The sequence below is a fragment of the Pseudomonas sp. fls2-241-TYG-175 genome (assembly GCF_030209155.1).
GTDB lineage: Bacteria > Pseudomonadota > Gammaproteobacteria > Pseudomonadales > Pseudomonadaceae > Aquipseudomonas > Aquipseudomonas viridiflava.
In genome coordinates this window covers 1-49,770 of record NZ_JARVSO010000049.1, presented here as the reverse complement: position 1 = coordinate 49,770, position 49,770 = coordinate 1, and the positions used below count along the sequence as shown (strand labels likewise).

The window sequence follows — 49,770 nt, the reverse complement described above, 5'->3', positions numbered from 1 at the left end:
CTGAACTGACGCCATCGCCGGCAAGCCGCCTCCCACGGGGTATGCATTCAGTCAGCCACTTTCGTTTTGCCCCCCGTTTTGGGCGTCTTGCGGACTTGTGTATAACGATGAGCGCGGAGCATGGGAACGATCAACGTAAAGGCTGGCATCTTGATCGTGCCCACGCTCTGAGGAACGATCAGTGTGAAGCTACTACTGCGCTGGCTGGGTCTCGACCGGCGCGGGGGTGGTCATTTCGACCGGCTGAGCCTCGGGTGGCGTGACGGTCTCGGCCTTGAACGAGGCAGGCTCGTCCGGTGCCGGTACGGGCTCGCTGGCAGCTGGCGTTGCGGACTCGGCCTTGGGCTCGGTAACCGGTTCAGCCTTGGGCGCAGCCTCAACCGCTTTAGGTGCCAGTTGCGAAGGCTCTGCGGCCTTGGGCGCGGCTGCGGCAGGCACCGGGTCAGGCACACCCAGATCAGCCTTTGGTTTCTCGACGATATGCGCAGCCTTCTTCACCTCCGGCGGCAGGAAGTTCTCCACCAGACCGAAGAAACGCTCGTAGAACTTGGCAGACGCAACCGTCTCGCTAGCCACCTTGACCATCGAATCATCGGTAGAGCCGATCGGCATCGACACCGAACCCAGCACCCCTACCCCGAGGCTCGCCGAGTTATTGGTTTTCTTGAGTGCGTAGCGGTCCTGCAGGGCGTTGGCGAACATCGTCGAACTGCCCGCTGTCACGTCGGCGGCGCAAACCAGGTTGAAGCTGATCTCGATGTGCGTGTCACCCGTCTGCTGAAAGCTCTTGCGCCCGGCAATCATTTTCGGATCGCTGCTGGTGATGATGTATCCCTGACTCAGCAAGGCCCGGCGTCCGGCTTCACAGTACGACAGATCCGTTGCCGGGTAGCTGCGGGAAAACGTCCCGGCATCGTCGAAATGCTCATGGTCGTAGACCGCCTGCTTAGGCGAAGAACAGCCGGCAGCCAGGAACAGCATGGACACAACGCACGCGGTACGAACGTTCAGTAAATTAAGCATCGATAATCCTGAGGAAGGAAATGACTGCCAGCAAGACTGCAAACTGGAAATGGCGACAAGTCTGCAACAAGGCCGACGCAGGATCAACGCAGAGTTCGCAACGATTCGATACAAGGCGCGTCACGCTGATAGAAACGGTCACAAATCTCAGACAACAAAAAAGCGACCCTTGGGTCGCTTTTCTGTTGCTTCAAGGAGTTCAAGGGCCTTGAAGCTTTGTATGGCGCAGCGGACGGGACTCGAACCCGCGACCCCCGGCGTGACAGGCCGGTATTCTAACCGACTGAACTACCGCTGCGTATCGCTTGTAAACCTGTTTGAAACAAACTTTCGGTAGCTTGTTTCCTGTACATCGGATTGAGCGGCTTGAGCCTTTCAACCTCAGACCCGGAAAACCGAATCTGTACAAATATGGCGCAGCGGACGGGACTCGAACCCGCGACCCCCGGCGTGACAGGCCGGTATTCTAACCGACTGAACTACCGCTGCGCAGTGTGGACTTGCGTCCGGTTTCAACTTTGAAAGCCCTCATGCTTCAGCTTTCAAACTCAACGATGGTGGGTGATGACGGGATCGAACCGCCGACCCGCTGCTTGTAAGGCAGCTGCTCTCCCAGCTGAGCTAATCACCCTTTGCTTCGTTGAGGCCGCGAAATTTACGCACCTAACGAACCTAAGTCAATAGCCTGATTGAAGTTTTTTTAAAAACTGCTTCAATCGCACCACACGCCACAACCTGCCAAACACACCCGCCTGCAAACGCGGATGCGCAACTACTCGGCGTACACCATCTTGCGGGTCATGCCGCCATCGACCACGAATTCCTGCCCGGTGACAAAACCGGCATTACGCGAGAGCAGCCACGCGACCATTGCCGCCACGTCCTCCACTGTCCCTACCCGGCCAGCGGGATGCTGCGCATGATCAGCCTCTGACAAGGGTTCGGCGCGGCGCAATGAAGGGTCACGCGCGTCGATCCAGCCGGGGCTGACAGCGTTGACACGTATCTCGGGCCCCAGACTGATGGCGAGCGCATGGGTCAGCGCCATCAGACCGCCCTTGCTCGCCGCATAGGCCTCGGTATCAGGCTCTGACTGACTGGCACGGGTCGAGGTCAGGTTGACGATGCTGCCGCAGTGCGCGCGCAGATAAGGCGCACAGTGTTTGGCCAGCAGCATCGGCCCGCCAAGGTTGACGCCCAGCACGCGATTCCAGTGCGAAAGCTCAAGACTTTCCAGTGTGGTGTTATGCGGATCGGCAATCGCCGCATTGCACACCAGCGCGTCCAGCCGCCCGAAGCGCCGGAGCACCTCGGCAACGCCCGCTGCGACCTGTTCCTCGCTCGCGACATCCATGGTGATGAACAGGGCGTTTTCGCCCAGCGCACCGGCCACTTTCGAACCACGCTTGCGGTCCAGATCGGTCAGTACCACTTGCCAGCCTTCGGCAATCAGCCAGGCTGCAATGCCCAGACCAATGCCGCGCGCGGCACCGGTAACCAGTGCAACGCGGCCATTGTGGGTACTGGAGAATTTCATCGCCCAGTCGTCGCTCATGCTCTCGCTCGCGTCGCTGCTCACTTCAGTCGTCACAAGGCCGCCAGACCCAGCGCCAGATCGGCCTGCAGGTCTGCGACATCTTCAAGCCCTACCGCCACCCTTATCAGGCTGTCACGGATGCCGGCGGCTTCACGTTCCTGAGGCGCCAGGCGCCCGTGGGACGTGGTGCTCGGGTGAGTGATGGTGGTCTTGGTGTCGCCCAGGTTGGCGGTGATCGAGATCAGTCGAGTTGCATCGATGAAGCGCCACGCGCCCTCTTTGCCACCCTTGACCTCGAAACTCACGACCGCACCGAAGCCTTTCTGCTGACGCTGGGCCAGCTCGTGCTGCGGGTGACTCTTGAGGCCGGCGTAATGGACCTTCTCGATACCATCCTGCTGCTCGAGCCACTCGGCCAGCGCCTGAGCGTTGGCGCAATGAGCGCGCATGCGCAGGTTCAGGGTTTCAAGACCCTTGAGAAAGATCCAGGCATTGAACGGGCTCAGAGTCGGCCCGGCCGTGCGCAGGAATCCGACCACTTCCTTCATCTGCTCGCTGCGCCCGGCAACCACACCGCCCATGCAACGGCCCTGGCCGTCGATGAACTTGGTTGCCGAATGGACGACGATGTCAGCGCCCAGCTTCAGCGGCTGCTGCAGGGCTGGCGTGCAGAAGCAGTTGTCGACGATCAGCATCGCGCCCTTGGCGTGGGCGACTTCCGCCAACGCGGCGATATCCACCAACTCGGCCAACGGGTTGGACGGCGACTCGACGAACAGCATTTTGGTGTTGGCCTTGATCGCCGCATCCCAGCCGCTCAGGTCCGCCAGCGGCACGTAGTCCACCTCAATGCCGAAACGTTTGAAGTACTTGTCGAACAGGCTGATGGTCGAACCGAACACGCTGCGCGACACCAGAACGTGATCACCGGCGCTGCACAGACTCATGACGACCGCCAGCGTGGCAGCCATGCCAGTCGCCGTGGCGACGGCCTGCTCGGCGCCTTCCAGCGCTGCCATGCGTTCCTCGAAGGAACGCACTGTCGGGTTGGTGTAGCGCGAGTAGACGTTGCCTGGCACTTCACCGGCGAAACGCGCGGCCGCGTCGGCGGCCGTGCGGAACACGTAGCTGGAGGTGAAGAACATCGGATCGCCATGCTCGCCTTCCGGCGTGCGGTGTTGCCCGGCACGTACGGCGAGGGTATCGAACCCTACGCCTTCAAGGTCGCTGTCGAGACGACCTGCATCCCATTCCTGAGTCATGCCGCTACTCCTGAAACCAATTAGTTGTTGTACAGATCGATGATCGCGCTCACTGCCTGGGTCTTGACCTTGGAGGCGTCGTTACGCGCCTGTTCGATCTTGTTCAGATAATGCTCGTCGATGTCACCGGTCACGTACTTGCCGTCGAAGACCGAGCAATCGAAGTTATCGATCTTGATCTTCTTGCTGCCGCTGACCGCCTCGATCAGGTCATTCAAGTCCTGATAGACCAGCCAGTCGGCACCGATGAGGTCGGCAACGTCCTGAGTGGAACGGTTATGGGCAATGAGCTCGTGAGCACTCGGCATGTCGATGCCGTAGACGTTGGGGTAACGCACCGCCGGGGCGGCCGAACAGAAATAGACGTTCTTGGCACCGGCTTCGCGGGCCATCTGGATGATCTGCTTGCAGGTCGTGCCGCGAACGATGGAGTCGTCCACCAGCATAACGTTCTTGCCGCGGAACTCCAGCTCGATGGCGTTGAGCTTCTGGCGCACGGACTTCTTGCGTGCAGCCTGACCCGGCATGATGAACGTGCGGCCGATGTAACGGTTCTTGACGAAGCCTTCGCGGAACTTGACGCCCAGGTGGTTGGCCAGCTCCAGCGCAGCCGTGCGGCTGGTGTCCGGAATCGGGATGACCACGTCGATGTCGTGATCCGGGCGCTCGCGCAGGATCTTGTCGGCCAGTTTCTCGCCCATGCGCAGACGCGCCTTGTAGACCGAGATACCGTCGATGATCGAATCAGGACGCGCCAGGTAGACGTGTTCGAAGATGCAGGGCGCGTACTTTGGATTGGCGGCGCACTGACGGGTGTGCAGCTTGCCGTCTTCGGTGATGTAGACCGCTTCGCCGGGTGCCAGGTCGCGGATCAGCGTGAAACCCAGTACATCGAGGGAAACGCTTTCGGAGGCGATCATGTACTCGACGCCTTCGTCGGTATGACGCTGGCCGAACACGATGGGACGAATGGCGTCTGGGTCGCGGAAGCCGACGATACCGTAGCCGGTGATCATCGCCACGACGGCATAGCCGCCACGGCAACGATTGTGCACGTCGGTCACGGCCGCGAAGATGTCTTCTTCGGTCGGCTGCAGCTTGCCGCGAACGGCCAGCTCATGGGCGAACACGTTGAGCAGCACTTCCGAGTCGGAATTGGTGTTGACGTGGCGCAGGTCGGATTCGTAGATCTCCTTGGCCAACTGCTCGACGTTGGTCAGGTTACCGTTGTGCGCCAACGTGATGCCGTAAGGCGAGTTGACGTAGAACGGCTGAGCTTCGGCCGAGGTCGAGCTGCCCGCGGTCGGGTAGCGCACATGACCGATGCCCATGTGTCCGACCAGACGCTGCATATGGCGTTGATGGAACACATCACGCACCAGTCCATTGTCCTTGCGCAGGAATAACCGGCCGTCGTGGCTGGTCACAATACCGGCAGCATCCTGGCCGCGGTGCTGGAGGACGGTGAGCGCGTCATACAGCGCCTGATTAACGTTCGACTTACCGACGATACCGACGATGCCACACATGCGACACAACCCCTACTTAGTGGAACTGGATTTACCAAGCACATCCTGCGGTATTGTAGACGGCAGGATCTGCTCCTTGAACGGCAGATCAGCAGGTACGCTGATGCCGCTGGCGAGCCACTTGCTGGACATCCCGAGAATCAGGTTCTTCGACCAGTCAGCGACCATGAGAAATTGCGGCACCAGTCTCGACTGCTGCCACCATTGATCCTGTTGCACCGGCCCGAGACTCAAGAGTCCGACCGCTACAACGACAAGCAGGCCTCCGCGCGCCGCGCCAAAGACCATACCCAGAAAACGATCGGTCCCGGAAAGCCCGGTGACGCGAATCAGTTCGCCTATCAGAAAGTTGACCATGGCGCCGACCAGCAAGGTGGCGACAAATAGAATGGTGCAGCTCGCGATCACGCGGGCCGAGGGTGTTTCTATGTAGTTGACCAGATACTGCGACAGCCCCGCGCCGAACATCCAGGCCACGACACCTGCAATGATCCACGTCGTCAACGAGAGTGCTTCTTTTACGAAGCCGCGTTTCAGACTGATCAGGGCGGAGATGGCGACAATTCCCAGAATTGCCCAGTCAACCGGAGTAAATGGCACGTTGCAGCCTGCAGACAGATAAGGCGGCGCATTTTAGCAGAGCGCCCGCCCGCCGGTAAGCAGCGATTATCGGCGGGCGTCATTTTCCGTTCAAACGGCTTGGCAGAGCCTGTACAGAGGGCGGGAAGATCAGCCCTTTTCAGGCTGGAACCGCACCACAATACCTTTGAGTTTCTGCTGCTTGTCGAGTTGGTCACGCAGGCGATCAGCCTCGGCGCGCTCGATCAGCGGACCCACGAACACCCGGTTGACGCCATCGGCGGTGCGAATGTAGGCGTTGTAACCCTGGGTACGCAGGGTTTTCTGCAGATTGTCGGCGTTGGCACGGTTGGACATGCTGGCCAACTGCACAGACCAACTGACTGACAGACCGTTGGCATCGACGCCGCTCGGCGCGGCCTTGGCGACCGCCGGTGCAGAAGGTGCGGCAGGCGTTGTTACAGGCGCTGCCGGAGCCGGTGTCGGCTTCGGTGCTGGCGCAGGCTTGGCTGCCTGTGGCGCAGCGGCCGCTGGAGCCTGTGCGGCAGGAGCAGGCGCAATCGGCATCGACGGCGGCTGATTGCTTGCCGCGGCATTGTCCTCATCCGGAACAGGCTCCTGTGGCAATGCCTGAGGCTCGGGAACGGTCACAGGCTCGACCTGTACCTGCTGACCCGCAGGCGCCTGTGGAGCGGCAGGCGCATCGACCTGAACCGGATGGCTCTCGTCCTGACGGGTGAACAGCATCGGGAGAAAGATCACCGCCAGGGCGATCAGTACCAGAGCACCCACCATCCGCTGCTTGAATACGTTATCCAGCAAAGCCATTTGCAGCGTCCTCGTCGGTATGCCGGGCCAGCCAATCCAGGGCCTCGGCTACACAGTAAAAAGATCCGAACAGCAGAATTTCGTCATCGGGCGTGGCATGCGTGCACTGAGCTTCCAGCGCAGACGCAATACTCTGGTAGGACTTCACGCGCGCCCCAAGGTTCTCCAGAGCAACCTGCAACTCTGCCGCAGGCCGACTACGGGAGGTGGGCAGCGGCGCAACGGCCCAGTCCTGAATGCTGGAAGCCAGCTCATGGACCACACCGTCAAGATCCTTGTCAGAGAGCAGGCCGAACACCGCCAAACGTTTGCCGATCACCGGCCGCTGCGCCATGCGGTGCGCGAGAAACTGCGCAGCATGCGGGTTGTGGCCCACATCGAGCAGCAGCGTGAGCGCCCTGCCCTGCCAATGAACGGTACGGCGGTCGAGACGGCCGACGAGTCGGGTATGCGCCAACGCCTCGCTGACGACCTGCTGATTCAGGGGGTAGCCCAGCAACGCAAACGCCTGGAGTGCCAGCGCGGCATTCTGCATGGGCAGATCGAGCAACGGCAGATCACGCAGCTCGACCACCTCGCCGTGAGCAATACCGCGCCAGTCCCAGCCTTGCGGACCGACAGACAGATCAAAGTCATGACCTCGTAGCAGCAAGGGACAGCCCAACTCTCGAGCCTTGGCCAGCAAAGGCTCAGGCGGATCGAGGTCGCCGCAGAGTGCCGGGCGACCGGCACGGAAGATACCGGCCTTTTCGAAAGCCACGGATTCGCGCGTGTCGCCCAGCCAGTCGGCATGGTCAACACCAATGCTGGTGACCAGGGCGAGATCGGCATCAATGAGATTGACGGCGTCCAGGCGACCGCCCAGACCGACTTCCAGCACGACTGCATCAAGCTGCGCCTGCTCGAACAGCCAGAACGCGGCGAGCGTGCCCATTTCGAAATAGGTCAGCGTGACATCGCCACGCGCCGATTCGACCGCTGCAAAGGCATCACACAACTCAAGATCGGTTGCTTCGACACCCTGCACCTTCACCCGCTCGTTATAACGCAGCAGATGCGGGGAGCTGTAGACACCCACCTTGAGCCTCTGAGCCTGCAACAGGGACGCGACAAAGGCGCAGGTCGAGCCCTTGCCGTTGGTACCGGTTACCGTGATGACCCGAGGCGCCGGGCGTGTGAGCCCCAGTTGCTGCGCCACCTTTCGCGACCGATCCAGCCCCATGTCGATGGCAGAAGGATGCAGTTGCTCGAGGTAGGCAAGCCAGTCGCCCAGGGTCGACGGGGTCATACCGTGGCCGGAGCCGGCGGAACGACGATCGGCTCGATCACTGGCGCCACGAATTTCGGCGTCGGCAGGTTCATCATTTGCGCAAGTAGGTTGCCCAGACGAGGGCGCAGCTCGCTGCGAGCGATGATCATGTCGATTGCGCCGTGATCCAGCAGGAACTCGCTGCGCTGGAAACCTTCAGGCAGTTTTTCGCGAACGGTCTGCTCGATGACGCGAGGACCGGCAAAACCGATCAGCGCCTTGGGCTCAGCGACAATCACGTCGCCCAGCATTGCCAGACTTGCAGAAACACCACCGTAGACCGGATCGGTCAATACCGAGATGAACGGCAGGCCTTCTTCACGAAGACGCGCCAGCACGGCCGACGTCTTGGCCATCTGCATCAGGGAAATCAGCGCTTCCTGCATGCGCGCACCACCGGAAGCGGCAAAGCAGATCATCGGGCAGCGGTTTTCCAGTGCGTAGTCGGCAGCGCGCACGAAGCGCTCGCCAACGATGGCGCCCATCGAGCCACCCATGAAGGAAAACTCGAACGCCGAGGCGACAACCGGCATGCCCAACAGCGTGCCGCTCATGGAGATCAGGGCGTCCTTCTCACCTGTCTGCTTCTGCGCAGCGGTCAGACGGTCCTTGTACTTCTTGCCGTCGCGGAATTTCAGACGGTCAACCGGCTCCAGATCGGCACCCAGCTCCTCACGGCCCTCGGCATCCAGGAAGATGTCCAGACGGGCGCGGGCACCGATACGCATGTGATGGTTGCACTTGGGGCAGACATCCAGCGTCTTTTCCAGCTCAGGCCGATAGAGCACTGCTTCGCAGGACGGGCACTTGTGCCACAGCCCTTCAGGAACCGAACTCTTCTTGACCTCGGAACGCATGATCGATGGGATCAGTTTGTCTACCAACCAGTTGCTCATGCTTTATCTCTCCAGTACCCGTGTGGCTCGAACGCATGACGTTTTCACGCCAGACGCATGCCCTCAGCTAAATTCGTTAGTTGGCGATGAGACGGGGAACGGTCGACCGTCGGCCTGACCTGCACACCCTCTACCACGATTTTTTTTACAACCCGGACGATGCGCACCGGCACCGCCCTTGACTCAATTCGACCCGCAGGACTTGTGGCGGGGACAGGCTTATGGACGGCGGCCGAACCGCAGCCGTCACATCACGCACCCTGGACCGCACTCATGAACGCGAGAATCTTTTCCCGATCCTTGATGCCCTTGCCTTTTTCGACGCCACCGCTGACATCCACCGCGTAGGGTTTGACCTGGGCAATCGCCTGCGCCACGTTGGCCGACGTCAACCCGCCCGCCAGAATGACCGGTTTGCTCAGTTCACTCGGAATCAATGCCCAGTCGAACGTTTCACCCGTACCGCCGGGCACACCCTCGACGTAAGTGTCGAGAAGGACGCCGCGCGCATTACGGTAGGCACGGCAGGCCTGTTCGATATCGTCACCCGCTTTCACGCGCAACGCCTTGATGTAGGGACGATGATAGCCGTCGCATTCTTCCGGCGTTTCGTCGCCGTGAAACTGCAACATATCCAGCGCAACGGCATCCAGCGTTTCATTGAGCTCGCAACGGCTGGCATTGACGAACAGACCGACCGTGGTGATGAACGGCGGCAACGCGGCGATAATTGCACGCGCCTGCTGCACGCTCACGGCGCGTGGACTTTTGGCGTAAAACACCAGCCCGATGGCATCGGCGCCTGCTTCGACAGCCGCCAGGGCATCTTCTATGCGGGTAATCCCGCAGATCTTGCTGCGAACGGCTGACATATAGTGAAAACCTCAGACCTTTCGGAAAGTCCCGGATGTTAGCAAATGCTTGCCGGGGCGTCAGCCGTCAAGTTCGGCGAAGCCCGTCAGAAAATGCGGACCGATATAACGCTCGGGCAACGGAAACTGCTCACGGTACTCGACCTGCACCAGATAGAGCCCATAGGGATGCGCGGTGACGCCCCCGGTACGACGCACTTTGCTTTCCAGCACGTCACGCGCCCATTCGACCGGACGCTCGCCTGCGCCGATGGTCATCAACACACCCGCGATGTTACGCACCATGTGATGCAGGAACGCGTTGGCGCGCACATCGATGACGATCATCTTGCCGTGCCGGGTCACGCGCAAGTGGTGCAATTGCTTGATCGGCGACTTGGCCTGACATTGCCCGGCACGAAACGCACTGAAATCGTGGGTTCCGACCAGATGCTGCGCGGCCTCGGCCATACGCGTCACGTCGAGCGGACGATGGTTCCAGGTGATTTCCTGCCCCAGATGCGCCGGACGGATCTGATCGTTATAGATCACATAGCGATAACGGCGGGCGATGGCCTTGAAACGCGCATGAAATTCGGCGGGCATCACCCGAGCCCAGGTCACGCTGATATCGTGGGGCAGATTGATGTTGGCACCCATGACCCAGGCTTTCATGGAGCGCTCGGCCTGCGTATCGAAGTGCACCACCTGCCCACAGGCGTGCACACCGGCGTCCGTGCGCCCGGCGCACATGAGCGAGACCGGCGAGTCGGCCACTTTGGACAGGGCATTTTCCAGGGTTTCCTGCACCGTCAGCACGCCGGACGCCTGACGCTGCCAGCCGCAATAGCGCGACCCTTTGTATTCCACGCCCAGCGCGATTCGGGAAAAGCCCTCGGCAGCCATCTCGGCGGCCGGGTTATCTATGTTCGCCAAGGTGTGACAGCCTGTCGGTTTGCGAAAAGTCGGCCATTATACGGCCGCAAAAAAAAGACGCCACAGCGGGCGTCAAATGCAGACGGCCGCAAAAGCGGCCGTCCGGGATCAGCATGAGCGGACTCAGGCAAGCCGCGAGAGCATGTCACGCGCTTCGCTTTTCTGACCGTCATCACCTTCATTGACGACCTCGTCGAGAATATCCCGCGCCCCGTCGGCATCGCCCATGTCGATGTAGGCACGCGCCAGATCCAGCTTGGTCGCAGCCTCATCGGTACCGGCCATGAAATCGAAGTCCGGCTCATCGTCCAGCGCCATGGCGTCTTCTGCGGTGAACCTTGGCTCGTCGAGAGGCGGATGCTCGAGGTTCTGCGAAAGACGGTCCAGCTCGGCATTCACATCGTCGATTTCAGATGCGAAAGCCTGACTGGCCTGGTCCGATTCGATTTCATCAGCCAGCGACAGGTCAAAATCTTCCGGCAGTTCCAGATCGTCACTGACCGGCGGCGTCGCCAGCGGTGCAGCGTCGACAACCGGCTCGACAGGATCGTCGCCGAGGCCGAGCAGGAAATCATCCTCGTTCTTGAGCACCGGGTCCTCTTCAGTGAGGTCCAGATCGAAATCAGCCAGGTCGTCAGGTGTCGCTGACGCCCGAGCGGCCTCCTGCTCGCGCATGATCGACTCGAAGCTCAGCTCTTCATCATCAGGCGCAGCGGAAACGACCGGCTCGTCCAGCAACAGATCGTCAGGATCGGTCACAGTCGGCAGCTCTTGCGCAGCAGGCTCGTCGAACTCGTCCAGGCTCAGATCGAAATCATGATCGAACTCTTCGGAGGCGACTGGCGGTTCTTCTACCACCGGAGACTCGACCTCGGACGCCACAAGAGGCGCAGGCTCCGGCTCAAGAATTGGTTCCGGCTCTGGCTCTGGCTCTGGCTCTGGCTCTGGCTCTGGCTCTGCAGAATCGTCGGCCAGCAGTTCCTCGACATACTTGGCATCCAGCTCAGCAGCCAGGGCTGCCGCTGTGGCGGCACCTGCTGCCACTGCCACAGGAGCTACCACCGATGCCGGCTCAGCGACGACCGGCGCCACAGGAGTTTGGGTCGAGTGTGAATCTTTTAGCTGCTCGCCCTCAGCTTCAAGCTTTCCCGAGGCCACCAGTTTGCGCTCGTGCGCCGCGTAGGCCTTGTTGTTGCCCTGTTCAGCGTAGATTTCCATCAGCTTGAGGCGGATGTCATCACGCTCGGGCTCGTTCTTCACCGACTCCTCGAGCAACTCGACTGCCTGATTCATACGTCCGTAAGCAATGTGAATCTCAGCCTGCACCAGAGGGTCGGCCGGTCGTTCGCGCGCAGCTGTTGCCGCTGCGGCAGCGGGACCTGCGCCCATGCGTACGTTAGGCGACACGACATCAAGGCCGTCAAAACTGGCAGGCGGTGCGTTCATGTCCATGTCGGATACGAATTGCGACTCTTCAGCCAGTGCGCGAGCCATGCGGCGGTGCTTCTCGGCTTCGGCCTTGGCAGCACGGCGGCGCGCCATGAACAGCAGGATCAGCGCCAGAATCAGCAGCACCGCACCACCGATCAACCCCAGCAATACCGGGTTGTCGAGAATCTTCTGCAGGGTGTCCTCTTCTTCCGGAGCCGCGACCGGCTCGACGGCGAGTGGCTGTTCAGCGGCTGGAGTCGCCACCTGCGCAGCGCCCGCTGGCAAAGCATCTTCAGGCGCAATCTCGCCCGCTGGTTTGACCGGTGCGCCATTGGCATCGACCAGCGAAGCCGGCACGGCTGCGTTGGCTGGACTGGCAGGATCGGCTGGCGTAGCGGCAGGCGGCGGCACGGCTGCACCGGCGGCCTGCATCTTGGCCAACTGACCGTTCTTGAGTTCAACCAGACGCTGCAGCTTGTCCAGTTGGCTCTGCAGATCGTTCATGCGGCTTTTCAGCTCGGCATTGTCGCGACGCGTGGTGTCCAGCGCTTCCTGAGCCACTGCAAGCTTGTTGCTCAGGTCACTGTCGCCCGCGGCGCCTTTGGCGGCCGGCTTTCCGCTGGCCGAAACCAGGCTGAGGTTGTCGGCGGTATCCACCTTGGAAGGTGCTGCACCGGCACGATCACGGCGAGTGGCATCCACCTGGCGCGGCCCGGCCGGGAGACGGCGACCTTCACGCCACGCGCTGTACTGGCGGGAGACCTCGGCAACGGCCTGAGGCTGCGGCAAGGCCGTGGTCTGCTGAGGTGTCGGCAGACGCAGGACCTGACCTTTCTTCAATCGATTGATGTTGCCGCCCATGAATGCATCAGGGTTGAGCGCCTGAATCGCGAGCATGGTCTGTTGCACGGTTCCGCCGGTACGAACCTTCGCAGCGATTTCCCACAAGGTGTCGTTGTTGGCAGTGACGTACTGGGACTGCTTGTCGGCAGCCGGCGGAGGCAGGGTCGAGCCCTGCGTAGCAGCGGGTTGTGCAGGCTGCTCGGCAGGTGTCGCCTCAGCCGATGGGGCAACGCTTGGCAGTTGAGCTGGCGCCCCGGTTTCTGCGGCGGGGGCAGCGGGAGCAGCAGGCGCGGGCGCTGCTGCAGCGGCGGCCGCCTCTGGCGAAAACTTCGGCGGATCCAGCAGCAGGCTGTATTCGCGCAGCAAACGTCCGTTCGGCCACAGCACCTGAACCAGGAATTTTACATAGGGCTCCCGGACCGGCTTGCTGGACGTGATACGCAGGACACTCCTGCCATTGGCATTGATGACCGGCGTAAAACTCAGATCATTGAGAAACGCCTGGCGCGTGATACCCGCCTGGGCGAAGTCAGCCGTCGTTGCAAGACTCGGTACAACCTGCGCGGCATTGACGCCCTGCGCATCGGTCAACTCGATCTCGGCTACCAATGGCTGGTTCAGGGTCGACTTGACAGACAATTCCCCGAGCCCCAACGCCTGCGCCATCCCTGATGACAGCGCCGAAGCCGCAGCGATCGCTAATACCAGTTTACGAACCTGAACCATAGCCCATCCCTTGTTTAAAGATTCTCCGGCATCCGGAGAGGTAGTCCTGCGTTGGGTGTAAGGCGTATCGCCGCTAGAACAATTATTCAAAGTGTTGCCAAGTATCTTTTACACATAGTCTTTTATCAACAATTCGCCAACCTGCACAGCGTTGAGCGCTGCACCTTTGCGAACATTGTCCGAGGTTATCCACAGCTCAAGTTGCTCCGGGTCGTCTATTCCTGTCCGAACGCGTCCTACGTAAACCACGTCCTGACCGACCGCATCGCCAACGGGTGTCGGGTAATCACCGGCATCGACCAACTCAATGCCTTCGGCAGATTCGAGCGCCGCATTCACAGCAGCGAGATCGATCGGCGCGGCGGCCTGAATCGACACAGTAAAGCTGTCGCCAAAGAAAACCGGGACCTGAATGCAACTGGCAGCCACTTTCAACGAAGGCAGCGCCAACAATTCACGCACTTCCGCGACCAGACGTCGTTCCAGCGCGAGGTGCCCTGCTTCATCCGGCTTGCCGACCTGGGCCAGCACGTTGAACGCCATCTGCCGATCAAAGAATCGCGTTTCCAGAGGACGGACGTTCAACAGCTCAGTGGTCTGGCGCGCCAGCTCGGTCACCCCTTCACGGCCTTGAGTGGAGACAGCCAGACAGGCTGTTACCGCAACATGACGCAGATCGAACAATTGGCGCAGAGGCGCCAGTGCCAGCGCAACCGCAGTGGCCGAAGCGCTCGGGCTTGATATCAGGCGCGGCGCAGCGTGGGCAGGCGCCAGCAGTTGGCCATTGATTTCAGGGACAACACTGGGTGCCTGCGCGGCGGAAAACACGCCTGACAGATCGATGACGGCGCATCCGGCGGCCACCGCCTTCTCGGCGTGGCTGCGACTGACCGCAGGGCCGGCGGCGAAGAACGCCATCCTGACCTTGCCGAAGTCGAACTCATCGACTTCGCGCACGCGCACGTTTTTGCCGCGGAAAGGCACTGAGTGCCCTGCCGATTCGATGCTGGCCAGCAGGTGCAGATCACCGACCGGAAAATCGCGTTCTTCCAGAATCTGGACGATGGTTTCGCCGACAGTACCGGTCGCGCCTACAACGGCGATATCAATGGACTGACTCATGCAAAAACCTCAGGAAAATCAGGGAGCGGCACTTTAACCGCCGAACTGCCGACAGGCAATTGAGCCTGTCGAATACCGGGCCGTCTCAGGGCTCAAGGCCGATCCTGAAGAACACGCCATGGCTCCACACGCCCAACCAGCGCTGACCGTCGATCTCTTCAACGACTGCCAGCTCTACCAACTGGTAAAACACATTGCGATGAATCAGCGCTTCGAGGTTGGTCCGCACGTGAACATAAGGTGCGGGCTCTTGAGTCAGGGGATCGATGACAACGCGCAAGGGATGTTCGGCACTCGCCTCAACCTCGTCCTCGACGTTGGTCACGAAGCGCAATATCTGGCTGACACCCTCGTCAATCACGGTGAGCGTGACCGCAACGAACGGTGCATCATCGACCTTGATGCCGACCCTTTCGACCGGCGTGACCAGAACATAATCGTCGCCATCACGGCGCAGGATGGTGGAGAACAACCGCACCATCGGTTTACGACCGATTGGGGTGCCCTGGTAATACCAGGTGCCATCCCGGGCAATACGCATATCGATGTCGCCACAGAACGGCGGATTCCATAGATGCACAGGCGGCAACCCTTTGGTTTTCGGGATCTGCGCAAACAGATCGCCCGCCTTGCCTGAATCGGTCATGCCTTACTCCTAACGCGCGATACCCAACAAGGTACGAGCGTAGTCCTCAAGTGGCGGACCTAGCAAATCTTCGGGACTTGTATCGTAAAGCGTCAGCAATCCGCCGCGACTGCGAATCCGCGCGCTGTCTATCAGGTAACGGGTGCTGGTTTCGATCAACATGAGCTGAATGACACCCGAGTCGACGCCCAGGCGATCCACCGCTTCCTGGTCGGACCACTGGTCACCGTTGCCGATGCGGTCGTCAGCCTTGGCGAAACGGGTGTAGAGCAGATAATGCGCACCGGCACTGCGTGCCTCGATCATGGCTTCGTCCAGACCCAGCGGCGCAGGGGCGCGACGAACCATCGGGAAGTACTCGACGAAGCCTTTGAACGCTTCTTCGGCGACTACGTTGGGGCGTGGATAGGCTCGGCCGGGCGGCACGAAGGCACCTTGGGCGATATAGATGAACGAGTCGGGCTGCACGCGCCAGTTGGCGATACGGCGGGTCTCGCTGTGATCGAGCAGCCCCGCATCGCTGAACTGTTCTCGAACACCCTCACCCATATCACTGACTTTCATGCAGCCGCCCAACGCCAAAAACGTCAGCAGCAAAACCAGGCTACGCATCATCCCCTCCAAATACCGGTGACGGAAAACCGGCGAATGGTCGTCGGATGCAGCTTCCGCGCCATGTCCGCAAGAAGGTGTGAAGAGTCTTGAAAGGCGGCACATGAAGTGCCGCCAGAGCGATCAGGAGACAGCCGGATCCGGCTTCGTTTCAGGAGGGGTATCGCCATCACGCTTGCGCTTGTTGCCCATGCGCACACCGATGTCCATCAGGAAGTGAAAGAAGCCTTCCTGATCTTCCAGCACGTTGCTCCAGAACGGCGAGTGATACAGCGCGACGGCGCCATGCACCAGCGCCCAGGCGGCACAGTAGTGGTAATACGGCGGGACGTCTTCCAGCTTGCCTTCGGTGATGCGGCCCTTGATCAGCAGCGTCAGGTGTTCGAAGTTGGAGGCGCGGATCTTGTGCAGTTCCTCGACCAGCTCAGGGACCTGATTGCCCTTGACCACCTTTTCCTCAAGACGGTCGAACAGGCGATAGCGCTGCGGGTCGCGCATGCGGAACTCAAAGTAGGCACGTGAAAGCGCCTCTTTGTCCTTGTCGACATCGGCCGAGTGCAGCAGCTCGTTCAAATCGCGCTCGTAATCGAGCATCAGGCGCAGATAGATTTCCGCCTTGGATTTGAAATGCTTGTAGATCGTGCCTTTGCCGATGCCGACGGCGTCCGCGATCATCTCGACCGTGACGCTGTCTTCGCCCTGCTCAAGGAACAGTTTTAGCGCGGTGTCGAGAATTTCCTGCTCACGGCGGCGAAACTCACGGACCTTACGAGGTTCTTTCTGCATAGGAAGGTCTGATTGGGATCGAAATCGAAGCCGCGTATTATGCCCAATTGCCGACAAATTGCACGGATCATCCGACCATATCGCCGTATATGAGCGAATCCATGCCTTCATCGGGCATTTGGTGATCGGTGCCGGAGACGTTTGACTCCCACCCTGCGGGGGTTTGGTACTGACGGAGGGGGCTGAGTGGTTTTTGAGTGCTCAAGAACCGGTTTGGTATTCCAAAACTGTTTAAAAAACGACCAATTCAAGCTGGACGCGCCGCGATACTGGTCAATAATTAAACCGTTGGCGCGTCATATCCCCCAAGTGACCCGCCAGTAAAGGCGCCAAAGGACAGCGTGCCTTTGTTTTACTCCTAATGGTCTTAACCCGGCTTCACCCCCCCAGAATCCGGGTTTTTTTTGCCTGCGATTTACCCGTCGATCCGGAGCAGACGATTCAGCGGGACACGTGCGCCAGCGGAAACAGACGGGTGAAGTTTTCAGTGGTCTGCTCGGCAAAACGCTCGTAGGACTCGCCGCGCAGCATCGCCAGAAACTCAGCCACTTCTCGCACATACTGCGGCAGGTTCGGCTTGCCCCGGTAAGGAATTGGAGCCAGATAGGGCGAATCGGTCTCGACCAGCAGGCGGTCGGCAGGCACCTGACGCGCCACGTCACGCAGAGCGTCCGCATTGCGGAACGTCACGATGCCGGACAGCGAAATGTAGAAACCCAGGTCCAGCGCGGCCTTGGCCATGTCCCAGTCTTCGGTGAAGCAATGCAGCACACCTGCCTGAGGCAATGCAGCCTCGCGAAGCAGGTCGAGCGTGTCGGCGCGCGCGCCTCGGGTGTGCACAATGACAGGCTTGCCGGTCGTGGCCGCCGCCTGAAGATGCAGACGGAACGACGCCTGCTGCAGTTCGGCCGCTTCGGGTTCGTAGTGGTAATCCAGACCGGTTTCGCCGATCGCTACCACGCGAGGGTGGTCCAGTTCGCCCAGCAGCCAGTCCAGCGCGGGCGCCTCGCCCGGCTTGAGGTCGAGCGGATGGATACCAACCGAGCAGTCGACATCGTCGTAGCGCTCAGCCAGCGCCTTTACGGCACCGGCATTCTCGGCACTGACCCCGATACACAGAAAGTGGCCGACGCCCCTGCCCCGCGCAGCCGCCAGGGCTGCGTCGAGCGAACCCTCGTGCTGGGTCAGGTCAAGGCGATCAAGGTGGCAATGGGAATCTACAAGCATGGGCAAGAGGACAACTACATCGTATGGGTGGGACGGTCGGACTTCAGAGCACCGACCAGATAGGTTTCGATCAGGTTGCGGGCGGTATTGTCGCCGTCATTGAACTGCACGCCAACACCGGCTGCGCGATTGCCCTGTGCGCCCTTGGGCGTGATCCAGGCAACACGGCCAGTGACCGGCACCTTCTCCGCCTGATCCATCAGATTGAGCAGCATGAACACTTCATCGCCCAGCTTGTAGCTTTTGCCGGTCGGAATGAACAGACCGCCGTTCCTGATGAATGGCATGTAGGCGGCATAGAGAACGGCCTTGTCCTTGATGGTCAGGGACAGAATGCCGTTACGCGGGCCTGTGTTGGGCGGCAGGTTCATGACAATACCTCAACGGTTGATGAGCGCAGTCTACGCCTGTCCAGGCAGGCCTGCCCACTGGACCAGCAACGCTTCGAGCAACAGCACGCGATTGAGGTTGGCCTTGGACATGACTTTCTGCCGCTGCGCCAGCACCCAGTCCTGAATGTCCAGCACTTTGCCACGCGGCGATTTCTGCGCCAGGTATTGCACCACCTTGCGCATGTCGCCCAGCCCCAGACCTTCTTCATCCTGAGTCAGCTGGTAGCGCAGAATCAGATGCGACCAGTCACAGAACCAGTCGAACAGCAGCAACAACGGTATGTCTTTCCAGCCTTCGGCCAATTGGGTCGGCGATTGCTGTTGCTTGAGCAGCTTCTTGACGCCGTCCACCACCAGTGCACGCTGTTCGCGAACGCCCTGGGCCTGGAGCGTGACAGCAGCCAGCGGCGAACCGGCGGCCAGGGTCAGCAACTCCAGACGCTCCTGTTCGGAGCTGTCAGGCAACGCGTTGCTCAGCCAAGCCAGACTCGTCTGCTCATCCGGCAACGGACAGGCCTGCTGCACGCAGCGACTCTTGACCGTTGGCAACAGGCGGCTGGGCTGGTGACTGACCAACAGCAGCACGGTATTGCCGGACGGCTCCTCAAGGCTTTTCAACAGGGCGTTGGCAGCATTGATGTTCATTGCCTCGACCGGCTCGATGAGCACGACCTTGCGGCCGCCCATCTGCGAGGTCTGCACAACGAAGCTGACCAGATCGCGAACCTGATCCACCTTGATCGGCTTGTCGGCCTCTTCAGGCTCCAGCACGTAGTTGTCGGGATGGCTGCCAGCAGCCAGCAGCAGACAGGATTTGCAGGTTCCGCAGGCATTGAGTCCGTCCAGCCGCTGACACAGCAGACTGGCCATCAAACGCTCGGCGAGCGCCCGCTTGCCGATACCGGCAGGACCATGCAGCAGGTAGGCATGCGCATGCTGAGCGCGCCCCGCCATCTGCTGCCACAGTGCCTGCTGCCACGGATAGGCTTCAGCCACGTTGCAACTCCAGCAGTTGCGGCAACAAGGCATCCAGAGAGCGCTGCACGTCGGTCAGTGTCTGCGCGGCATCCACCAGCCGGTAACGCGAAGGCTCGGCGGCGGCACGGGCCAGATAGGTGCTGCGCACGGCATCGAAAAACGCACGGCCTTCCTGCTCGAAGCGATCCAGACGGCCCCGCGCGGCGGCACGCGACAGACCGACTTCCACCGGCAGGTCGAACACCAGCGTCAGATCCGGGCGCAGATCACCCTGAACGAACTGCTCCAGCGCCGCGATGCGCTCATGGGACAAGCCTCGCCCGCCGCCCTGATAGGCATAGGTCGCATCGGTGAATCGATCACACAGAACCACTTCACCGCGCGCCAGCGCCGGACGAATCACTTCGGCCAAGTGTTGCGCACGAGCTGCGAACACCAGCAGCAGTTCGGTATCAGCGCACATGGCTTCGTCACTGGGTGCGAGCAACAGCTCACGGATACGCTCGGCCAGCGGCGTGCCGCCGGGCTCACGGGTCAACAGTACCTGGACGCCCTGAACGCGAAGCTGCGCTGCCAGGTATTCACGGTTGGTACTTTTGCCAGCCCCTTCAGGGCCTTCGAGGGTGATGAACAGGCCGGTCACAGGCAATCCTTAGTCATATTCATTGCGAAGCAGGCTCGCCTTGCGGGGCGTCCGGGACATCCCCGGATACAGGCTCGGAAGCGTTCGAATCAGGTTCGGGTGAGGCGCTGGGGGTCGGTGCCGACACCGGTGCAGGGCTGGATCGATAATCCGCGCGTCGTTTGATCTGGTATTCACGCACTGCGGCGTTGTGAGCATCCAGATCATTGGAAAATACGTGGCTGCCGTCACCCTTGGCCACGAAGTACAGGCTGTCGCCCGATACCGGATTGAGCGCAGCATGAATCGCTTCGCGCCCTACCAGCGAAATGGGCGTTGGCGGCATCCCGGCAATCACGTAGGTATTGTAGGGCGTGGCCTGCTTGAGGTCGGCCCGGGTCAGTTTGCCGTTGTAACGCTCGCCCATGCCGTAGATCACGGTCGGATCGGTCTGCAACTGCATGCCCAGCTTCAGGCGGCGTACGAATACGCCGGCAATCTGCCCGCGCTCCTGAGGCACACCGGTTTCCTTCTCGACCAGCGACGCCATGATCAGCGCCTGATACGGATCGGCATAGGGCGCGTCGGCCGCTCTCGCTGCCCATTCCTCGTCCAGTACCTCTTCCAGACGGGCATAGGCCTGCTTGAGCACTTCGGCATCGGTCATGCCGCGAACATAGCGGTAGGTGTCCGGAAAGAAGCGCCCTTCGGGAAATACGTCCGGATGGCCGATTTTCGTCATCAGTTCGGCATCGCTGAGGCCCGCCAGCGTCTGATCAAGCTTGGCCTGCTTGGCCAGCGCCGCGCGGACCTGCCGGAAATTCCAGCCTTCGACCAGCGTCAGGCTGTATTGCACCACTTCCTTGCGCTTCCAGACGCCGAACAAGGCATCGACGTCCATCCCCGGCACCATGCGGTATTCACCACTGTGCAGCGCCTGACCGGACAGATTGAAGCGCCAGTACAGACGCAGCCAGAAGGCATCCTTGATGACGCCCTCGGTCTGCAGGCGATTGAGAACGCCGGTGGGTGTCGAACCGGCCGGCACGTCCAACAGTTGTTCCTGAGTAATCTCAAGAGGCTGGTGCAGCGCCTGATACTGCTGCCAGAACGCGAAACCCAGCGCCAGGCCTGCCAGGACGAGTGCGGTTTCCAGCAACACCAATATTTTTCGGATCACGTATCAGATATCCAGAAGGCTGCAAGCGATGCCTTGCAGTTTACGGGTGAGCGGGCCAACCGGCCAGCCGAGGTGTTCAAAGGCGCGGACCGGCCAGATGCCATAGACGCTGTTGCACAGAAAGACTTCGTCCGCCTGCGCAAGATCGGATGCGCTCAGATCCCGGATATCGACATCGATACCCAGCATTGGTGCCTGATGCAGCAATTCGGCACGCATCACGCCGGCCACGCCGCACCGGGTCAGGTCCGCGGTCAACAGGCGTCCCTTCGAGACCAGGAACACATTGCTGTACACGCCTTCGATCAGACGACCCGAGGTATCGCACATCAACCCTTCGGCATGCTCGCTATCCTGCCACTCCGAACGTGCGAGGACCTGCTCCAGACGATTCAGGTGCTTGAGACCCGCCAACAACGGCTGTTCAGCCAGACGGGTCTTGCAGGGAAACAGGCGTACGCCCTGCTCGGCATGGGATGCCGGGTACAAGGGTGAAGGACCACCCTGCAGGATTCGACGCGAGCGAGAGTCCGGAGCGGGACCATACCCGCGCTGGCTGTCGCCACGGGTCAGGATCAGCTTCATGACGCCCTCGCCAAGCTGGGCAGCGAAGCGGGTCATCTCGGAACGAACCAGCGCCTGATCAATCGGAATCGACAGGCGCTGACAGGCTGTTTCAAGGCGCTGCAAATGGCGTTCGAACAGCAGCGGTTGCCCTGATTTCACTGCGACGGTTTCAAAAACCCCGTCGCCGTAGGCCAGCCCCCTGTCCTTGAGGGACACAGAGTCGGCCAGGCAGCCGTCGATCCAACTGAGCATTACTCGGTAAACCGGCGGAACACCAGCGAGCCATTGGTGCCGCCAAACCCGAAGGAGTTCGACAGAACGACGTCGATCGGCATCCGACGTGCTTCATGAGGCACGAAGTCCAGATCACAGCCTTCGCTCGGCTCGTCCAGGTTGATGGTCGGCGGCGCGACCTGATCAACCAGCGCCAGCACACTGAAGATGGCTTCGACAGCACCGGCAGCACCCAGAAGGTGGCCTGTCATCGACTTGGTGGAGCTGACCGCAAGCTTGTAGGCATGGTCGCCGAACACACTCTTGATCGCGGACGCTTCGGCCAGGTCACCAGCAGGCGTCGAGGTACCATGAGCATTGATGTAGTGCACTTGCTCGGGGTTGACCTTGGCGTCGCGCAAGGCATTGACCACGCAGCGTGCAGCACCGGCGCCGTCGTCCGGCGGTGAAGTCATGTGGAACGCATCACCGCTCATGCCGAAACCGACCAGCTCGGCGTAGATGGTTGCGCCACGTGCCTTGGCGTGCTCGAGTTCTTCGAGAACCATCGCACCGGCACCGTCGGACAGGACGAAGCCATCACGGCCCTTGTCCCACGGACGACTGGCACGGGCCGGATCGTCATTGCGGGTCGACAGCGCACGCGCCGCACCGAAGCCGCCCAGACCAAGACCACAGGCTGCCATTTCGGCGCCACCTGCAATCATGACGTCAGCTTCGTCGTAGGCAATGTTGCGTGCCGCCATGCCAATGCAGTGAGTCGCCGTGGTGCAGGCGGTCGCGATGGCGTAATTGGGTCCCTGTGCGCCCAGATGGATGGACAGGAAACCGGAAATCATGTTGATGATCGAGCCCGGTACAAAAAACGGAGAAATCCGCCCCGGCCCCTGATCGTGCAGCAGACGACTGCTGTTCTCGATGTTGGTCAGACCACCGATCCCCGAACCCATGGCAACGCCGATGCGCTCGCGATTTGCGTCGGTGACTTCAAGACCCGCATTGCGCACAGCCTGAAAGCTGGCCGCAAGTCCGTACTGAATGAAGAGATCGAGCCGGCGCGCCTCTTTGGGTGCCAGGTATTCTTCCACGTTGAATCCCTTGACCGAACCGCCGAAACGGGTGGTGAAGGCAGACAGATCCGTGTGCTCGATAAGGCCAATGCCACTGCGGCCCGCCAGAATGCCTTGCCAACTGCTGGGCACATCATTACCCAGTGGCGTGAGCATGCCCATCCCGGTGACCACGACGCGTCTACGCGACACAGGACTCTCCTTCTCTCTTGTTAACGGAACATCACAACGTTTTTTAAAGAAAAAACCGCACGCCGTTTAAAGCAGTGCGGTTTTCCCGTGCAGCAAGCAGCGATTACGAATCTTAAGCCTGGTGGCTGTTGACGTAATCGATAGCAGCTTGAACGGTAGTGATCTTTTCCGCTTCTTCGTCAGGGATTTCGGTCTCGAATTCCTCTTCCAGAGCCATTACCAGCTCAACGGTGTCCAGGGAGTCAGCGCCCAGGTCTTCAACGAAAGAAGCAGTGTTGACAACCTCTTCTTCCTTGACGCCAAGTTGCTCGGCAACGATTTTCTTGACGCGCTCTTCGATGGTGCTCATACCTAGTTTTAACTCCTAGTGGAAATATTCAGGCATCTGGCCAGAGGGTAAGTGTATAGAAGAGGTTTTACGTTTTTCAAGCGTAACGCTCTCCGCCTTTGCCCCATCGCCCTTCTGCCCATTTATAGATTGCAGCTTTATAACGGATTTTAGACAGATCTTATGACATTTTTTTGAAACAGATCGTCACATTCAGCTCATGTACATGCCGCCGTTGACCGGGATTGTCGCCCCGGTCACGTAGCCTGCGCCCTCGGAAGCGAGGAAAGACACCACATTGGCGATTTCCTGCGCCTGTCCCAGACGGCCCAGAGGAATCTGGGTCAGCAACGCTTCACGCTGTGCTTCAGGCAATTCACGCGTCATGTCGGTATCAATGAAACCTGGCGCCACCGAGTTCACGGTCACTGCACGCGAACCCACTTCACGGGCAAGAGCACGGCTGAAACCTTCCAGCCCTGCCTTCGCGGAAGCATAGTTTACTTGACCGGCGTTGCCCATGGCACCCACTACGGAGCCGATGCTGATGATACGGCCCCAGCGAGCCTTGGTCATACCGCGCAAAACACCCTTGGAAAGCCGGAACAGGCTGTTCAGGTTGGTATTGACCACGTCGTACCATTCGTCATCTTTCATGCGCATCATCAGATTGTCACGTGTGATGCCAGCGTTATTGACGAGGATCAACGGTGCGCCAACGCGCGCCTGAATGGTCGACAGCGCGGAATCGACGGATTCGGCGCTGCACACATCCAGCATCAGGCCGAAACCTTCGATGCCGGCTTCCTTGAATGCCGCGCTGATACGCTCGGCACCGGACTCGGACGTCGCGGTACCCACGACCACAGCACCATTGCGGCCCAACTCCAGGGCGATAGCTTGACCAATACCACGACTGGCACCGGTCACCAGTGCAACTTTACCTTGCAGGCTCATGCAGGCTTCTCCTAATCAGACCAGTGCCGCACGCGCGGCGGCAAAGGCGTCTGGGGTATCCAGGTTGTAAGTAGTCACGCCCTCGGCGCAACGCTTGTTCAGACCGGCAAGCACCTTGCCCGGCCCACATTCCACCAGCTGGGTAGCCCCACGGCTTGCCAGACACTGGATGGATTCCACCCAGCGCACAGGCTTGTACAACTGTTCGAGCAGGTCGCGCTTGAGCGTCGCCAGATCACTGACTGCGCTGGCGCTGACATTCTGCACCAGAGCGATTTCCGGCGCCTGCCACTCGATGGCTTCAACGGATTCGGCGAAACGCTCGGCAGCCGGGCGCATCAGCTCGCAGTGCGAAGGAACGCTGACCGGCAATGGCAGAGCGCGCTTGGCACCCCGCGCCTTGCACAGCTCCATCGCACGCTTGACGGCCTCGGCAGAACCGGCGATGACCACCTGACCCGGCGAGTTGAAGTTCACTGCGCTGACCACTTCACCCTGAGCCGCTTCGGCACAGGCAGCGATGACATCGGCGTCGTCCAGACCCAGAATTGCGGCCATGCCGCCCTGACCGGCCGGAACGGCTTCCTGCATCAACTGACCACGGCGCTCGACGAGTCTGACCGCGTCTTCCAGGCTCAGGCTCTGCGCAGCGACCAGAGCGCTGTATTCACCCAGGCTGTGACCTGCAACAAATGCAGGAACAGCGCCGCCTTCAGCCAGCCAGACATGCCACAGCGCAACCGAGGCGGTCAGGATGGCAGGTTGGGTCTTGTCAGTCTGATTGAGCAATTCGGCAGGACCGCTCTGGGTCAGCGCCCACAGGTCATAGCCCAGCGCGTCGGACGCCTGTCCAAAAGTATCGTGGATCAATGGATGCTGCTCAGCCAGCCCGGCAAGCATGCCCAGCGATTGCGATCCTTGACCCGGAAATACGAATGCGAGGGATGCAGACATTTAACAAGCCTCTGAAGTGTTGTGGCTGAAATAGGCATTCGGACGAACCGAACACGTGTATTCAAACATGGGTGTTCAAATTTACCCGACTGCCGGTTTGGATGACCGAGCAGTCGGATGCGTCACATTTTCACGACTGGCCGTTCTGCAGCATCGCTTCGAGCCGCCCGCGTAGGCGCTCCGGCTGATTCTCCCGAGTCTCGATCAACGCGCGCTGAATCGCACTCTGGAAGCCTTGAACGCTTGCCGAGCCGTGACTTTTCACAACGATACCCTGCAGACCCAGCAGACTCGCGCCATTATGGCGGGCCGGTGCCAGATCAGCCTGCAGACGCTTCAACATCGGCAACGCCAGACCGCCTACCGCACGGGTCAACAGATTGCGCTTGAACAGCATCTCGATCCGGGCGGCGATCATTGCCGCCAGGCCTTCGCTGGACTTGAGCAGGACATTTCCGACAAAACCGTCGCACACCACCACATCAGCCTCGCCCCTGTACAAGCCGTCACCTTCCACATAGCCGATGTAATTGAGACCCGGCGCCGCCTGCAGCAGGGCTGCCGCCTGCTTGACCTGCTGATTGCCCTTGATGTCTTCGGTGCCGACATTCAGCAACGCCACTTTCGGTCTTGCGACCCCCAGCGTCTCGGCCATCACGGAGCCCATGACCGCGAACTGATACAGCGCCTCGGCACTGCAATCGACGTTGGCGCCCAGATCCAGCAACTGACAATAGCCTGTGCGTGTCGGGATGGCGGCAATCATCGCCGGGCGGTCAATACCCGGCAACGTCTTGAGCACGAAACGTGACAGCGCCATCAGGGCTCCCGTATTGCCCGCACTGACGCATGCCTGGGCCTTGCCACTGGCGACCAGCTCAAGCGCAACACGCATCGACGAGTCAGGTTTGCCACGCAGTGCCTGTGACGGACGCTCGTCCATCGCAACGACTTCGCTGGCATTGACGATTTGCAGGCGCGAGCGATCTACACCGGAATGGCGGGCAATCAGTTCTTCAATAAGGGGTGTTTGGCCGACAAGGGCCAGATGAAGCGAGGGCGTAGCAGTCAGGCACGCGAGGCTTGCCTTAACAATGTTGCGGGGACCGAAGTCCCCGCCCATTGCGTCGATCGCAATGATCGGAGCGGACAAGAAATTACTCGTCAGCGCCCTTGTCGATCACTTTACGACCACGGTATACGCCTTCTGGCGATACGTGGTGACGCAGGTGAATTTCACCAGTGGTCTTTTCTACCGACAGAGTGCTTGCCTCAAGAGCGTCGTGCGAACGACGCATGTCACGGGCAGAGCGGGATTTTTTGTTCTGCTGAACAGCCATAATTGATTAACTCCTAAACGTTTGGGTCACGCTTTAACTGCGCCAATACACTGAACGGGTTGGACCGTGTCACCTCGTCCACGCTCGGTTCGGGCTCATCGAGACCCGCCGGTTGCTGGCATTCTTCCGGATGATGAGCAGGCACGATGGGCAAGGCGAGCAAAAGCTCCTCCTCGATCAGTGCCAGCAGATCCAAAGGATCTTCGCCCAGTTCCAGCACGTCATAACCTTTCGGTAACGACTGGGTATTCGCACCCTCCTTCACCACAGCGTAACTGCACTCGCTGTGGATCGGCAGGGTGACCAGCTCAAGACAACGCTGGCAAACCATCTTGACCGAGACGTCTATCGCACTGTGGATAACCACCGAACGGCGTTCGTCACGCTCGAAAATGAATTTGGCCTGCACCGTACCGACATTGTCGGCAAGCGGGTCGCAGAGTCTCTCCAAATCGGCCAGCAGCACTTCACCCTGAAGGGTAGTGCCGCGATCAGCCAATTTGCGCGGGTCAACGTGAGGTGGAATCGGGTCATTCAACATAGGCGCAGCATTCTAGGGATGCCCCCTTGGCATGTCAAAGGAAATTCAGGTCTGTTCGCATCTCTTATGGATCATTAGAATCTGCGCTCAGTTCACGGAGAATCGCATGCCTTCCCTGCTTCTAGCTTCCAGCTCGGTCTACCGTCGCGAACTGCTGGCCCGACTGCGCCTGCCGTTCACCTGCAAATCACCCGATGTCGACGAAAGCAGACGCCCCGGCGAACCCGGTCTGGAGCTCGTACTGCGCCTTGCACAGAATAAGGCGCAGGCGCTTGCCAGCGAACATTGCGACCATCTGATAATAGGTTCGGATCAGGTAGCCGTGCTCGGCGACCGGATACTCGGCAAGCCCCACACGTTCGAAGGCGCGCTGGAACAACTGTCGGCTGCCAGCGGCAAACGCGTGACCTTCCTGACCGGCCTGGCCCTGCTCAACAGCCGGACCGGCGTCTGCCAGGTGGACTGCGTTCCCTTTACCGTGCACATGCGCGACCTCGACACCGCAAGCATCGAGCGCTACCTGCACGCAGAGCAGCCTTTCGATTGCGCAGGCAGCTTCAAGGCCGAGGGCCTGGGCGTGAGCCTGTTCCGCAGCACCGAAGGCACTGACGCCACCAGCCTGATCGGCCTGCCGCTGATCCGTCTGGTGGACATGCTAATAAAGGAAGGGATCTCCATCCCCTGACCCACCATGAAAAAACCCGACAGCTGTCGGGTCTTTTCATATCCGGCGTGCGCTCAACGCAGTGTCGGACCATTGAAGCCCGCCAGCATCGCAAGCCGCTCGGCAATGCTGGTGCCCAGCTTTTTGGAGAAACGGTCAAAAGGCGACTCTTCAACGGTGTAATCGACCATGTCTTTCTCGCCGATCACCTCACGCGCCACATAAGCCGCGCTGCCCAGACCGTCCACCAGACCCAGCGGAACCGCCTGCTCGCCAGTCCAGACCAGCCCGGAGAACAACTCCGGGTGATCCTTATCCTTCAGGCGCTCGCCACGACCCTGCTTGACGCTGGCAATGAACTGCCGGTGCGTCGTGTCCAGCACACCCTGCCAGAACTGCGTTTCGTCCGCTTTCTGCGGCTGGAACGGATCAAGGAAGGCCTTGTGCTCGCCGGACGTGTAGGTCCGACGATCGACACCCAGCTTTTCCATCACGCCAACGAAGCCGAAACCGGCTGCCGTGACACCAATGGAACCCACCAGACTGGCCTTGTCGGCGTAGATCTGATCGGCAGCACTGGCGATGTAATAGGCACCCGAGGCGCCCAGATCACTGATCACGGCATAGACCTTGATGTCAGGCTTCTGCGCGCGCAGGCGACGAATCTCGTCGTACACATAACCGGACTGCACCGGACTGCCGCCAGGGCTGTTGATATTCAGGATGACGCCCTTGGTCTTGGCATCCTCGAACGCAGCACGCAACCCGGTAATGATGTTGTCGGCGCTGGCAGGCTCCTTGTCGGCGATCATGCCCTGCACATCGACCACAGCCGTGTGACTGGCGCGCCGTGATGCACCACCGCTCAGGTCCAGCATCGGAACGATCAGCACTGTAAACAGCACCACAAAGGTCAGCAGCTTGAAAAAGATCCCCCAGCGACGCGCACGCCGCTGCTCCTGGACACTGGCCAACAAGGTTTTTTCCAGCAACTTCCAGCTTTTCGCCTCTTCCCTGTCTTCAACAGGCCCATCCGCCCTCTGGGAGGCAGGCGCTTTCCATTCGTCAGACATGCTCAACTTGCTCCGGAACGATGATTAAACGCTGCGCCGATTCAACCAGGTGCGCAGTTCGGAAAAATGCTCGATGGCCAGACGAGGCTCATACGCACGCAACGAATCCAGCGATTGCGCACCATACCCCACCGCCACCGAATCCATACCCGCATTGCGTGCCATCTGCAGATCGAAGGACGAGTCCCCGATCATCAGCGAACGCTCGGGCGCAACATCACAATGCGCCATGATCTCGTGCAGCATCAACGGATCGGGCTTGCTCGCCGTTTCGTCGGCAGCCCGGGTGATATCGAAAAAATCCAGCCAGGCATTGGCCTTCAATACGCGATCCAGCCCGCGACGCGCCTTGCCCGTAGCGACCGCGAGACGGTAACCCTCGTCGCGAAACGCCTGAATGGACTCCGATACACCTTCGAATAATCGAGAAGGCACGTTATCCATCGCCATATAACAGTCGGCGTAGCGTTGGCGGAAGTCGATCAGGTCGTTTGCCGTGATCGACGGATAGAGCGTGCGGATTGCCTCGGGCAAACCCAGACCGATGATGCCCTTTATGGACTCATCATCGCGCCCTTCCATACCGCCACCGATCGCGGCAGTGCGCATGGACTCAATAATGCGTCCGATTGAATCTGCCAGCGTGCCATCCCAGTCGAAAATCAGCAGATCATAGTGGCGCACTCAAACGCTCCACTGTCTTGGCCCACATCTCGTCTACCGGTGCCTGCAAGGTAAGCTTGTCGCCGTCCGGCATCGGCACGGTCAGCATGTAAGCGTGCAGAAACAGACGCTTGCCACCCAGATCGCGGATTTCACGACTGAAATCCTCGTCGCCGTATTTGGTATCACCGGCAATCGCGTGACCGGCATGCAGCGTGTGAACACGAATCTGGTGGGTTCGACCGGTTACCGGTTTGGCCTCGACCATCGTGGCAAAATCACCGAAACGACGCAGCACCTTGAAAATCGTCAGCGCTTCCTTGCCCTCTTCGTTGACCTCGACCATCCGCTCGCCGGAACGCAGATTGCTCTTGAGCAACGGTGCACGGACCTGCTTGATGGACGTTGCCCAGTTGCCACGCACCAGCGCCATGTAGCGCTTGTCCACGCCGTCGCCACGCAAGGCCTCGTGCAGGTGACGCAACATGCTGCGCTTCTTGGCGATCATCAGCAGACCGGAGGTGTCGCGATCCAGACGGTGGACCAGCTCAAGCTCCTTGGCGTCCGGACGCAACTGGCGGAACGCTTCGATGACACCGAAGCTCAGACCACTGCCGCCATGCACGGCAATACCGGCCGGCTTGTTGAGCACGATGAGCGCCTTGTCTTCGTAGACAATGGCCGCTTCCAGACGCTGCAACAACGCCTGCGCAACAGGCACGGGCTCGTCGCGCTCAGGCACGCGCACGGGGGGAATGCGGACGATATCTCCTGCCTGCAACTTGTACTCGGGCTTGATCCGCCCCTTGTTCACACGCACTTCGCCTTTGCGCAAAATGCGGTAAATCAAGGTCTTGGGCACACCCTTGAGATAAGTGATCAGAAAATTATCGATGCGTTGACCGGCAAGTTCCGGCGCAACCTCTACCAGCTGGACGCCGGGGGTTGGAGGGGCAATATTTGTCATGGCGCAAATCATAACAATTTTTTATGGATTTGAAGCACTTAATGATTGCTGCTATAGTCGCGAACGCCGCCAAAAGCGGCCGGACAGCGGACAAACGGTTGACAGCCGACCCTGACCAACGCAATTCACGAGGACGTGAGGCCGTCCTACGGGGCTTTCGGTGACAACGCAGCATGCTGGAAACGTAACAAGCGCGGGTGACATGAGGCCGGAAACACGCCAGATCGCTGAGCAGACAGCTCGCCTTCAGTGCTAATAATTCACGGCCAGTTCACAAGGTGCAGTCGCTTCCAGACGCTACGAGCGAATGCTTCGGGAACAACGCCTAAAGCCATGATGCGCGACCTTCCCTATCGAAGATCGCGGTAAATGCCAACCCGCTGCGGATTCTGCGCGCGGCAGCACCCGAATTATCAGGGATACGTGTAGGGTGGAGACGCACAACCATCGGACTGTGTAGCAAAAGGCTTGTTCTAGACGCTTCATCTCGTCCGCTACCGATGGTCGATTCCTCCTCCTGACAAAGCTTTTGCTGAAAGGGTGTCCTAGGTCACCACAGCAAGCAGGAAACGTCGTCGCGACGCCCTGCCCCATTCCGGGCAGGAAAATCGCTAGACACTGGAGTGTCCAACCACTCTTGACGTGCCCTGACACCGACCGTGAGAAGTCGTGTGTGCCGAACGCCGTTTCCGGCAGCCCGGAAACCGACGGTACTACATGAAAAGAATGCTGATTAACGCGACTCAACCCGAAGAGTTGCGTGTTGCACTGGTAGACGGCCAGCGCCTCTACGACCTGGACATCGAGTCAGGTGCACGCGAGCAGAAGAAGGCCAACATCTATAAAGGCCGGATCACTCGTATCGAACCCAGCCTCGAGGCTGCCTTTGTCGATTTCGGCTCTGAGCGCCACGGCTTCCTGCCCCTCAAGGAAATCTCCCGCGAGTACTTCAAGAAAGCCCCTGAAGGCCGCGTCAACATCAAGGACGTCCTGAGCGAAGGCCAGGAAGTCATCGTTCAGGTCGAGAAAGAAGAGCGTGGCAACAAGGGCGCAGCCCTGACCACCTTCATCAGCCTGGCGGGCCGTTATCTGGTCCTGATGCCGAACAACCCGCGTGCCGGTGGCATTTCGCGCCGTATCGAAGGCGAAGAGCGCAACGAACTGCGTGAAGCACTCAACGGTCTGATCGCTCCTGCCGACATGGGCCTGATCGTTCGTACCGCAGGCCTGGGTCGCAGCAGCGAAGAGATGCAGTGGGACCTCGACTACCTGTTGCAGTTGTGGACCGCCATCAAGGAAGCGTCCCTGGATCGCTCCGCGCCGTTCCTGATCTACCAGGAAAGCAACGTCATCATCCGCGCCATCCGCGACTACCTGCGCCAGGACATCGGTGAAGTTCTCATCGACAGCGTCGAAGCCCAGGAAGAAGCCCTGACCTTCATCCGTCAGGTGATGCCGCAGTACGCCAGCAAGATCAAGCTGTACGAAGACAGCGTTCCACTGTTCAACCGTTTCCAGATCGAAAGCCAGATCGAGACCGCCTTCCAGCGCGTCGTCGAACTGCCTTCCGGCGGCTCCATCGTCATCGATCCGACCGAAGCCCTGGTGTCCATCGACATCAACTCGGCGCGCGCCACCAAAGGCAGCGACATCGAAGAAACCGCGCTGCAGACCAACCTCGAAGCGGCTGAAGAAATCGCCCGTCAGTTGCGCCTGCGTGACATCGGCGGCCTGATCGTCATCGACTTCATCGACATGACCCCGGCCAAGAACCAGCGCGCCGTGGAAGAGAAGGTCCGTGAAAGCCTGGAAGCCGACCGTGCCCGCGTTCAGGTCGGTCGTATCTCGCGTTTCGGCCTGTTGGAAATGTCCCGTCAGCGCCTGCGTCCATCGCTTGGCGAAAGCAGCGGCATCGTCTGCCCGCGCTGCAACGGCACCGGCATCATCCGTGATGTCGAGTCGCTGTCGCTGGCCATCCTGCGCCTGATCGAAGAAGAAGCCCTGAAAGACCGTACTGCCGAAGTACGCGCCCAGGTGCCGATCCCGGTCGCAGCGTTCCTGCTCAACGAGAAGCGCAACTCGATCACCAAGATCGAACTGCGTACCCGCGCCCGCATCATCATTCTGCCGAACGATCACCTCGAAACGCCGCACTTCGAAGTTCAGCGTCTGCGTGATGACAGCCCGGAAGCCCACAACAACCAGTCCAGCTACGAGATCGCTGCTGCCGCTGCCGAAGTGGAAGAAATCGCTCCGCTGGCTGCCGCGACCCGCACCCTGGTTCGCCAGGAAGCAGCCGTCAAGACCGCTCCAGCCCGGGCCAACGCCCCGGTTCCTGTGGAAGCCGTTGCCGCAGCGCCAGCGCCTGCCCTTCCAGAGCCAAGCCTGTTCAAGGGTCTGGTGAAATCTCTGGTCAGCCTGTTCGCAACCAAGGAAGAGCCAGCCGCACCGGTAGTGGTCGAAAAACCGGCTGCAACCGAGCGCCCTGCCCGCAACGAAGAGCGTCGTAACGGCCGTCAGCAGAGCCGTGGCCGCAACAATCGTCGCGACGAAGAGCGCAAGCCTCGTGAAGAACGCGCTCCACGTGAAGAGCGTGCAGAACGCGCCCCTCGCGAAGAGCGTGCTCCTCGTGAAGAACGTGCCCCACGCGAAGAACGCGCACCTCGTGAAGACCGCGCCCCACGCGAAGCCCGTGATGACGCAGCACCGACCACGACCGCCCGCGAAGAGCGTCCGGCCCGCACCTCACGTGAGCGCAAGCCTCGCGAAGGTCGTGAAGAGCGTCCGGTCCGCGAACTGCGTGAGCCGCTGGATGCGGCCGCACCGGCCGTCAACATTGCCCGTGAAGAGCGCCCTGAACGCGCCCCACGTGAAGAACGCCAGCCTCGTGCACCGCGTGAAGAGCGTCAGCCACGTACCGAGCAGGCCGTTGTCGAGGCCAGCGAAGAAGAAGTGCTGCTGAACGAAGAACAGGCTCATGATGACAGCCAGGACAGCAACGAAGGCGAACGCCCTCGTCGCCGCTCCCGTGGTCAGCGTCGCCGCAGCAACCGTCGTGAGCGTCAGCGTGATGCCAACGGTAATGTGATCGAAGGCTCGGAAGAGAACGGCAACGAAGAAGAGCAAGGCTCCGATGCCGCTGCCGGTCTGGCCGTTACTGCTGCTGCCGTTGCAGGCACGGTGATGAGCGCTCCTGCCGAGGCTCAGGCCCACGAGCAGGCCGAACGTGCCAACAGCATTGTTGAGGCACCTGTGGCTGACGCTGCAGAGCCAGCAGCCACTGTCGAAACGCCAGCTGTCGACGCAACCGTTGTTGAAGCCCCGACCGAGCAAGCGCCGGTAGCCGCAGAGCCGACCGTTGAGCAGCCTGCTGTTGAAGCGCCAGTTGCCGACGAAACACCGAAGGCCGAAGCAGCGCCTGAAGTCGAGGTTCAACCTACAGTGACCGAAGTGCCAGCCATCGCTGCGCAGACCGAGCTGTTCGAAGCCCCTCATGCAGAGCGCGTCGTACCGTTCACGCCAACGCCTGAGCCAACACCAGAGCCACAAGCTCCGGTCGAAGCCAAGGCTCAGGAAGAAGTGCCAGCCACTGAATCCTCGGAACTGCCGACACCTGCACCCGCTACTGTTGCAGAGCCTGCGTTCGTGAAGGAAGAGCCTGCTCCTTACTTCGCACCTCAGGCACCGGCTGTTGAAGAAGCACCCGCCGTGCAGGAAGCTCAGGAACCAGCAGCTGTTGAAGCACCGGCCCTGCCGGTCAGCAGCACGGGTCGCGCGCCGAACGATCCTCGTGAAGTTCGTCGCCGCAAGCGCGAAGAAGAAGCCCGCCGTCAGAAGGAAGCCGAACAGGCCGCCTCTGCTGCACCGGTTGCTTCGGAGCCTGCACCTGTTGTCGCTGAAGCAGAATCGGTCCAGCCTGCGCTGAGCACCGAGGAACATGCCGAGCAGCAACATGCCGAGAAAGAAACCGAGCCTAAACCCCTCGTCTAAACCCGGCCCATGAAAAAGCCCTGCCTGTGTAAACAGGCAGGGCTTTTTTATGCCTGCGATTTGAGTGGATTAACGACTGGCCTGATCACCTGCTGACTTCAGGAACGAAGCTCAGTACAGATTCGGCTCCATCTCCAGCTCGACATTGAACCGCTCTGCAATGTCAGCCTGAATGCGACGTGCCAGACTCAACAGCTGCAGACCAGTTGCCTGTCCGTAATTGACCAGCACCAGCGACTGAAGCGCATGCACGCCCGCATCGCCGTCACGAAAGCCCTTCCACCCTGCCTGCTCGATCAACCAGCCGGCTGCCAGCTTCACTCGGGTATCGGCCTGTGGGTAACCGACCACGCCCGGATGCTCATGCCTGATCGCAGCGAAGGATTCGGCGGACACAACCGGGTTCTTGAAGAAACTGCCTGCGTTGCCTAACACCGCAGGGTCCGGCAGTTTTTCACTGCGAATCGAACAGATCGCCCGGCTGACATCAAAAGGCGTCGGCTGCTTCACACCCATCTCGTCCAGACGTTGACGAACCGGACCGTATTCCAGATGCAGTTTCGATTCCCACGTGAGCCTGAAGCGCACACGCAGGATCAGCCAGCGACCTACTTCATGCTTGAACACGCTGTCGCGATAATCGAATGCACAGTCTTCCAGCGAGAACTCACGTAGCTCGCCAGTTTCCCGGTCCAGCGCAGTCAGACCATGAAACACGTCCTTGATCTCGACGCCGTAGGCTCCGATGTTCTGCATCGGCGCTGCGCCAACCGTACCCGGAATCAGACTCAGATTTTCAAGCCCGGAAAGCCCCATCTTCAAACTGGCCTGGACGAAGGGATGCCACGGTTCGCCCGCCTCCGCCTCGACAATGGCTTCAGCGCAGTCCTCACGCACGATACGAATGCCGCGACTGGCCATGCGCAATACCAATGCAGGAATGTCACCGCTGAGCAGCAGGTTACTGCCACCACCAACGACCAGCAGCGGCACGTCGTGCTCGGCCGAATAGGCAAGGGCCTCCCGTACATCATCGTCGCTGTGCGCCTCGGCAAAGAGTTTTGCCTGAACATCAACGCCAAAGGTGTTGAAGGGCTTGAGCGAAACGGCTGACTGCACTTGCAGGGTCATTGGACCGCTTTCCCGAACGACTGGAGAACCGACATCAAACCTCCAGCAGGCGTCTGACGCGCTCAAGGTCTTCGGGGGTGTCAACACCGGCAGGCGGCGCCTCGCGGGCATCGGCGACATGGATGCGCACACCATTCCACAGCGCACGCAGTTGCTCAAGGTTCTCAGTGTTCTCGAGCATGCACGGCCCCCAGCTGACGAAGTCATGCAGGAAGCCGGCGCGATAGGCGTAGATACCGATATGACGGCGGAAAGGCACGCCCGCGGGCAACTCGTCGCGGTTGGCGGCCAGTGCATCGCGCGCCCACGGCAACGGAGCGCGACTGAACGTCAGCGCCAGGCCATTGATGTCCGAAGACACCTTGACCACGTTCGGATTGAACAACGCTGCCACATCGTCGATCGGCTCGGCCAGCGTCGAAATACCGGCTTCAGGATGTGCAGCCAGATTGCTGGCCACCTGATCGATTACCGCTGGCGGAATCATAGGCTCGTCGCCCTGGACGTTGACCACGATCGCATCCGCCGTCAGACCCAGTTGCGCAGCAACTTCAGCCAGGCGGTCAGTGCCGGAATTATGGTCATCGCGGGTCATCAGCACTTCAGCGCCGAACGCCTGACAGGCTTCGAAGATTCGCACGTCGTCGGTAGCAACCACCACGCGCTGTGCGCTGCTCTTGCGGGCCTGCTCCCAGACGAGCTGGACCATCGGCTTGCCCGCAATGACTTTCAGCGGCTTGCCCGGAAAACGGCTGGATCCGTAACGCGCAGGAATTACGACGGTGAAATCGGTGGTCATTTTTCCAGACGCTCATCGGCAGTCAGTGTGCGCGCTTCGCTTTCAAGCATCACCGGGATGCCGTCACGAACCGGATAGGCCAGACCTGCGCCCTTGCTGATCAGCTCGGTCTTGTCCGCGCTGAGCTTCAACGGACCTTTGCAGATCGGGCAGGCAAGGATATCGAGTAATTTGGTGTCCATAGGAGATCCTGAAGCAATCATGGGGAAAGACGTGACAGCTGTTCATCGAACCAACTGACAAACGCGTCGGAAGGCACCGCATCCACCGCCAGATACCACCAGTCATCTGCCGCGAAAGCACGGCATTTCACCGCATCTTTCTCGGTCATCACAAGCGGCAGGGATGGCGTGAAGGTCAGCGCCTGTGCGCTATAGACAGCGTGGTCAGCGAAAGGGTGCTGCACAGGCTGCCAGTGTAATCCTTCGAGGGTATTGAAGAAACGTTGCGGATTGCCGATTCCGGCGACCGCGTGCACAGCCTGGCCGGGTGGAAAATGGTCAACTGGCCGACGTTCGCCACTGCGCAGGTTGATCAGTGCGGCAGGCTTGAGCGTGAAGGCATAGCCATCCTCGCGATCTGACCGGGCACCGTTATAAAGCACCGCATCGACACTGTTCAGCCGTTCGGCAGGCTCGCGCAACGGCCCGGCCGGCAGACAGCGCCGATTACCCAGGCCGCGTGCGGCATCAATCAATACCAGCTCCAGATCACGGGCCAGCCGGTAGTGCTGCAGACCATCGTCGGAAAGAATCAGATCCAGCGGTTCAGCAGCCAGCAACGCCCGGACGGCGCGACTGCGGTCCGGGTCGATCATCAGCGGAACACCGCAACGCTGAACGATCAGCAGCGGCTCGTCACCGACTTCACTGGCCTTGTGCTCGGGCAGAACTCGCCAAGGCAGGCTCGGCGGTTTGGCACCGTACCCCCGACTGACCACGCCGACCCGCAGACCACGCTGCTGACAATGCCTGATCATCCAGAGAATGAGCGGCGTCTTGCCAGTGCCGCCGACCGTAATGTTTCCAACCACAATGACCGGCACCGGCGCGCGATAGATATCGCCCTCGCCCGCGACAAAGCGCGCACGCTTGCCGTCAACTACCCGGCGATATAGGCTTTCGAGAGGACGCAGCAGCGCCAGCGCAGGATGGCCGTTGTACCAGGCGTCAAGCAAACGGTCGGTGAATGCCATCAGTTAGCCTGTGTGGCCTCGACAGTAGTCATGCGCAGGTGACTGAAACCCAGCTTACCGGCAGCATCCATCGCAGTGATGACCGACTGATGAGGGGTCTTGCCATCGGCGCTGATGGACAGCGGCAGACTGGTGTCGCCAGCCGACTCACGTTGCAGCGCTTCGATCAGGGTGGCCAGATCGTTTTTTGGCAACAACTGGTTGTTCAGGGAAAAGATCCCATCGGCGTTGATCGCAATGTCCAGATGTTTGGCACTTGCGTCGACTTCAGGTGTACCGGTGACCGCCTGCGGCAGATCGACCCGCAACTGGGTTTCACGGGTAAAGGTGGTGGTCACGATAAAGAACAGCAGCAGGATGAACACCACATCGATCAACGAAACGAGGTTGATGTCGATGTTCTCCCGCGGTCTGCGGCGACGAAACTTCACTTCTTCTTGCTCCCGCCTGCCTTGGCCAGGGACTTGAGGTCGACCTTGGCGTCAATCAGATCGACGTCACGGTCGCCCTGCACCACCTCAACCAGACGAATGGCCTGCTGCTCCATGCCGACCACCAACTCATCGACACGGCTTTGCAGAAAACGGTGAAAGAAGATGGCCGGAATGGCCACGATCAGGCCCGACGCGGTACAGATCAGCGCCTTGGAAATACCGCCCGCGAGAACACCGGCGTTGGCCGTGGCTCCAGAGCTGTTGAAAGATCCGAAGATATCGATCATGCCCAGCACGGTGCCCAACAAACCCAGCAACGGCGCCATCGCAGCAATCGAACCCAGCGCACTCAGGTAACGCTCCAGGTCATGAATGACCCGCGCTGCGGCTTCCTCGATGCATTCTTTCATGATCTCGCGACCATGCCTGGAGTTGGCCAGGCCTGCCGCAAGGATTTCCCCCAGAGGCGAATCGGCGCGCAGTTGCTTGAGCTTCTCTTTATCGAGTTTCTGATCCTGAATCCACTGCCAGACCTGACCCAGCAAGTGCGGCGGTGTGATACGGCTGGCGCGCAGCGTCCAGAGCCGTTCGATGATGATGCCGGCAGCGGCGATGGAACTCAAAATGATCGGCAACATCATCCAGCCGCCAGATTTGACCAGTTCCCACACAGTGACCACTCCCTTGAAAAATTGGCGCCACTCTATCATAGGGTCGCCGGGTGCCGTCGATATCCGTGGATTCAGTCACGCCAGAAACGTCGCTGCGCGCGCTGTGCCTCAGGGCTGCCGTAAGTACCCAGTTGCAAACGGATGGCACCCAGCTCGGCACTGTCGTAGCTGGCGATACCGTTCCATTTATAACGCGCCATGACCAGCGGGTGTGGGTGGCCGAACGCATTATTGCGTCCGCGGGAAATCAGCACACCTTTCGGCATGACCGCTCTCAGAAACGGTTTAGAGGACGAGGACCGACTGCCGTGATGAGGTGCCTGAAGCCACTGGGCGCGCAGGTCGAATCCACTGTCGATGGCCGCCTGTTCGGCCTCGGCATCGACATCGCCGGTCAGCAACAATCGCTCGCCACCGGCGTCGACACTCAGCATGCAGGACCCTGCATTGCCTTCGGGTGCCTGCTCCCAGATCCAGGTCGAAAACACCACGCCATCCCATTCCCACTGCTCACCGTTTTCACAACGAAGTGCCCCGAGTGCAGGCGGAAGGCGCTCGATATCTCCGCCCAGCACACGCCCGACCGTAAACGCCTTGTGGACTGCCGGTGCACCTCCGGCATGATCGGAATCGGCGTGACTGAGCAGCATCACGTCCAGATGCCTTACCCCACTCTTGCGAATGGCCGGCACGACCACCCGCTGACCGATATCGAACTCACCGAAACGTGGCCCGGCGTCATACAGCAGCGTGTGGTGCCGGGTGCGCAGCAGAATTGACAGCCCCTGCCCGACATCCAGTTGCAGAACGTCAACCTGTCCGGCAGGCACCGACTTGAGTGGTGGAAACACGCACAGCAACAGCAGCGGCCAGCCCAGAGGCCGCATCGGCACACCTCTGGGCAGCAGGAGCAGCAACGCGCCCAGCAGACTCAGGACCAGAGTCCAGGCCGGCGTGGTACTGGGCAGCCAGGCAGGCACGAGGTCCGCCATCCAGCCCAGAAACACGAACAGCCCTTCCAGCGCTCCACCGGCCAGCCACAACAGACCCTCGCCCACGATCGGAACGGGCAATAACAGCGTGCCAATCAATGCGGCAGGCAGAACGATCACGCTGACCCAGGGCACAGCCAGCAGATTGGCGAGCGGACCGCTGATACTGATTGGCAGGTTCAACATCATCAGGATCGGCAGCAGGCCGACGGCAATCAGCCACTGGGCTCTCGTCCAGCTCTGCACCCAGCTCCAGGCACCGAGGCGACCACTGAAGATCAGAATCAGAATGCCCACCGCCGCGAACGACAGCCAGAAGCCCGGTTGCAGACTTACCAGCGGCTCGAACACCAGCACCGCATTGAGCGACAGCAGTAACGGCCAGGTCATGCCCAGATGCCGGAAGCGCAAACGCCAGAGCAAAACCAGTCCTACCATCACGCAGGCACGGCGCACCGGCACATCGAACCCGGCCAGCAACCCATACCCCAGCGCCGACGCGAACGCCAGACCGCACGCCCAAGGCAGCCACGGCAGAGTCCGCGGCCACAGTCCCCAGCGCGCCAGCAGGCCCACCAGCGCATAAATCACGCCAGCCAAGAGGCTGATGTGCTGTCCGGAGATCACCAGCAAATGCACAGTGCCGGTGTCCTGCAGCACTTGCCAGTCAGTGGTCGACAAGCCCGAGCCATCCCCCAGCACCAGCGCCGCCAGACCGCCTTCGCGCCCCTGCGCGTCGACGGCCAGCAGCCGTTGGCGAATGGCATCGCGCCAGGCGGCACGCGCCGGTGCCAGCAACTGACCGTCCACCACGGTGCCGGTCGCGCCGATACGCTGGGCCAGTAACCAGGCCTCGTAATCGAACGCTTCGGGATTGACCAGCCCGCCCGGCCGCTTGAGCTTTACCGCCAACCGCCATCGCTCACCGCTGCGCACTTCAGGACCGCCATACCAGGCAATGCGCATCAGCCGGGGTAATTTCGCCCGTCGTGATACACCATCCTCGAGCTCGAAACGCATCACACCTTCAGCCGCACTCGGCAACCCGACCACCTTGCCTTGCAGCCACAACGTCTGACCATCGAGCCGGGACAGCAATCGATCATCCAGCGCCGATTGCGCCGAGACGCAAGCCCACGTCAAGCCGAACAGAAAGAAGGCCAGCGGATAAGTGCGAAACGGCAGCAGCATCAACGCCACGGCGGGCATCAGCAGCAACAGCCAGGTATCGGGCAAGGCAGGCAGGAAGCGCAGGGCCAAAAGGCCGAGCGCGAGCGCGATCATCCCTGTGCGCATGGGAGCTCCTTAAGGGGTGAAACCTCAAGGATGCAGTCGGTTTTAGAAAGATGCTGGAATTGAGTATTGCGAAGTTTAAAACTGAGCAGCTAACTGCTGAGAATGAAGCTGAACGTGCGAGCAGTCTCAAGTCCTGCCGTAAATTCGGAAATGTCCTGCATTTTTCTTATCTACGGCCTGTTAGCGTGCATCCAATCACCAAGTCCAACTGCAGATCGGAATACATGGATGCCTTCGCCTGATTATCGTTTCAGCCTAACCATCAAGGATTCACCGGCCACATTCCAAGTTCTTGCTTTCGATGGTGTGGAGGGTATTAGCAAACCCTAAACTTTCACCGTGGAACTGGTCAGTGAACAGGCCAACATCAACCTGGATAATCTGCTGAATAGGCAGGCATTCCTGGCTTTCGGTGATCGCGGACTAGGTATCCACGGACAGATTTATCGTATGGCCCAGACCGCTGACACCTGAATAAAAGACAAAGCGCTCCCCTGCTGATTGAAAAATAATCCGCTGCTCAGCATAAACTCATCACATAGCGTCAAGCGAGCAAGAACGTTCTGTGATTTTTTGCGCGGAGCAACACAATGAGCCCTAATATTGCTGGCACACCGGAGAAAAAAACTGTTTTCAAAAAACGATTATTTGGCACCATTGCCATTGCCCACAGGTAAAACACCAGTCGACTCGCCAAACATTATCTGGCAAAAAAATGAAGCCTTTCTGGATATCGGTTGTTACAACGTGGGGTCGGCAGTAATGGTGATATGGCCAATGCTGATAATGTTTACCATTATGGGCTATTACTCATGGAATGACGATGAGTGGCCTATATTCATATTTTGCGCAAGTCTCATCATCGGCATCCCCACCATGATGCTACTCCACGGCCTACTGCGCCCTACTCCTCCCCCCATCCGCTTCAATCGCCAGCGCCGAGAGGTATGTGTGCCTCGCGATGATAACCACTACTGGATAGTGCCATGGGAATCAGTGATCGCCGCTGCCACTCAGCACTCAAGCATCAGTCAGGGGGGCCGCGTCTCTCAAGGCCTACTATTTATCGGGTTTGAAAATCCTGAATCGCAGGTGGAAGAAAAGGACAGGTATTTCACCATGGGCTTCAATTGCGGCGGAGGTGAAACCGCCATGGCGCTTTGGGAGTGCGTTCGCAGTTATATGGAAATCGGGCCAGATGCCATTCCAGCATGTCGTGTTGGATCAGCGCCCTATGAGGAAACACAAATCGGCTCAATCATGACCAGTTTACGCAAGGGCGATTTGCTGGATGTCATGCACGGCGTGTTTTTCATCGCCATACTGGGCACTTATCTGGCCGAAAAGCTGCAGGATATGAAGCTTTGTCCTGCGCCCGATCTGATACATCCCGATATTATCGAATGGTCCAGACCGCTACCACCTGAACAGTGGGCAAAGCGCTCCCCTGATCTGGAAGCGGCATTGGCGATACATGATCTGAAGCCGGGTTGATAAATAATCCGCGACGCCAAGCGTCGAGGTTCAACACTGCAGTACCTACTGGTGCATACCACTTCCGTTCACTCGCAACCATGTGCAACCGAAATACGGCTAGAAATTTGGGGCATCATATTGAACACATACGAAGTCAGGTTGAAGCAACAGCAGCTATCCGATAGGTAATCCGTTGCTCAGCAAATAAAACGAGAGAACAAGAGCACTCTATATTTTTTGCGCGGAGCAAAACAATGAACCCTCGCCCTCACGGCACTTCCCAAAAAAAACCATTCTCGAAAAACGATTATTTAGCACCACTGCCCTTGCCAACAGGTAGAACGCCGGTCGACTCGCTCAACATCATCTGGCAAAAAAATGAAGTCTTTCTGGATATCGGTTGTTACAACGTGGGGTCGGCAGTGATGGTGATATGGCCCATGACCCTCATGTTCCTAAGTCTCGCCTACGGTTTAAAAGATTCAGACTTGCTCTGGCTAGGCGGAATCATCATTGGCATCCCCACCCTGATGCTACTCCACGGTCTGCTGCGCCCTACTCCTCCTCCCGTCCGCTTCAATCGTCAGCGCCGAGAAGTCTGTGTGCCTCGCGATGATAACCACTACTGGATAGTGCCATGGGAATCTGTGATCGCCGCTGCCACTCAGCACTCAAGCATCAGTCAGGGGGGCCGCGTCTCTCAAGGCCTACTATTTATCGGGTTTGAAAATCCTGAATCGCAGGTGGAAGAAAAGGACAGGTATTTCACCATGGGCTTCAATTGCGGCGGAGGTGAAACCGCCATGGCGCTTTGGGAGTGCGTTCGCGGTTATATGGAAATCGGGCCAGATGCCATTCCAGCATGTCGTGTTGGATCAGCGCCCTATGAGGAAACACAAATCGGCTCAATCATGACCAGTTTGCGCAAGGGCGATTTGCTGGATGTCATGCACGGCGTGTTTTTCATCACCGTTTTGGGCACTTATCTGACAGAAAAACTGCAGTATATGAAACTTTGTCCTGCGCCTGATCTGATTCATCCCGATATCATCGACTGGTCCAGACCGCTACCACCTGAACGATGGGCAAAGCGCTCCCCTGATTTGGAAGCGGCATTGGCGATACATGATCTGAAGCCGGGTTGATAAATAATCCGCGACGCCAGGCGTCGCGGGTCAACACTAAAGCACCTACTGACGCATACCACGCCCGCTCACCAGCAACCGTGCGCAACCGAAGTACAGCACGAAGGTGGCGACGATCATGAACGCCAGGGCGATGCTGATCTTGATGTCGGAAACACCGAGGATGCCGTAACGGAAGGCGTTGACCATGTGCAGGACAGGGTTGGCCAGCGACACGGTCTGCCAGAACGGCGGCAGCAGGTTGATTGAGTAAAACACGCCACCGAGGTAGGTCAACGGCGTCAGCACGAAGGTCGGGATGATCGAGATGTCGTCGAAGTTGCGTGCGAAGACAGCGTTGATGAAGCCCAGCAGCGAGAAGATGGTTGCGGTCAGTACGACCACCACGATGGTCACGCCGAGGTGGTGAACCTGCAGGTCGGTGAAGAACATCGACAGCATGGTCACGATGAAACCCACCATAAGACCGCGCAGCACGCCGCCCAACGTGTAACCGACCAGAATGGTGTGCGGTGATACCGGCGACACCATCAGTTCTTCGATCGAGTGCTGGAACTTGGCACCGAAGAAGCTCGAGACCACGTTGCCGTAGGAGTTGGTGATCACCGACATCATGATCAGCCCCGGCACGATGTACTGCATGTAGGTGAAGCCGCCCATGTCACCGATCTGGCGACCGATCAGGTTACCGAAGATGACGAAGTACAGGACCATGGTGATCGCAGGCGGCAGCAGGGTCTGCGGCCAGATCCGCATGAAACGGTGTACTTCACGGAACACGATGGTTTTCAGGGCAACCAGATTGGGGCGCAGCTCGCCGGTCTGAGCAGTCATAGCGCCACCTTCGCCAGGTTTTTTTCCACCAGAGACACGAACAACTCCTCAAGGCGATTGGATTTATTGCGCAGGCTCAGCACTTCAATGTTCTGTGCAGCCAGTTGGCTGAACAGCGCGGTGATGCCCACGTTCTTGTCGACCTGCACTTCCAGCGTATGGCTGTCGAGCAGACGGCTGGGGAAGCCCGGCAACTGTGGCGCGGTCTGCCAGGTCGCCTTGAGGTCGAGCAGGAACGTCTCGACGGTCAGGGTGCTGAGCAGTTGCTTCATGCTGGTGTTCTGCACAATCGTGCCGTGGTCGATGATGCCGATGTTGCGGCACAGCTGCTCGGCCTCTTCCAGATAGTGCGTGGTCAGGATGATGGTGATGCCCTTGCGGTTCAGTTCGGTCAGGAACGTCCACATGGAGCGGCGCAATTCGATGTCCACACCGGCAGTCGGCTCGTCGAGGATCAGCAGGCGCGGCTCGTGAATCAGCGCACGGGCTATCATCAGACGACGCTTCATGCCGCCGGACAGCGAACGCGAAGGCACGTCGCGCTTGTCCCACAGACCCAGCTGGGTCAGGTACTGCTCGGCGCGTTCCTTGGCGATCTTCGCCGGAATGCCGTAGTAGCCAGCCTGGGTCACGACGATGTCGAAGGTTTTCTCGAACTGGTTGAAATTGAATTCCTGCGGCACGACACCGATGCAGCGTTTGAGCGCAGCAGGCTCGCGGTCCAGGTCATGGCCGAAGATGTTCACCGTGCCGCTGGTCTTGTTGACCAGCGTCGAGATGATGCCGATGGTGGTGGATTTGCCAGCGCCGTTGGGGCCGAGCAAGGCGAAGAAATCACCTTCGGCGACGTCCAGGTCGATACCACTCAGGGCCTGGAAACCGTTGCCGTAGGTTTTGGTTAGCTGCCGGATGGACAGAGCAGAAGACATATCGGAAAAGGTACCAAATCAGAATAGAAAGAAAGGGGTGGGCTGAAAGCAACTGAATGCGTCACTTCAGCCCGATCACGCAATGGTGCTTGGCCGGGCCATTCAAGTACAGACACATTTGTTAATAGTAAATATCGAAGTGCCAGAAGGCTTGCGGCGAAAAGCTGACAATCAGGTCAACGGACTCATGACGGCCTTGCGGTACGCCGGACGCGTCTTGAGGCGTTCATACCAGGCTTTGAGGTGAGGCAGCGGCGGACGTTCAATCGGCATTTCAAACCAGGCGTAGGCGAAGCAGCCCAGCGGGATGTCGCCCATGCCGAACGCCTGACCCGACAGGTAGGGCTGGCGGGACAAGGTTTCGTCTGCGACCAGCAGCAGGCTGTGAAGATGAGTGATGCCTTCGTTGATGGCGTTCCAGTCCTGCTTGTCAGCCGGCGTGCGCACTACGCCCCAGAATACCGGACTAAATGGCGCAGCGATGGTCGAAGTGGTCCAGTCCATCCATTTGTCTGCCAGGGCCCTGGCCTGCAGATCTGCGGGGTAAAGATCGGAATCCGGAGCATGACGGGCGGCCAGGTAACGCACGATAGCGTTGGATTCCCAGAGCACGAAATCGCCGTCTTCGATCATGGGTATACGGCCGTTGGGGTTCTTGCTGCGGTACGCCGCTTCATTGACCAGTCCGAACGCGCCACCGGCGTCCTGGGTCTCGTACGGCACGCCGACTTCTTCGGCAATCCAGAGTGCCTTGCGCACGTTGCTTGAATTCTTCCGACCCCATATCTTGAGCATTGCGTTCCCCTCGCAGTGGCTGTGAAAAACTGACTGCTCAGTCTACCCGATCCGCTGGCAACTTCCTTGTCAGGACAGGGTCACTATCGATGTCGCCCCACCACTGCCTGGCGACCAGTTCTTGAGCGTTGCGAACGCAGCGTTCATCACGGAGGAATACGTATGCTGCTGTTGTGGATTGTTGTGCTGGTCGTGGGCATTGCCTGGCTGGCGCACCGACGTACCGACCCGCTGCCCGCGTTGGGCGTAGTGGCGGTCTACCTGCTGGCGATGGGCATTTTCAGCCACGCTCCGGGCTGGCTGTTGACGATTTTCTGGATACTGTGGCTGGCGATCTTCATACCGATGATCCTGCCCGACCTGCGCCGCAAACACTTCACCGCGCCAATGTTCAGCTGGTTCAGGAAAGTCCTGCCACCGATGTCCGAAACCGAGCGTGACGCCATCGACGCGGGTACGGTCTGGTGGGATGGCGAACTGTTCAGCGGCCGTCCCGACTGGGACAAATTGCTCGCTTATCCGAAAGTCCAGCTGACTGAAGAAGAGCAGGCGTTCATCGACGGCCCGACCGAAGAATTGTGCGCGATGGTCAGCGACTGGGAAATCGGTCAGGCCATGGACCTGCCGCCGCAAGCCTGGGAGCACATCAAGCAGCACGGCTTCTTTGCGCTGATCATCCCGAAAGAATTCGGCGGCAAAGGCTTCTCGGCCTACGCCCATTCGCAGATCGCCATGAAACTGGCGACCCGCAGCGGCGACCTGGCTTCGACCGTGATGGTCCCCAATTCCCTCGGCCCTGCCGAACTATTGCTTCATTACGGCACCGACGAACAGCGCAATCACTATCTGCCCCGCCTGGCGCGTGGCGATGACATCCCCTGCTTCGCCCTGACCGGCCCGCTGGCGGGTTCCGATGCGGGCGCGATGCCGGACACCGGCATTATCTGCAAGGGTGACTGGCAAGGCGAAGAAGTCATTGGCCTGCGCCTGACCTGGGAAAAGCGCTACATCACACTGGGTCCGGTCGCGACCCTGCTCGGCCTGGCGTTCAAGGCCTACGACCCCGAGCACCTGTTGGGCGAGGAAGAAGACCTGGGCATCAGTCTGGCGTTGATTCCGACCGACACACCGGGCGTCGAGATCGGTCGTCGTCACGTGCCACTGGGTGCCGCGTTCATGAACGGCCCCAATTCCGGCAAGGATGTGTTCATCCCGTTGAGCTACCTGATAGGCGGTCAGCCCATGCTGGGCAAGGGCTGGATGATGCTGATGAACTGCCTGTCGGTGGGTCGCTCGATCTCGCTGCCCGCAGTCGGCACTGGCGCGGCCAAATACACCAGTCTGGTGACCGGTCAGTACGCCAAGGTGCGAGAGCAGTTCAACGTACCTCTGTCGGCATTCGAAGGTATTCAGGAAGCGCTGGCGCGCATCGGTGGCAACGCCTGGCTGATGGACAGTGCGCGGATGCTCACCGCCAATGCCGTGGATCTGGGCGAAAAACCGTCGGTCCTGTCGGCGATCCTCAAATACCACCTGACCGAGCGCGGCCGCGAGTGCATCGGCCACGCCATGGACGTGCATGGCGGCAAGGGCATCATCATGGGCCCGAACAACTATCTGGGTCGCAACTGGCAAGGTGCGCCGATCTTCATCACCGTCGAGGGAGCCAACATTCTCTCGCGCAACCTGATGATCTTCGGTCAGGGCGCGATTCGCTGCCATCCGTTCGTGCTCAAGGAAATGGCATTGGCCGGGCGCACCGACCACGACAACGCACTGGCCGAGTTCGACACCCTGTTGCTCAAGCACATCGGCTTTGCGGTCAGCAATGCGGCCAGTACGTTGATTCTCAATCTGGGCTTCGGACACTTCGAGCGTGCGCCAGGTGACAGCCTGAGCCAAGGCTATTTCAGGGCGCTGAACCGTCAGGCCGCGGCCTTCGCCATGTTGGCAGACTTGAGCATGATGCTGCTGGGTGGCGAGCTGAAACGCCGCGAGCGCCTGTCGGCCCGCCTGGGCGATGTTCTCAGCCATCTGTATCTGGCTTCCGCGTCCCTCAAGCGTTACCACGACCTGGGTTCGCCGGACCATATGAGCCCGTTGTTCCGCTGGGCCATGGAAGAAAGCCTGGGACATTCGGAACGCGCGATGGACGAGATCCTGAGCAACTTCCCGAACCGTATCCTGGGTGGTCTGCTGCGGGTCATCGTCTTCCCGTTCGGCCGTCGCCACAAAGGCCCGTCGGACAGGCTCGACGCCGAAGTGGCTCAGGTACTGGGTCGTGCCAAGGGCGATCCGACGCTGGAAGAGCTGCTTGCAGGCTGCTACCGCCCGCAATCGGCCGAAGATCCGGTCGGCGCGCTGCAACATGCCAGCGACCTGCTGAGTGCGGCCTATCCGCTGCACAAAAAGCTGCAGGTTGCCGTCAAGGGGGGGCAGGTTCTGCCAGAAGCCGGCGAGCCGCTCATCGACGCCGCGTTGCGTCTCGGGGTGCTGCAGGCTGATGAGGCGCAGACGCTGAAAAACGCTGAAGCGGCGCGTCGCAAGGTGATAGACGTAGATGATTTCGACAAGGAAGAGCTGACGCACACACCGGGCAAGATCCGCTGATTGACCCGACCTGACCCTCGCAGGTCAGTTGATCCACAAAACAGGCGCGCAGAGCTTTATACTCTCGCGCCTGTTTTTGCATTTGAGGATTACATCATGGCCGACGCCACTCTCGACCACCATCTCGGTCTGCTTGCGCACCTGCGCAGTATTCTGGTCGCGCTGGGCGAGGCCGAGCAGGTTCCAGAAGAAAGCCATGCACTGTTCATGGAGCGCTTCGACGAACTGGTCGAGCAATTGCCGCAGGACCCTATCGAAAGCCAGTACCTGGGCCAGGACATTCTGTGTCAGGTCATCCAGCGCTACCCGCAGATCGCCCATCTGGTGCCGCGCGACCTGCTGTGGTTCTTTGCCGGTGACTGCCTGCATTTCATGCCCGACGATGAAATCGACCTCTATCAGGCCCTCGAAGAGCGCCGGTACGAAGCCGAGCAGAACGACGAGCCGTTCGACTGGAATCAGGAGAAGCAGTTGCTGGCGATGTCGACCCAGGGCAGCAAGCACTGACACGCTTTTCCAACGCGATGGTTAGAACCCTGTAAATCGCGAATCAGCAATCTGTGCCATTTGTGACGCGGAGCGTCACGGGAGGCATGCCCACGCAGAGC

At 59.8% G+C, this 49,770-nt stretch carries 46 protein-coding genes, 3 tRNA genes and 1 pseudogene; 6 read left to right on the top strand and 44 right to left on the bottom strand.

The genetic code is table 11. The features are described from left to right. Window positions 1-192 precede the first annotated feature (192 nt). The 31 genes from QRN20_RS25015 to QRN20_RS24865 all read right to left on the bottom strand — a co-directional run bounded on the left by QRN20_RS25015 (window position 193) and on the right by QRN20_RS24865 (window position 27,498). Complete coding sequence (locus QRN20_RS25015; RefSeq protein WP_122413457.1) at window positions 193-1,023, bottom strand: DUF2242 domain-containing protein; 831 nt, start codon at window positions 1,021-1,023, stop codon at window positions 193-195. Window positions 1,024-1,244: 221 nt separating this feature from the next. Next, a tRNA-Asp gene (locus QRN20_RS25010) sits at window positions 1,245-1,321 on the bottom strand. 114 nt (window positions 1,322-1,435) lie between these two features. Further along, window positions 1,436-1,512 (bottom strand) — tRNA-Asp (locus tag QRN20_RS25005). A 66-nt stretch (window positions 1,513-1,578) separates the two neighbouring features. Beyond that, window positions 1,579-1,654 (bottom strand) — tRNA-Val (locus tag QRN20_RS25000). Between the two features lie 141 nt (window positions 1,655-1,795). Beyond that, window positions 1,796-2,578, bottom strand: a complete 783-nt coding sequence (locus QRN20_RS24995; RefSeq protein ID WP_043306496.1) for an SDR family oxidoreductase — start codon at window positions 2,576-2,578, stop codon at window positions 1,796-1,798. Between the two features lie 32 nt (window positions 2,579-2,610). Then, entirely contained in the window at window positions 2,611-3,822 is a 1,212-nt protein-coding gene (locus QRN20_RS24990) for an O-succinylhomoserine sulfhydrylase (protein ID WP_025994112.1), read from the bottom strand. Window positions 3,823-3,842: 20 nt separating this feature from the next. Continuing rightward, the gene (gene purF / locus QRN20_RS24985) at window positions 3,843-5,351 is read right to left on the bottom strand and encodes an amidophosphoribosyltransferase (RefSeq protein ID WP_004884541.1); all 1,509 of its coding nucleotides are present in this window, start codon (window positions 5,349-5,351) and stop codon (window positions 3,843-3,845) included. 12 nt (window positions 5,352-5,363) lie between these two features. Then, window positions 5,364-5,951 (bottom strand): CvpA family protein, encoded by a 588-nt coding sequence (locus tag QRN20_RS24980; protein WP_004884542.1) that lies wholly within the window; start codon window positions 5,949-5,951, stop codon window positions 5,364-5,366. Window positions 5,952-6,080: 129 nt separating this feature from the next. After that, window positions 6,081-6,758, bottom strand: a complete 678-nt coding sequence (locus QRN20_RS24975; protein WP_025994111.1) for an SPOR domain-containing protein — start codon at window positions 6,756-6,758, stop codon at window positions 6,081-6,083. Further along, window positions 6,742-8,046, bottom strand: coding sequence for a bifunctional tetrahydrofolate synthase/dihydrofolate synthase (gene folC, locus QRN20_RS24970; RefSeq protein WP_122429332.1), 1,305 nt, complete (start codon window positions 8,044-8,046; stop codon window positions 6,742-6,744). Before folC ends, QRN20_RS24975 begins: the two co-directional genes overlap by 17 nt. Further along, the gene (gene accD, locus QRN20_RS24965; RefSeq protein ID WP_004884545.1) at window positions 8,043-8,963 is read right to left on the bottom strand and encodes an acetyl-CoA carboxylase, carboxyltransferase subunit beta; all 921 of its coding nucleotides are present in this window, start codon (window positions 8,961-8,963) and stop codon (window positions 8,043-8,045) included. The genes folC and accD overlap by 4 nt, the downstream gene beginning before the upstream one ends. A 251-nt stretch (window positions 8,964-9,214) precedes the next feature. After that, window positions 9,215-9,835, bottom strand: coding sequence for a phosphoribosylanthranilate isomerase (locus tag QRN20_RS24960; protein WP_004884548.1), 621 nt, complete (start codon window positions 9,833-9,835; stop codon window positions 9,215-9,217). Window positions 9,836-9,895: 60 nt separating this feature from the next. Then, window positions 9,896-10,720 carry a tRNA pseudouridine(38-40) synthase TruA gene (gene truA, locus QRN20_RS24955; protein WP_004884553.1) on the bottom strand — a complete coding sequence of 275 codons (825 nt, stop codon included), beginning with the start codon at window positions 10,718-10,720 and terminating at the stop codon, window positions 9,896-9,898. Window positions 10,721-10,873: 153 nt separating this feature from the next. Beyond that, complete coding sequence (locus QRN20_RS24950; protein ID WP_285361474.1) at window positions 10,874-13,750, bottom strand: motility hub landmark protein FimV; 2,877 nt, start codon at window positions 13,748-13,750, stop codon at window positions 10,874-10,876. A gap of 108 nt (window positions 13,751-13,858) precedes the next feature. After that, on the bottom strand, window positions 13,859-14,872 hold the full coding sequence (locus tag QRN20_RS24945; RefSeq protein ID WP_029241224.1) for an aspartate-semialdehyde dehydrogenase: 1,014 nt from the start codon (window positions 14,870-14,872) through the stop codon (window positions 13,859-13,861). Between the two features lie 85 nt (window positions 14,873-14,957). Continuing rightward, window positions 14,958-15,518, bottom strand: a complete 561-nt coding sequence (locus tag QRN20_RS24940; protein ID WP_029241223.1) for a DUF1285 domain-containing protein — start codon at window positions 15,516-15,518, stop codon at window positions 14,958-14,960. A 9-nt stretch (window positions 15,519-15,527) separates the two neighbouring features. Next, window positions 15,528-16,130, bottom strand: a complete 603-nt coding sequence (locus QRN20_RS24935) for a DUF4823 domain-containing protein (RefSeq protein WP_004884561.1) — start codon at window positions 16,128-16,130, stop codon at window positions 15,528-15,530. 123 nt (window positions 16,131-16,253) lie between these two features. Then, complete coding sequence (locus tag QRN20_RS24930) at window positions 16,254-16,916, bottom strand: TetR/AcrR family transcriptional regulator (protein WP_004884565.1); 663 nt, start codon at window positions 16,914-16,916, stop codon at window positions 16,254-16,256. 441 nt (window positions 16,917-17,357) lie between these two features. Next, a complete protein-coding gene (locus tag QRN20_RS24925) occupies window positions 17,358-18,143 on the bottom strand; it encodes a TatD family hydrolase (protein WP_025994105.1) in 786 nt (261 codons plus the stop codon). A 14-nt stretch (window positions 18,144-18,157) separates the two neighbouring features. Then, window positions 18,158-18,514: a PilZ domain-containing protein gene (locus QRN20_RS24920; RefSeq protein WP_004884570.1), complete on the bottom strand. Its 357-nt coding sequence runs from the start codon at window positions 18,512-18,514 to the stop codon at window positions 18,158-18,160. 30 nt (window positions 18,515-18,544) lie between these two features. Then, window positions 18,545-19,531 carry a DNA polymerase III subunit delta' gene (locus QRN20_RS24915; RefSeq protein WP_122429330.1) on the bottom strand — a complete coding sequence of 329 codons (987 nt, stop codon included), beginning with the start codon at window positions 19,529-19,531 and terminating at the stop codon, window positions 18,545-18,547. Continuing rightward, window positions 19,524-20,156, bottom strand: coding sequence for a dTMP kinase (tmk, locus tag QRN20_RS24910; protein ID WP_122429329.1), 633 nt, complete (start codon window positions 20,154-20,156; stop codon window positions 19,524-19,526). The genes QRN20_RS24915 and tmk overlap by 8 nt, the downstream gene beginning before the upstream one ends. Window positions 20,157-20,175: 19 nt before the next feature. Beyond that, entirely contained in the window at window positions 20,176-21,315 is a 1,140-nt protein-coding gene (mltG, locus tag QRN20_RS24905; RefSeq protein WP_122429328.1) for an endolytic transglycosylase MltG, read from the bottom strand. Window positions 21,316-21,318: 3 nt separating this feature from the next. Next, the gene (gene pabC, locus QRN20_RS24900) at window positions 21,319-22,134 is read right to left on the bottom strand and encodes an aminodeoxychorismate lyase (protein ID WP_004884575.1); all 816 of its coding nucleotides are present in this window, start codon (window positions 22,132-22,134) and stop codon (window positions 21,319-21,321) included. Beyond that, a complete protein-coding gene (gene fabF, locus QRN20_RS24895; RefSeq protein WP_029241219.1) occupies window positions 22,134-23,378 on the bottom strand; it encodes a beta-ketoacyl-ACP synthase II in 1,245 nt (414 codons plus the stop codon). Before fabF ends, pabC begins: the two co-directional genes overlap by 1 nt. 112 nt (window positions 23,379-23,490) lie before the next feature. Beyond that, a complete protein-coding gene (acpP, locus tag QRN20_RS24890; RefSeq protein WP_004884578.1) occupies window positions 23,491-23,727 on the bottom strand; it encodes an acyl carrier protein in 237 nt (78 codons plus the stop codon). Between the two features lie 192 nt (window positions 23,728-23,919). Further along, window positions 23,920-24,663 carry a 3-oxoacyl-ACP reductase FabG gene (gene fabG / locus QRN20_RS24885; protein ID WP_122415059.1) on the bottom strand — a complete coding sequence of 248 codons (744 nt, stop codon included), beginning with the start codon at window positions 24,661-24,663 and terminating at the stop codon, window positions 23,920-23,922. 15 nt (window positions 24,664-24,678) lie between these two features. Then, complete coding sequence (gene fabD / locus QRN20_RS24880) at window positions 24,679-25,617, bottom strand: ACP S-malonyltransferase (protein ID WP_122415060.1); 939 nt, start codon at window positions 25,615-25,617, stop codon at window positions 24,679-24,681. Window positions 25,618-25,747: 130 nt separating this feature from the next. Continuing rightward, complete coding sequence (gene plsX / locus QRN20_RS24875) at window positions 25,748-26,770, bottom strand: phosphate acyltransferase PlsX (RefSeq protein ID WP_122429327.1); 1,023 nt, start codon at window positions 26,768-26,770, stop codon at window positions 25,748-25,750. Between the two features lie 4 nt (window positions 26,771-26,774). Beyond that, the gene (rpmF, locus tag QRN20_RS24870; protein ID WP_002552688.1) at window positions 26,775-26,957 is read right to left on the bottom strand and encodes a 50S ribosomal protein L32; all 183 of its coding nucleotides are present in this window, start codon (window positions 26,955-26,957) and stop codon (window positions 26,775-26,777) included. 13 nt (window positions 26,958-26,970) lie between these two features. After that, the gene (locus QRN20_RS24865; RefSeq protein ID WP_004884585.1) at window positions 26,971-27,498 is read right to left on the bottom strand and encodes a YceD family protein; all 528 of its coding nucleotides are present in this window, start codon (window positions 27,496-27,498) and stop codon (window positions 26,971-26,973) included. 106 nt (window positions 27,499-27,604) lie between these two features. On the opposite strand from QRN20_RS24865, the gene QRN20_RS24860 reads away from it, so the two are divergent. Beyond that, window positions 27,605-28,183, top strand: a complete 579-nt coding sequence (locus QRN20_RS24860; RefSeq protein ID WP_285361467.1) for a Maf family protein — start codon at window positions 27,605-27,607, stop codon at window positions 28,181-28,183. 53 nt (window positions 28,184-28,236) lie between these two features. On the opposite strand, the gene QRN20_RS24855 is transcribed toward QRN20_RS24860, so the two are convergent. The 3 genes from QRN20_RS24855 to rluC are packed head-to-tail and all read right to left on the bottom strand — an operon-like array spanning window position 28,237 to window position 30,865. Beyond that, a complete protein-coding gene (locus tag QRN20_RS24855; RefSeq protein WP_025994096.1) occupies window positions 28,237-29,235 on the bottom strand; it encodes a S49 family peptidase in 999 nt (332 codons plus the stop codon). A gap of 24 nt (window positions 29,236-29,259) precedes the next feature. Further along, a complete protein-coding gene (locus tag QRN20_RS24850) occupies window positions 29,260-29,919 on the bottom strand; it encodes an HAD-IIIA family hydrolase (protein WP_029241216.1) in 660 nt (219 codons plus the stop codon). Beyond that, the gene (gene rluC / locus QRN20_RS24845) at window positions 29,906-30,865 is read right to left on the bottom strand and encodes a 23S rRNA pseudouridine(955/2504/2580) synthase RluC (protein ID WP_004884593.1); all 960 of its coding nucleotides are present in this window, start codon (window positions 30,863-30,865) and stop codon (window positions 29,906-29,908) included. Before rluC ends, QRN20_RS24850 begins: the two co-directional genes overlap by 14 nt. 726 nt (window positions 30,866-31,591) lie before the next feature. Between rluC and rne the strand changes: the two genes are divergently transcribed. Beyond that, window positions 31,592-34,855 (top strand): ribonuclease E, encoded by a 3,264-nt coding sequence (gene rne, locus QRN20_RS24840; RefSeq protein WP_191626827.1) that lies wholly within the window; start codon window positions 31,592-31,594, stop codon window positions 34,853-34,855. 111 nt (window positions 34,856-34,966) lie between these two features. On the opposite strand, the gene murB is transcribed toward rne, so the two are convergent. Genes murB through QRN20_RS24805 form a run of 7 tightly spaced genes read right to left on the bottom strand, consistent with a single transcriptional unit; the run spans window position 34,967 to window position 41,373 of the window. Continuing rightward, a complete protein-coding gene (murB, locus tag QRN20_RS24835; RefSeq protein ID WP_088235732.1) occupies window positions 34,967-35,986 on the bottom strand; it encodes a UDP-N-acetylmuramate dehydrogenase in 1,020 nt (339 codons plus the stop codon). 34 nt (window positions 35,987-36,020) lie between these two features. Then, on the bottom strand, window positions 36,021-36,785 hold the full coding sequence (kdsB, locus tag QRN20_RS24830; RefSeq protein WP_122429324.1) for a 3-deoxy-manno-octulosonate cytidylyltransferase: 765 nt from the start codon (window positions 36,783-36,785) through the stop codon (window positions 36,021-36,023). Further along, entirely contained in the window at window positions 36,782-36,967 is a 186-nt protein-coding gene (locus QRN20_RS24825) for a Trm112 family protein (protein ID WP_004884599.1), read from the bottom strand. The genes kdsB and QRN20_RS24825 overlap by 4 nt, the downstream gene beginning before the upstream one ends. A 17-nt stretch (window positions 36,968-36,984) precedes the next feature. Continuing rightward, window positions 36,985-37,980 carry a tetraacyldisaccharide 4'-kinase gene (gene lpxK / locus QRN20_RS24820; RefSeq protein ID WP_004884600.1) on the bottom strand — a complete coding sequence of 332 codons (996 nt, stop codon included), beginning with the start codon at window positions 37,978-37,980 and terminating at the stop codon, window positions 36,985-36,987. Beyond that, on the bottom strand, window positions 37,980-38,411 hold the full coding sequence (gene pocB / locus QRN20_RS24815; RefSeq protein ID WP_004884601.1) for a flagellar polar localization protein PocB: 432 nt from the start codon (window positions 38,409-38,411) through the stop codon (window positions 37,980-37,982). Before pocB ends, lpxK begins: the two co-directional genes overlap by 1 nt. Then, window positions 38,408-39,124 (bottom strand): flagellar polar localization protein PocA, encoded by a 717-nt coding sequence (pocA, locus tag QRN20_RS24810; RefSeq protein ID WP_074454496.1) that lies wholly within the window; start codon window positions 39,122-39,124, stop codon window positions 38,408-38,410. The genes pocB and pocA overlap by 4 nt, the downstream gene beginning before the upstream one ends. 32 nt (window positions 39,125-39,156) lie before the next feature. Further along, entirely contained in the window at window positions 39,157-41,373 is a 2,217-nt protein-coding gene (locus tag QRN20_RS24805) for a DNA internalization-related competence protein ComEC/Rec2 (protein ID WP_285361465.1), read from the bottom strand. Window positions 41,374-41,963: 590 nt separating this feature from the next. Here QRN20_RS24805 and QRN20_RS24800 point away from each other — a divergent pair. Then, window positions 41,964-42,867: pseudogene (locus QRN20_RS24800) on the top strand (DUF6708 domain-containing protein). A 236-nt stretch (window positions 42,868-43,103) separates the two neighbouring features. Further along, window positions 43,104-43,994 (top strand): DUF6708 domain-containing protein, encoded by an 891-nt coding sequence (locus QRN20_RS24795; RefSeq protein WP_285361464.1) that lies wholly within the window; start codon window positions 43,104-43,106, stop codon window positions 43,992-43,994. A gap of 45 nt (window positions 43,995-44,039) precedes the next feature. Here QRN20_RS24795 and QRN20_RS24790 read toward each other — a convergent pair whose 3' ends face one another. The 3 genes from QRN20_RS24790 to QRN20_RS24780 form a co-directional block, all read right to left on the bottom strand. Then, window positions 44,040-44,828 carry an ABC transporter permease gene (locus QRN20_RS24790; protein ID WP_004884611.1) on the bottom strand — a complete coding sequence of 263 codons (789 nt, stop codon included), beginning with the start codon at window positions 44,826-44,828 and terminating at the stop codon, window positions 44,040-44,042. Then, a complete protein-coding gene (locus QRN20_RS24785; RefSeq protein WP_004884614.1) occupies window positions 44,825-45,757 on the bottom strand; it encodes an ABC transporter ATP-binding protein in 933 nt (310 codons plus the stop codon). Before QRN20_RS24785 ends, QRN20_RS24790 begins: the two co-directional genes overlap by 4 nt. Before the next feature lie 171 nt (window positions 45,758-45,928). Beyond that, window positions 45,929-46,552 carry a glutathione S-transferase gene (locus tag QRN20_RS24780; protein WP_029241575.1) on the bottom strand — a complete coding sequence of 208 codons (624 nt, stop codon included), beginning with the start codon at window positions 46,550-46,552 and terminating at the stop codon, window positions 45,929-45,931. Window positions 46,553-46,714: 162 nt separating this feature from the next. On the opposite strand from QRN20_RS24780, the gene QRN20_RS24775 reads away from it, so the two are divergent. Both QRN20_RS24775 and QRN20_RS24770 read left to right on the top strand, forming a co-directional pair. Continuing rightward, window positions 46,715-49,162 carry an acyl-CoA dehydrogenase gene (locus QRN20_RS24775; RefSeq protein ID WP_088235739.1) on the top strand — a complete coding sequence of 816 codons (2,448 nt, stop codon included), beginning with the start codon at window positions 46,715-46,717 and terminating at the stop codon, window positions 49,160-49,162. Between the two features lie 96 nt (window positions 49,163-49,258). After that, window positions 49,259-49,669 carry a PA2817 family protein gene (locus tag QRN20_RS24770; RefSeq protein WP_029241573.1) on the top strand — a complete coding sequence of 137 codons (411 nt, stop codon included), beginning with the start codon at window positions 49,259-49,261 and terminating at the stop codon, window positions 49,667-49,669. Window positions 49,670-49,770: the final 101 nt, after the last annotated feature.

What these genes read in the sequence shown, in the direction of transcription:
- QRN20_RS24860 (WP_285361467.1), top strand. Translation starts at nt 27,605, where the DNA reads ATGCCTTCCCTGCTTCTAGCTTCCAGCTCGGTCTACCGTCGCGAACTG.
- pocA (WP_074454496.1), bottom strand. Translation starts at nt 39,124, where the DNA reads ATGATAGAGTGGCGCCAATTTTTCAAGGGAGTGGTCACTGTGTGGGAA.
- purF (WP_004884541.1), bottom strand. Translation starts at nt 5,351, where the DNA reads ATGTGTGGCATCGTCGGTATCGTCGGTAAGTCGAACGTTAATCAGGCG.
- acpP (WP_004884578.1), bottom strand. Translation starts at nt 23,727, where the DNA reads ATGAGCACCATCGAAGAGCGCGTCAAGAAAATCGTTGCCGAGCAACTT.
- QRN20_RS24940 (WP_029241223.1), bottom strand. Translation starts at nt 15,518, where the DNA reads ATGACCGATTCAGGCAAGGCGGGCGATCTGTTTGCGCAGATCCCGAAA.
- QRN20_RS24825 (WP_004884599.1), bottom strand. Translation starts at nt 36,967, where the DNA reads ATGGACACCAAATTACTCGATATCCTTGCCTGCCCGATCTGCAAAGGT.
- QRN20_RS24770 (WP_029241573.1), top strand. Translation starts at nt 49,259, where the DNA reads ATGGCCGACGCCACTCTCGACCACCATCTCGGTCTGCTTGCGCACCTG.
- QRN20_RS24935 (WP_004884561.1), bottom strand. Translation starts at nt 16,130, where the DNA reads ATGCGTAGCCTGGTTTTGCTGCTGACGTTTTTGGCGTTGGGCGGCTGC.
- rpmF (WP_002552688.1), bottom strand. Translation starts at nt 26,957, where the DNA reads ATGGCTGTTCAGCAGAACAAAAAATCCCGCTCTGCCCGTGACATGCGT.
- rluC (WP_004884593.1), bottom strand. Translation starts at nt 30,865, where the DNA reads ATGACAAATATTGCCCCTCCAACCCCCGGCGTCCAGCTGGTAGAGGTT.
- QRN20_RS24790 (WP_004884611.1), bottom strand. Translation starts at nt 44,828, where the DNA reads ATGACTGCTCAGACCGGCGAGCTGCGCCCCAATCTGGTTGCCCTGAAA.
- QRN20_RS24930 (WP_004884565.1), bottom strand. Translation starts at nt 16,916, where the DNA reads ATGCAGAAAGAACCTCGTAAGGTCCGTGAGTTTCGCCGCCGTGAGCAG.
- QRN20_RS24780 (WP_029241575.1), bottom strand. Translation starts at nt 46,552, where the DNA reads ATGCTCAAGATATGGGGTCGGAAGAATTCAAGCAACGTGCGCAAGGCA.
- QRN20_RS24920 (WP_004884570.1), bottom strand. Translation starts at nt 18,514, where the DNA reads ATGAACCTGCCGCCCAACACAGGCCCGCGTAACGGCATTCTGTCCCTG.
- murB (WP_088235732.1), bottom strand. Translation starts at nt 35,986, where the DNA reads ATGACCCTGCAAGTGCAGTCAGCCGTTTCGCTCAAGCCCTTCAACACC.
- pabC (WP_004884575.1), bottom strand. Translation starts at nt 22,134, where the DNA reads ATGCTCAGTTGGATCGACGGCTGCCTGGCCGACTCTGTGTCCCTCAAG.
- rne (WP_191626827.1), top strand. Translation starts at nt 31,592, where the DNA reads ATGCTGATTAACGCGACTCAACCCGAAGAGTTGCGTGTTGCACTGGTA.
- QRN20_RS24775 (WP_088235739.1), top strand. Translation starts at nt 46,715, where the DNA reads ATGCTGCTGTTGTGGATTGTTGTGCTGGTCGTGGGCATTGCCTGGCTG.
- QRN20_RS24960 (WP_004884548.1), bottom strand. Translation starts at nt 9,835, where the DNA reads ATGTCAGCCGTTCGCAGCAAGATCTGCGGGATTACCCGCATAGAAGAT.
- QRN20_RS24805 (WP_285361465.1), bottom strand. Translation starts at nt 41,373, where the DNA reads ATGCGCACAGGGATGATCGCGCTCGCGCTCGGCCTTTTGGCCCTGCGC.
- folC (WP_122429332.1), bottom strand. Translation starts at nt 8,046, where the DNA reads ATGACCCCGTCGACCCTGGGCGACTGGCTTGCCTACCTCGAGCAACTG.
- QRN20_RS24855 (WP_025994096.1), bottom strand. Translation starts at nt 29,235, where the DNA reads ATGTCTGACGAATGGAAAGCGCCTGCCTCCCAGAGGGCGGATGGGCCT.
- QRN20_RS24865 (WP_004884585.1), bottom strand. Translation starts at nt 27,498, where the DNA reads ATGTTGAATGACCCGATTCCACCTCACGTTGACCCGCGCAAATTGGCT.
- truA (WP_004884553.1), bottom strand. Translation starts at nt 10,720, where the DNA reads ATGGCTGCCGAGGGCTTTTCCCGAATCGCGCTGGGCGTGGAATACAAA.
- QRN20_RS25015 (WP_122413457.1), bottom strand. Translation starts at nt 1,023, where the DNA reads ATGCTTAATTTACTGAACGTTCGTACCGCGTGCGTTGTGTCCATGCTG.
- fabG (WP_122415059.1), bottom strand. Translation starts at nt 24,663, where the DNA reads ATGAGCCTGCAAGGTAAAGTTGCACTGGTGACCGGTGCCAGTCGTGGT.
- QRN20_RS24995 (WP_043306496.1), bottom strand. Translation starts at nt 2,578, where the DNA reads ATGAGCGACGACTGGGCGATGAAATTCTCCAGTACCCACAATGGCCGC.
- lpxK (WP_004884600.1), bottom strand. Translation starts at nt 37,980, where the DNA reads ATGGCATTCACCGACCGTTTGCTTGACGCCTGGTACAACGGCCATCCT.
- QRN20_RS24990 (WP_025994112.1), bottom strand. Translation starts at nt 3,822, where the DNA reads ATGACTCAGGAATGGGATGCAGGTCGTCTCGACAGCGACCTTGAAGGC.
- QRN20_RS24785 (WP_004884614.1), bottom strand. Translation starts at nt 45,757, where the DNA reads ATGTCTTCTGCTCTGTCCATCCGGCAGCTAACCAAAACCTACGGCAAC.
- accD (WP_004884545.1), bottom strand. Translation starts at nt 8,963, where the DNA reads ATGAGCAACTGGTTGGTAGACAAACTGATCCCATCGATCATGCGTTCC.
- QRN20_RS24795 (WP_285361464.1), top strand. Translation starts at nt 43,104, where the DNA reads ATGAACCCTCGCCCTCACGGCACTTCCCAAAAAAAACCATTCTCGAAA.
- fabD (WP_122415060.1), bottom strand. Translation starts at nt 25,617, where the DNA reads ATGTCTGCATCCCTCGCATTCGTATTTCCGGGTCAAGGATCGCAATCG.
- kdsB (WP_122429324.1), bottom strand. Translation starts at nt 36,785, where the DNA reads ATGACCACCGATTTCACCGTCGTAATTCCTGCGCGTTACGGATCCAGC.
- QRN20_RS24950 (WP_285361474.1), bottom strand. Translation starts at nt 13,750, where the DNA reads ATGGTTCAGGTTCGTAAACTGGTATTAGCGATCGCTGCGGCTTCGGCG.
- QRN20_RS24925 (WP_025994105.1), bottom strand. Translation starts at nt 18,143, where the DNA reads ATGCTTGTAGATTCCCATTGCCACCTTGATCGCCTTGACCTGACCCAG.
- QRN20_RS24975 (WP_025994111.1), bottom strand. Translation starts at nt 6,758, where the DNA reads ATGGCTTTGCTGGATAACGTATTCAAGCAGCGGATGGTGGGTGCTCTG.
- QRN20_RS24945 (WP_029241224.1), bottom strand. Translation starts at nt 14,872, where the DNA reads ATGAGTCAGTCCATTGATATCGCCGTTGTAGGCGCGACCGGTACTGTC.